Raw genomic sequence first — 56,614 nt, 5'->3', positions numbered from 1 at the left:
TGAACCGGGCTATACAGCTGACGAACCAGCGCATCGCGAATTGCGTCTGCCGTGGTCTCGCACTTCACGTCGACGTTGTTCACAACCGGAACAGTCGGCGCGTTAAAGGTGATTTTCTGCAGCTCAACGGCCAGTTTCTCAGCGGCAGGCTTCATCAGCGCGCAGTGAGAAGGAACGCTGACCGGCAGCGGCAGCGCACGCTTAGCGCCCGCGGCTTTACAGGCAGCACCAGCACGTTCTACGGCTTCTTTATGCCCGGCAATAACCACCTGACCCGGTGAGTTAAAGTTTACTGGTGAAACCACCTGGCCTTCGGCAGACTCTTCGCACGCTTTAGCGATAGCGGCATCGTCCAGACCGATAATAGCAGACATGCCGCCAGTGCCTTCCGGAACCGCTTCCTGCATGAATTTGCCACGCAGTTCAACCAGACGTACGGCATCGGCAAAACCGATAACACCCGCACATACCAGAGCAGAATATTCGCCCAGGCTATGACCCGCCATCAGCGCAGGTGTTTTACCCCCCTGCTGCTGCCATACGCGATAAAGCGCAACGGATGCGGTCAACAGCGCGGGCTGCGTCTGCCAGGTTTTATTCAGTTCTTCAGCCGGACCTTGCTGAGTCAACGCCCACAGATCATAGCCCAGTGCAGCTGATGCTTCAGCAAATGTTTCTTCAACAATTGGGTAGTTTGCTGCCATTTCAGACAACATCCCAACGGTCTGGGAACCCTGCCCCGGAAACACAAATGCAAATTGCGTCATGTTTAAATCCTTATACTAGAAACGAACCAGCGCGGAGCCCCAGGTGAATCCACCCCCGAAGGCTTCAAGCAATATCAACTGCCCAGCTTTAATACGCCCGTCGCGGACGGCTTCGTCCAGCGCGCACGGTACGGAGGCAGCAGAGGTATTACCATGTCTGTCGAGCGTCACGACAACATTATCCATCGACATACCCAGCTTTTTAGCTGTCGCGCTGATAATGCGCAGGTTAGCCTGATGCGGCACCAGCCAGTCCAGCGCAGAACGGTCGAGATTATTGGCTTCCAGCGTTTCATCAACGATGTGCGCAAGCTCGGTCACCGCGACTTTAAATACTTCGTTACCCGCCATCGTCAGGTGGATCGGGTTTTCCGGGTTCACGCGATCGGCGTTAGGCAGCGTCAACAGTTCGCCGTAGCGACCGTCAGCGTGCAGATGCGTGGAGAGAATGCCTGGCTCTTCTGATGCGCTCAGTACAACCGCACCAGCCCCATCACCGAAAATGATGATCGTTCCGCGATCGGTTGGATCGCAGGTACGGGCCAGGACATCGGAGCCAACGACCAGAGCATGCTTAACTGCGCCAGATTTAACGTACTGGTCGGCAACGCTCAGGGCGTAAGTGAAGCCAGCACAAGCGGCTGCAACGTCAAACGCCGGACAGCCTTTGATCCCCAGCATACTTTGGATCTGGCATGCCGCGCTTGGAAATGCGTGAGTGGATGATGTGGTAGCAACCACAATCAGACCAATTTGTTCTTTGTCGATGCCCGCCATTTCAATCGCACGGTTTGCGGCGGCAAAGCCCATCGTCGCAACTGTTTCATTTGGCGCTGCAATATGGCGTTCACGGATACCTGTACGAGTGACGATCCACTCATCAGACGTCTCAACCATTTTTTCCAAATCGGCGTTAGTACGCACTTGTTCAGGCAGATAGCTGCCAGTACCAATAATCTTCGTATACATGTACGCTCAGTCACTTTTTGGTTATATACCGCTACGAGCAAATCGCTGATACGTTGGCCACATTCACAAACGCACCGTTATCTGTGTGCTCGTGATTTTGCGCTTTCGCCACCGTCCAGCAGTTCGAATCCAGCTGGGTATACAGATTCCAGGCGAGCGGCAATTCGCTGAGGAACTTGTCGCTGCACCGCCTGCACTGCCTGTTCAATCGCGACTTCAAATGCTCGCTGATTGGCCGCACCATGACTCTTAATCACCGTGCCGCGCAATCCTAACAGACAGGCGCCATTATACTGGTCGGGGTTGAGGTGACTAAATCGCCTTGTCAGGCTTTTTTGTAACCAACGTTTTAATAACAGAAGCCACCACGACCGTTTTTTGCCCTCACCCTGAGATTTCAGCAGTGAAAGGAACATTCTGACAACACCTTCCATCGTCTTTAATGTGACATTACCTGTAAAACCGTCACAGACCAACACATCGGTTTTGCCAGTCAGTAACTCATTGGCTTCAAGATAGCCGATATAATTAATGGAAGGGATTGTTTTTAGCACAGCTGAAGCATCTCGAATACTGTCAAGACCTTTCGTTTCTTCTTCGCCGATGTTGAGTAACGCCACGCGAGGATTGGCAATGCCAACAACCTCTTCTGCCAGCACGGAACCCATGACGGCAAATTGCACCAACATCGTGCTATCACAATCTACGTTGGCGCCCAAATCCAGCACCACCGTTTTGCCCTTTTGCTGATGGGGTAACACCGTCACCAACGCAGGACGCTCAATCCCCTCAAGAGGTTTGAGCAATAACTTCGCAAGTCCCATGAGTGCGCCCGTATTACCGGCGCTGACACAAGCTTGTGCCTGACCTTCTTTCACGAGCTCCAGGGCAACACGCATTGAGCTTCCACGACTGGCGCGAATAGCTTGCGAGGGCCGGGCATCACTGGCAATAACTGACTGAGCAGGGATAATCTGCAGACGCGAACGTTGTTCGAAGTCAGCTTTGGCAAGTAATGGCGTGATTGTATCGGGATCCCCGACTAAAAGAAGTGTGAGTTGCGAATTAGAATTCAGTGCCTGCAATGCTGCAGGCACTGTCACGGTAGGGCCAAAATCTCCCCCCATGACATCTAACGCCAGGGTTAGACGTGTCAAGGTATCGTCGCTGCCCGGTTAGGTGTTTCCCCAGTTACCCGGGGAAAGCCTCACTAAGCTTCATCACGCGTTCACTCTTTGTCTTTCTCACCAGAAGTGGGAAAGCCATTGAGTCATGCGTGATTACTTAGCGATTACCTTACGGCCACGGTAGAAACCGTCGGCAGTGATGTGGTGACGCAGGTGTTGTTCACCAGAAGTTTTGTCTACAGACAGGCTGGTGACTGCGGTCAGAGCGTCATGAGAACGACGCATGCCACGTTTGGAACGGGTTGGTTTATTCTGTTGTACGGCCATGGACCTTACTCCTCAATTACTTACGCTTTAAGCTGGCTAATACGGCAAATGGGTTTGGTTTTTGCGCTTCATCAGGCAATTCGCCAAAGACCATGTCCGCCTCGGACACTTCACAGTGTTCAGAATCATGCACCGGAACTACCGGCAAGGAGAGGATAATCTCATCTTCAACCATTGCAAGCAGATCGATTTCACCGAATTCGTTAACCTCAATCGGCTCATACGCTTCCGGGAGTGCTTCAGCCTGCTCGTCAGAACGGACAGGACTAAAACAATATGTTGTGTGAACATGAAGTGGGAACGGTTTCCCGCAACGCTGACATTCGAGCGTAACCGATACCTTCGCATCACCGGTTATAACGGCGAGACGCTGGTTATCGATAGCGAACGACATGGAGCATTCCACATCACTGTCCACACTGACTACAGAATCGGCGACGCGCTCAACCAGATCAGAAGTATAGATACCTTCATAATCGAGGCGTTTTTGAGCCGTACGAACCGGATCAAGAGTCAGGGGTAATTTTACCTTTTGCATAGGGCGCGCATATTAACTTTGTAACGTCATATAGTCAAAGAAAAAGGCAGCCTGTGGTTGCCTTTTGCCAATAATTCGCACACATTGCGGGTCATCGACTTAAAATCGCTCAAGACAAGCCACTACAGCCAGCTTGTAGGTCGAAGTCCATAGTTTAAAATGGCTATCATCAATACGCTATATGCGAGGGAAAAAATATGCCTCAACTTATTCTTGCTTCTACCTCCCCCTGGCGTCGCGCTTTACTCGAAAAACTGGCAATCCCGTTTGAATGCGCTGCGCCAGAGGTTGATGAAACGCCGTTGCCCGGCGAAGCACCACGCCATTTAGTCTTGCGACTGGCGCAGAAAAAAGCGCAATCTCTCGCCCACCGTTACCCATCGCATCTGATTATTGGCTCCGATCAAATTTGTGTTCTTGATGGTGAAATAACCGGCAAACCATTAACTGAAGAAAATGCGCGCCAACAATTACTCAAAGCCCGTGGCAATATTGTGACGTTTTACACCGGACTGGCGCTGTATAATTCTGCGACCGGACATTTACAAACTGAAGTAGAACCTTTTGACGTCCATTTCCGTCATTTAAGCGAGGCGGAAATTGATGATTATCTGCGCAAAGAGCGCCCGCTCCATTGTGCAGGTAGTTTCAAAAGTGAAGGGTTAGGTATTGCACTCTTTGAACGCCTGGAGGGTCGTGACCCAAATACCCTGATCGGTTTGCCGCTTATCGCGTTGTGTCAAATGCTGCGGCGGGAAGAGATGAACCCGTTGAATGCCTGATTGATCTGCCTGATGGCGACGCGATGCGTCTTATCAGGCCTACGGTGCATCACACGATTGTAGGCCTGATAAGCAACGCGCATCAGGCTTTACTGCGTAAAACCTCAAGGCAGCGCTTCAATTGCTTATCCATCGGCGCCTCAATACGCATCACTTCACCCGTTCCCGGATGGGTAAATTTCAACGCTGCGGCGTGCAGGAAAAGTCGATTCAACCCCGTATCCGCCAGTTGCTTATCGAACTCACGGTCACCGTAGCGATCGTCAAAAGCAATTGGATGACCGGCATACTGGGTATGCACACGAATCTGGTGCGTACGTCCGGTCACCGGGCTACAGCGCACAAGCGTGGCAAACGCATAGCGCTCTTCCACTTTAAAACGTGTTTCTGACGGTTTGCCTTCCTGGTTCACCCGCACGATACGCTCGCCACTTTGCAGAATGTTCTTTAACAGCGGCGCCTGCACGGTTTTGACATGCGACTGCCATTGGCCTCGAACCAGCGCGAGATAGTCTTTCTGCATGCCTTTTTCACGCAGTTGTTCATGCAATGAACGCAAGGCTGAGCGCTTTTTAGCCACCAGCAAAACGCCGGAGGTATCCCGGTCGAGGCGATGCACCAGTTCAAGGAAACGCGCTTCAGGTCGCAACGCACGTAATCCTTCAATGACGCCAAAGCTTAACCCGCTTCCGCCATGTACGGCCGTACCTGAAGGTTTGTTAAGCACCAGAATGTGGTCATCTTCATATAAAATGACGTCGGTCAGCGCCGCGACCTTTTGCAGGTTCGGTGAAATGGCCTCTTCTTCACGTTCAGCGACACGCACAGGTGGAATACGCACAATATCCCCGTCTTCGAGTTTGTACTCGGGTTTAATGCGTTTTTTATTCACCCGCACTTCGCCTTTACGCAAAATGCGATAAATCATACTTTTCGGCACGCCCTTAAGCTGGGTGCGCAAAAAGTTATCGATGCGTTGCCCTGCTTCGTCGGCAGTAATGGCAACTGTTTTTACGGCTGGAGTCTCTGTTTTCATGGGGGCCGATTTTAAATAGCCATCAAGATTCGCGCCACACATTTTTCTATGCTTATATTAACTGCTATACCTTATTACTTAAGTTTGACATAGCCGATTTGGTGGTTATTAAAGCAATCACTACGCGGAAGTGAAAAAACTGTGAGTAACCGGGTGATAAATGGCAAAAGTCATCTTGCTATAACAAGGTTAGCAGTGGAATAATGAGGTTGTTTCCGTGTTGAATCTTGTTAAAACAAGAACTTTTCCGGAATGACCCAATTTTGCCCGACCGATCATCAACGCAGCAATGGCGTAAGACGTATTGATCTTTCAGGCAGTTAGCGGGCTGCGGGTTGCAGTCCTTACCGGTAATATGGAAGCTTTTCTGGAGAGTAACACCCAGACTGTTCCCCTGATAATTGCGCTGTGTTTCCGTATGAAATACAGGCAACCGACACTCTGCGCCTCTTTGAGCTGACGATAACCGTGAGGTTGGCGACGCGAATAGACACGAGGCCATCGGTTCACACCCGGAAAGGCATTACTCTGCCCGCAGCTTAGTCGTCAATGTAAGAATAATGAGTAAGTTACGATGAAAAGAATGTTAATTAACGCAACTCAGCAGGAAGAGTTGCGTGTCGCCCTTGTAGATGGGCAACGTCTGTACGATCTGGATATCGAAAGTCCTGGACACGAACAGAAAAAAGCCAACATCTATAAAGGCAAAATTACCCGTATTGAACCGAGTCTGGAAGCTGCTTTTGTTGATTACGGCGCTGAACGTCACGGTTTCCTCCCGTTAAAAGAAATTGCCCGCGAATACTTCCCCGCTAACTACAACTCCCATGGTCGTCCCAACATTAAAGACGTGTTGCGCGAAGGTCAGGAAGTCATCGTTCAGATCGATAAAGAAGAACGCGGCAATAAAGGCGCTGCGCTGACTACCTTTATCAGCCTGGCGGGTAGTTATCTGGTTCTGATGCCGAACAACCCGCGCGCGGGCGGTATCTCCCGTCGTATTGAAGGCGACGACCGTACCGAATTAAAAGAAGCGCTGGCAAGCCTGGAACTGCCTGATGGCATGGGCCTTATCGTGCGTACCGCAGGGGTCGGCAAATCCGCCGAAGCGCTGCAGTGGGACCTGAGCTTCCGCCTGAAGCACTGGGAAGCGATTCAAAAAGCCGCTGACAGCCGCCCTGCTCCGTTCCTGATCCACCAGGAAAGCAACGTTATCGTTCGCGCTTTCCGAGACTACTTACGTCAGGACATCGGCGAAATCCTTATCGATAACCCGAAAGTGATGGAGATGGCGCGTCAGCACATCGCCGCACTGGGTCGTCCGGATTTCAGCAGCAAAATCAAACTGTACACCGGCGAAATCCCGCTGTTCAGCCACTATCAGATCGAGTCTCAGATTGAGTCCGCATTCCAGCGCGAAGTACGTCTGCCGTCCGGCGGCTCAATCGTTATTGACAGCACAGAGGCACTGACCGCTATCGATATCAACTCCGCACGCGCAACTCGCGGCGGCGACATCGAAGAAACAGCGTTCAACACTAACCTTGAAGCAGCCGATGAAATTGCCCGTCAGCTGCGTCTTCGCGACCTCGGCGGTCTGATTGTAATCGACTTCATTGATATGACGCCGGTTCGCCACCAGCGCGCGGTTGAAAACCGTCTGCGCGAGGCCGTACGCCAGGACAGAGCGCGTATTCAGATCAGCCATATTTCTCGCTTCGGTCTGCTGGAGATGTCTCGTCAGCGTCTGAGCCCGTCTCTGGGTGAATCCAGCCATCACGTGTGCCCGCGCTGCTCCGGCACCGGTACCGTACGTGATAACGAATCACTGTCGCTGTCTATTCTGCGTCTGATCGAAGAAGAAGCACTGAAAGAAAATACGCAAGAAGTTCACGCTATTGTTCCTGTGCCAATCGCCTCTTACCTGCTTAACGAAAAACGTACCGCGGTTAATGCTATCGAAACGCGTCAGAATGGCGTGCGCTGTGTGATCGTGCCAAACGATCAGATGGAAACCCCGCACTATTCTGTGCTGCGCGTACGCAAAGGGGAAGAAACACCGACCCTGAGCTACCTGCTGCCGAAACTGCATGAAGAGGCAATGGCATTGCCGACGGAAGAAGAGTACGTCGAGCGTAAACAGCCTGAGCAACCGGCGCTGGCCACCTTCGCCATGCCAGACGTTCCGCCAGCCCCTGCTCTGCAGGAACCTGCCGCGAAAGCCGCCGCGCCTAAAGCTGCAGCAGCAACCGCAGCCGTTGCCGCACAGCCCGGTTTGATTAGCCGTTTCTTTGGCGCACTGAAGTCCATCTTCGGTGGTAGCGAAGAAGTGAAACCGGTTGAACAACCTGCGCCGAAAGCTGAAGAGAAAACCGAACGCCAGCAGGATCGTCGTAAACCGCGTCAGAACAACCGTCGCGACCGTAACGATCGTCGTGATAACCGTGATAATCGCGGTGACCGTGACAACCGTAGCGAACGTTCAGAAAACGGCGAAAACCGTGAAGATAACCGCCGTAACCGTCGTCAGTCCCAGCAGCAAAATGCGGAAGCTCGCGATAACCGCCAGCAAACCACTGATGTTGTAGACAAAGCGAAATCCGGTGATGAACAGCAGGCGCCGCGTCGTGAACGCAACCGCCGTCGTAACGATGACAAGCGTCAGGCTCAGCAGGAAGTTAAAGAGCTGAACCAGGCTGAACAACCTGTGCAGGATACCGAGCAGGAAGAGCGCGTACGTCAGCCTCAAACCCGCCGCAAACAGCGTCAGTTGACTCAGAAAGTGCGTTTCACAGACAGTCCGGCGGTTGAAGCCGAAGTGGCTACTGTTGCTGCAATCGCTGAAACTGCTGTTGCTCAACCAACAGAACAGCCGGTACCGGCACAGCGCACCGAACTGGCGAAAGTTGATCTGCCAGCCGTCGTTGCGACTGAGCAGGAAGACAACAGCGAAGCTCGTGACGCCAACGGTATGCCGCGTCGTTCTCGCCGCTCTCCTCGCCATCTGCGCGTCAGTGGACAGCGTCGTCGTCGTTACCGTGACGAGCGTTATCCGGTTCAGTCGCCGATGCCGTTAACGGTCGCCTGCGCATCTCCTGAATTAGCGTCCGGTAAGGTTTGGATCCGCTACCCTGTTGCACGTCCTCAGGATCAGCAGGTTGAAGAACAGCGCGAACAGGAAATGGTCCAGCAGCAAGCTGCACCTGTCGCCGTAGAGCCTCAGGTTGCTGCCGCTGCCGTTGAACACATTGTGGATACCCCTGCGCCGGTTGAAGCCGTGCAACCAGAGGTTGTCGTAGCTGAGCCTCAGGCCGCCGTTGTTGAAACCACACAGGTTGAAACCACGCATCCGGAAGTGATTGAGACCCCGGTCGAGGAAGAACCGCAAATTATCGCTGCATCTGATGCGCCCGTAGCAGAAGAAATCACCGCTGAAGCCGAACCTGTGGCTGACGTTGTGACTGCACCGGTTGCCGAAGAGCCTGCAGAGGTTGTTATTCCCCAGCCAGAAGTGGTTGAAGAGATTACTGAGGTTGTGGAAACAGCGCCAGTTGTTGAAGAAGTTGCAGCGCCGAAAGACGTTGTTGCCGCGCCTGTCGTCGAAACTGAAGTCGTTAAGGCTGAAGTTGTCGCAGCCAGCGCTGATGCTGAACACCTGCACAGCCATGCAACCGCGCCAATGACCCGCGCTCCGGCACCGGAATATGTGCCAGAAGCGCCGCGTCATAGCGACTGGCAGCGTCCGGCATTCGCCTTTGAAGGCAAAGGTGCCGCAGGTGGACACAGCGCAACGCATCAAGCGACTGCGCCAGCAACACGTCCACAGCCTGTTGAGTAAGCCATAATCAATATCAAAGCCGGCCCTCGGGTCGGCTTTTTTATATCTGATCTACACCTTTCATCCCCGTCAGCTGCGGCATAACATCCTTCATTAGGGCCAGAAACTTGCGTAAGCGGGTCGGATAGTAACGCGCCCACGGATAAACCAAATGTACAGGCAACGGCGCCGCATGCCACTCAGGTAGCAACGCAACCAGACGTCCATTGGCAATATCCTCCGCCACCATCCAGCTTGAAACAATTGTCACTCCCAACCCCGCCAGCGCGGCATTTCTTGCGACATAAATACTGTCTGTGCTTAATCTGGGTGAAATATTCAGCGTGACTGGCTCATTACGCAATTGGTGCAACAACGAAACGCTATGCTGATAAAACGTGTTCACGGCAATCCAGGGCAGCGCTGATAACTGCTCAGGATGAGAAAGCTCGCCATATTGCTCCAGCAGTCCTGGACTCACCACCATACTACGGGGAACTTCAGCCAGTAAGACGGAAACCGTGGCCGGATCCACCTCAGCACCAACCCTGATCGCACAATCAATATTATCGCTCAGAAAATCAACGGTTTTATCGTTGAGCATCCACTCTACTGCCAACTGGGGATAGCGCGAAAGAAACTGCAAAAGCGGCTCAAGTAGTTGTTGTTGCCCGAACGCATGCGGAGCGCGGACTCGCAACGTCCCCACCGGTTCATCTTCTGTGACATTAAGTCCATCTTCCAGCGCCAGCCAGGCATCAATAATCTTCTTAGCATACTGATAGCCTCTTTCACCATCGTCGGTCAATTTCATCGCATGCGTGGTACGCATAAGCAGTTTCACACCCAGCAGCGTTTCCAGCGATTGCAGCCGTCGGCTAACGGTCGCCTGCGTCGTCCCTATCTGTTTTGCTGCTGCCGAAAGCGATCCTGCTTCAACAATACGTACAAACGTACGCATCAGCTCCACCCTGTCTATACGCTCATTTTTTATCATTTTCAGTTTTATCATACGCCTGACGTATAACTGTTTTACCACTGCGCTCGCTACCGCGCCACTCGCTTAAGGATAAAAATAGCCGCACATCCTGTGATTGAGGAATCATTTGTGAACACACATACCGCACTTTCCCGTTGGGTCATTTTTATTCTGGCAATGGGCGCCGGATTCAGCGTGGCCGCTATCTACTACGCCCAGCCTCTTCTGCCTTTAATGGGTCAGGATCTGGCCTTAAGTCTCACCGGTATGGGGTTGGTCCCGACGCTGACCCAGGCGGGATATGCGTTAGGTATATTGTTTTTATTGCCATTAGGCGATCGTTATGACCGCCGGACATTAATCCTGCTGAAAAGCATCTCTCTTGCCGCGCTGCTGCTGGCCTGTAGCTTTACCGGTCAGTTGCATTCGCTATTACTGGTGAGCCTGCTGATGGGAATGGCGGCAACCATGGCACAAGATATTGTGCCTGCGGCGGCAATACTGGCGCCCGAAGGCAAGCAGGGAAAAACGGTGGGCACGGTGATGACGGGCCTTCTGCTGGGGATTTTACTCTCACGTACCGTCAGTGGAGTGGTGGGCGAAGCGTTTGGCTGGCGCGAGATGTACCAACTCGCTGCCGTCAGCATTGCCGTAATTACCGCGATTATGTGGAAAGTACTGCCTCGCTTTACGGTCCATTCCACGTTGAGCTATCCATCATTAATGTTCTCAATGGCGCAACTTTGGCAACGATATTCCACCTTGCGCCGCGCAGCACTGGCACAAGGCTTTCTGTCCATTGCTTTTAGCGCCTTCTGGTCTACGCTGGCGGTAATGTTATCTGAGCATTACCACATGGGTAGCGCTATAGCGGGTGCTTTTGGTATCGCGGGAGCAGCCGGAGCGCTTGCCGCACCGATGGCGGGCCATCTTGCCGATAAAGTGGGTGCGGCAAAAGTAACGCAATTGGGTGCTTTGCTGGTAACGGTATCTTTCGCACTGATGTTTTTGTTACCCGCCCTGCCCGTTCAGGGGCAGTGGCTGCTCATCGCCCTTTCGGCGGTAGGTTTTGATCTCGGATTGCAATCCAGCCTGGTTGCCCACCAGAATCTGGTCTATAGCCTGGAACCTCTGGCACGAGGACGATTGAACGCTCTGCTGTTTACGATGGTGTTTATCGGTATGTCGCTGGGTTCGGTTCTCGGAAGTCAGGTCTACGCCCTGGCAAATTGGGAAGGTGTCGTTGCATTGGCTACCTTCAGCAGTGCAATTGCGTTGGTCATAAGACTGACGGGGAACCCGTCGCTTAGTAAGACGTCGGTTGCCTAAAAAAATGCCCGCTCCGGGGTGTTAAAGGAGCGGGCAGACAAACATACCCAGTTTCAAGATATGTTTCAAAACGAGGCGTTAACGATTGAGCTGGAACAACGACATTCCCTGCATATCGGTGAACGCTTTATAGGATGCCTGTAGCGCAGCCTGCTGCATGACATAAGACGAGATCGCGGCGTTCCAGTCGACATCCACCAGATTACTCATCTGCTGAGTTTGGCCTAATGCACGATCGGCACCCAGTGAATCCAGCGAGCTTAATTCACTCAGCTGCGTACCTAATTCTGCACGAACAGACAGGACGTTATTCAACGAGTTTTTCAGGCCACGGCTGGTTTTATCAATGGCAGCAGCGGCTTTGTCTTTTGCCACATCATCACCCGCAATCGGGATTTTGAGCTCTGCAATCGCGCTATCCAGCATTTTAAACAGGTTCTTTTCCTGAGTGCCGCCACCAGGTTCCGGTACAGCGTTGCTTGTCAGGTTGGCGAATACTTTATCGCCAGTATGACCAATCACCATGGTTCGGGAGGCATCGACCTGTTGGGTAACGTTTGTTGTACCGCCGCTGTAAGCGCCATCTGCTTGGGCAAACGGTGCGGATTCTGTTTTATATCCACCGAAAATATAGCGACCATTACCGTCGGTACTGTTTGCCAGGTTCATCAGCTGATCGCGGATCCCCTGCAGGTCGGTGGCCAGTGATGCACGGTCATCATCACTTAACGTTCCGTTCCCGGCATAAACGATTTTTTCCTGTGCAGCCTGAATTGCCGTCGTCACCTGGCTCAGAACATTCTCTTCCAGCGACACCTTTTGCGTCGCGAATGAGCGTGCCAGCGTATATTGGCTGTTCTGCGCCTGAGCCTGAGAAAGTACCACGGCCTGCGAGGCGGCAATCGGATCGTCTGATGGGTTGATCACGCGTTTGCCCGTTGACATCTGCTCGCCGAACTTCATCCATTCAGCCTGAGAGTTAGTGATGCCACGCATATTCTGCTGGTACATCATCTGGGTGCTGATACGCATTGTGTCCCTCTCCCTTAGCGGATATTAATCAGTGCATCAAACAACGCATTCGCGGTCTGCAGCACTTGCGCGTTAGCCAGGTAATACTGCTGAAAACGCTGTAAATTACCGTACTCTTCGTCGAGGTTAACGCCGGAAATAGACTGTTGCTGCCGGTAAAGCTGTGTCACCACGTTGTTCTGGGTGGTGGCACTGGTTTTCAGCGTAGCGGTTTTGTTCCCGACATCGCTTACCAGCGTGGCATATGCATCGTTGAAGGTCTTATTGCCGACAGTCGCTTTGGTTTGCAGATCTAACAGTTTCTGACCGTTACGGTTGTCGCTCTTGCCTTTATCGATGGTGGGGTCCGTATCATTTTTAGACACTTGAGCCATGGCGATTTTCGACTCATCAGTCACCTTGACTTTCATATCAACGATGACGTTCTCTACCGGCTTCAGAATAAAACTGTCATTCTCTTGAGGCCCGGGCTTGGTGGGATCAATAGTCACCGTCACTTTCAGACCATCAATATCCAGTTTTCCGTCCTTATCAGGTTTAGCTTCAAACGTTGTGTTATCTGCCAGACGCGTCACCTGCCACTTACCGCCACTGAACACAACCTTATAGTCGGTAGCCTGTACTTTCGAACTATCACCAACTTCTGCAGTTAATTCCGCTTTGCCAATGTTATTCTTATTACTCAAAACTGACGGGCTGCCGATATCGAAGAAATTCTCACCTTTATCGCCGTTGGCATCAAAACCTTCTTTATGCTGGGCGTTAAATGCACTGGCAAATGCAAGCGCCAGTTGGCCGAGGGTATTACGCGTCTGATCCAGCTCCTGAGAACGGAAGGTGAGCAGTCCGCCCAGTGAACCGGTATTCAGCAGTTTCTCCGGAATTTCAACAGCTCCGGCAACGCCATCAACGTAGGCCACGGTTGTACGATTAGGATCATCGCTGGAAGGCACTGCCGCCAGTTGACGCGCATTGCTGCCCTGCACCAGCGAATAGCCGTTGGCCATGGTCAGGTTGTAAGTGCCACCATCCTGAACGCTGACTTCAACACCGACAATCTGATTCAATTCACTGACCAGCTGATCGCGCTGGTCAAGCAGGTCGTTAGGAGACGCACCTGCGCCGACGCCTGTCATACGAGAAATCTGGTCGTTGAGGCTGGCAATTTGTTTCGAATAGTTGTTGATCTGATCAACGCTGGCTTTAATCGCGGTGTTGACCTGCTTATCCTGATCGCGCAGATACTGGTCGGTCGTTTTAAACTGATTCACCAACCCATCAGCTTTACCGATTAGCGCCTGGCGTGCCGCCGGATCTTCGGCGTTGCTGACCAGCGTTTGCAGGCTGGTAAAAAAGTCCTGCATGGAGGTCGAAATAGAACTGGTTTTGCTGGAGAGCAGATTGTCGATTTTTGACATTTGCTCATAACGTGTCGTCAGACCGCTGCTCTGGTTCTGCGCTGCTCGCAACTGGTTAGTGATAAAGGAGTCATATTCACGTTGTACACCAGAAACATAGACACCATTGCCTACCCAGCCCCCCGCACCCAGCGTGCTGTTCGCTTGCGCCATAATTGTCGTCTGTCGGGTATATCCGGCAACGTTATAGCTGGAGATGTTGTTACTGGCAGTATTCAACGCGGCCTGCGCTGCGCTGAGTCCACTCATCGCGTTATTAATCAAGCTGGACATGGAGGTTCCTTGTAATCCTTCAATACTCGTTATTATCGGCAGCAGGTCGGTAGACTTGAGCTATTTAAAAGAGATTATCGATGTTCGTGCTGTAGGTTTTGCTCACTTTTTCACTCATCGATTTCAACTGCTGGATCATGCTGGTTAATTTTCGCGCATAGTTAGGGTCTGTGGCGTAACCCGCATTTTGCAATGCCTGCGCCCCTTGCTCGGCGGTCGCGGCAGCGGTCACTGCCGCATAGCGCGGGTTACGCGATATCAGACCGACATAATCCGACAACGCTTCAAGGTAAGAGCTATAGACACGGAATCTGGCTTTCACCTTTTTCGCCTCACCGTTCTCATATTCAGTCGTGGTGATTTCAGTGGTTGGACCTTTCCAGCTTCCTGAAGCCTTCACACCAAAAATGTTAAAGCTCGGTTCACCGTTCTCACGGCGAATTTGTCGCTGCCCCCATCCGGATTCCAGCGCCGCCTGTGCCAGAATCAGATGATGCGGGACCCCGCTTTGCTGGCTGGCCAGCTTAGCTGGCAGCGATAGCTGGGCGAGGAAGTCTTTACTGTCACCTGACAGCGGCTCATCATTGCTTTCCGTCGCCCGGGGGATGGCTTTGCGGACCAGTTGCGTCAATGCCTGATTTTGATAGCTGGTCACCGTTTCCAGTGAAAACTTCATCGGCACCTGCGGCGCGTCATCCGCAGGTTGCGCTTGCCCTTCAGTCATCTGCTTGACCATCATTTCAGCCAACCCCAGACCTTTGCCTGCGGTCATTTGCTGCGCAATTTGTTGGTCATACATACTGGTATACAAGCGCGTTGAATCGCTGCTAAACACGCCATCTTTCGGCAGCGCTTCACGCATGCTTTTCAGCATCATCTGCACGAACATCCCTTCAACCTGACGGGCGACCGGACGGATATTCGCCGCCGGGTCCTGGCCCGCTTTCGCTTTCAGTTCGTTCAGTGATTGCGCATCCCAGGCAGCGCTGGTCAACAGTTTGCTGTCACCAATCATTAGATGATTTCCAGTTTGGCGCGTAAGCAACCCGCGCTCTGCATCGATTGCAGAATGGACATCAGATCCATCGGCGTTGCCCCCAGCGCATTCAGCGCACGCACCACATTGTTCAGGTTGGCGCTGGAACGCACGCTTTGCAACGAACCACCGCTCTGGCGCAGGTCAATCTGGGTTTGAGGCGTCACCACGGTTTGTCCACCGCCAAACGGTGTGTCCGGCTGGCTGACGTTCGCCTGGCGGTTTACCGTAATCGACAAGTTGCCTTGTGCCACAGCACAGCTATCCAGCGTCACTTCACGGTTCATGACGACAGATCCGGTGCGCGAGTTGATAATCACTTTCGCATCCTGCGGCGTGACGTTCACCTCAATATTCTGGATATCAGCGAGGAAACGCACCTGCGAGCTGTTGCCGCTTGGCACGCGCACCTGAATGGTTCGGGCATCCAACGCTGTTGCGCTACCAAAGCCACGCGAACGGTTGATGGTGTCGGTAATCTGCTGCGCCATCGTGAAATCTTCATTATTGAGCTGCAGATTAATGGTGTTACCACCGCCGAACTGGCTGGGTAATTCACGTTCGATAATCGCGCCGTTGGTAATGCGTCCACCATTGAGCTGGTTAACCTGTACGCTACTGCCACCTGCAGCCGCGCCCGCACCGCCCACCAAAATATTCCCCTGAGCCAAGGCATACACCTGACTATCGACCCCTTTTAACGGGGTCATCAGCAGCGTACCGCCGCGCAGGCTTTTGGCATTCCCCATAGAGGAGACCACTACGTCGATGGTTTGTCCCTGACGACCGAATGCAGGAAACGACGCGGTAACCATCACCGCCGCCACGTTTTTCAGCTGCATATTGGTGCCAGTTGGCACGGTTATCCCCAACTGCGAAAGCATGTTATTGAGCGTTTGCGTCGTAAACGGCGTCTGTGTGGTCTGGTCACCCGTTCCATCCAGACCCACCACCAGCCCATAACCTATCAACGAGTTTTCCCGCACCCCCTGAACGCTGGTCAGGTCACGAATACGGTCAGCATGCGCAAAGGTGGTTATCAGCACCAGTACCATTCCAACAAAAGATTTAAACACTGGGTACCTCGCTTACATCGGCGACAAGTTAAGGAAGAAACGCTGCAACCAGCCCATATTCTGCGCTTCATTGATGTAGCCGTTACCGACGTACTCAATACGCGCGTCCGCAACCTGGGTTGACGGTACGGAGTTGCTGCCACTGATGGTGCGCGGGTTAACGACCCCGGAGAAGCGAATGAATTCAGTGCCCTGATTTATAGCGATCTGTTTTTCACCCACGACATGTAAGTTGCCATTCACCAGTACCTGATCGACCGTTACGGTCAGCGTACCGCTAAAGGTATTTCTGGCGTTCGCGCCGCCTTTACCGTTAAAGGAGTTACCGCCGGAGGCTTCTACGTCGGCACGTTCGTTACCGAACAATCCTTCCAAATAGCGCGGTACGGTATCAAAGCCAAAGTTTGTCTTGCCGTCGCGGCTGGCGTTCGCCGAAGAGCTTTTGCTCGCGCTGACGTTTTCTTGCAATACGATGGTCAGCGTATCGCCAATATTGCGTGGACGACGATCTTCAAAGAGTGGCTGATAACCATAGTTAATCGGTTGTGCCGACTGGAAGATTGAGCCATTCGCCACCGGCGTTGGACCTGGAACAGGCTGGGCAGACGTTGCGCCCTGCACGAGCGGCGTGGCCGGGATCCAGGCACATCCTGTTAGTGAAACCACCAGCAGGGCTAAAATTGGGTATGGGTGAAGCGCGTATTTTCGCATTGCGGTCATCTTCAAAATCAGTGTGCCGGTGAGGTTTTCACCCCACCGGGCTCCACTTTAGAGTTGCGTCAGTTTTTGCAGCATCTGATCGGTGGTCGATACCGCTTTACTGTTGATTTCGTAAGCGCGCTGAACCTGGATCATGTTTACCAGCTCTTCCGCCACGTTGACGTTAGAGGTTTCAACATAGCCCTGATACAGCAGACCCGCGCCGTTCAGCCCTGGCGTGCTCTCATTCGGCGCACCGGATGACTGCGTTTCGGTGTACAGATTCTCACCAATGCTTTCCAGACCGGTATCGTTCATGAAGGTTGTCAGGTTAAGCTGCCCGACCTGAACAGGCGCCGCCTGCCCCTGTTGGGTCACGCTGACAATACCGTCACGTCCAATGGTGATACTGAGCGAGTTAGCCGGAATGGTGATGGCAGGCTGAACCTGAAAACCACCCGCCGTCACCAACTGACCGTTCTGATCCACCTGGAAAGAACCGTCGCGGGTATAAGCGGACGTACCATCGGGCAACATGACCTGGAAAAAGCCCTGGCCTTTAATCGCCACATCTTTACTGTTGTTGGTCTGCGACAGGTTACCCTGGCTGTGTAAACGCTCGGTCGCAACCGGACGTACGCCGGTACCAATCTGCAAACCAGACGGCAGTGTGGTCTGTTCAGAAGACTGTGCGCCAGGCTGACGAATCGTCTGGTACAACAGATCTTCAAATACGGCACGTTGGCGCTTAAATCCGTTGGTGCTGACGTTTGCCAGGTTGTTGGCAATCACATCCATGTTTGTTTGCTGCGCATCCAGGCCGGTTTTGGCGATCCATAATGAACTGATCATAAAATGTCCTGTATTAACTCATCGACAGCAGTTGGTTGGCGCGGCCCGCGTTATCATCCACGCTACTGATAATTTTCATCTGCATTTCAAAGCGGCGGGCGTTGGCGATCATGTCGCTCATCGCAGCAACCGGTTTAACGTTACTGCCTTCCAGCACGCCAGACATCACACGGATGCTGGGGTCAGCCTGTAACGTCGCACCACGGGTTGCCTGTGCGGCCTGGGTCAGACGGAACATACCGTCATCGCCACGTTGCACTTCAAGCCCTGTAGCCTTCACCAGCTTCAACCGCCCCACTGGCGCGACCGTATTAGCCGGATCGCCAGGGTTAAGTGCAGAAATGGTCCCGTCCGCCGCAATGGTGACTTCCGAGCCTTCTGGTACGGCGATCGGTCCGGCTTCGCCAATTACCGGGTGTCCCTGAATAGTCAGTTCACCCGTTGGGCTCACCTGAATAGCACCGTTACGGGTATATCCTTCGCTACCGTCCGCGGTCTGCACAGCCAACCAGCCATCCTGTTGCAGCGCCACATCCAGCGGGCGGGAGGTATAGTCCATCTGACCGGGCGTCATATCGGCCCCCGGCGTGGAGGCCACCACCAGCGTACGCGTCGGTAAAGACAATCCTTCTACAGGAACCGCGCGCAGTGCATTGAGCTGCGCACGAAACCCTGGCGTGGAGGCGTTTGCCAGGTTGCTGGCCGTCACCGCCTGTTGATTCAGCGTCTGACTGGCCGCGCCCATGGCGGTATAAATTGCGTGATCCATTAAGCCATCCCGTCAGGCGCTTAGCGCAGGTTGACCAGCGTGTTGAGGATCTGATCCTGGGTTTTGATGGTCTGCGCGTTCGACTGATAGTTACGCTGGGCGACAATCATATTCACCAGTTCTTTACTCAAATCCACGTTTGACGCTTCCAGCGCGCCGTTGGTCAGCTTGCCGAAGTTACCTTCGCCTGCGGTACCCAGCAGCGCCACGCCGGAAGACTGAGTCGCCGCCCAGACGTTGTCGCCCTGAGACGCCAGACCTTCGTTGTTGGCAAAGTTTGCCAGCACGATCTGCCCCAGAACCTGTTGCTGTTCGTTGGAGTAGTTACCGACCACGGTACCGTCATTGTTAATCTGGTAGCTCACCAGATCGCCCGGCTTGTAGCCGTTCTGATTCGTGGCAACGATGTTGTTGGCACCGGTGTTCTGCTGCATGGAGTTCAGGAAGCTCAGGGAGAAGTTCGCCGGAACTGCGCCATTGATCGGACCGGTTGTAATTTTGATATCCTTTGGCCAGACGGCTGGAGCCGTCGGTGGTACTTCGGCTGCCGTGGCGCTAATACCTAAAAACAAACCATTATTATCAAAACGCATAAACCCTGCCGATTTCTCAGCATCCCCAGTAGAAGCATCTTGAGTGAAGACTTCCCAGGTGTTGCTCTGCGCGTTTTTGACATAAAAAATGTTCATGTCATGAGCGTTACCCTGGCTATCGAAAACGGTAACACTGCCTTTTTTGTTGTAGGAATCGGCATCGCTTGGGTTAAACGGGGTCTTGGTAGGGACCTTGTCAGTGGAGTTCAGGTTGACCTGCATTGACGCAGTGGTGGTTGATTTAGCCGCCATCAGCGTATTCGGGATAGTGATCGGTGCCGGGTTCGCACCCTGCTGAACTGTTGGCGGTGTACCGGTAGCCGGATAGCCCGTCAGCTGCAGCCCCTGCATGTTAACGATATTGCGGTTTTCATCGAGCTTGAACTGACCGTTACGGCTGTAGAAAACGGAACCGTTGCTGTCTACCATACGGAAAAAACCGTTCTGGCTGATAGCAACGTCCAGACCACGTCCGGTGTTGGTGGTAGTACCGTCGGTAAAGTCCTGAGTAATACCTGCAACTTTAACGCCCAAACCGACTTTCGAACCGGCAAACATATCGGCAAATGATGCCGTGCCAGATTTAAAACCGTAGGTGGCGGAGTTGGCGATGTTGTTACCAATGACATCGAGGTTGGTCGCTGCAGCGTTCAGACCGCTGACCGCTTGAGAAAAGGCCATGACTTACTCCTGATAAGTGTGAAGGCTTAAATTATCTGCCGTACTTCGTCGAGGGTGGTGGTTCCATAGGTGCCCAGATCCAGCGTATTACCGCCGTTACTGCGAATAACGCCCTGCACCAGCGCAAACTGAAGCGGCTGGGCCACCAGTTGCGTTCCGCCATTACTGGCAGCAATTGACACGTTGTAAGAACCGCTTGGTGCATCCGTGCCATCGGTCATGGTGCCGTCCCAGGTAAAGGTATGAACGCCTGCTTTCAACCCGCCAATGTCAATGGTGCGCACCACTTTGCCGTCTTTATCGGTAATGGTTGCGGTAACCTTATCTGCCGGTTGCTGCAGCTCAATTCCAAATGGTGTTGTCGTGGTTTTGGCACCCTCTTCTGTCCCTTTACCGGTCAGGATGGTGGTACCCGGGATCATGACACCGTGGCCAATCAGCGTACTGGCCTGCAGTGACTGACTGTTGTCGATCTGCCCGGAGATCGATCCCAGCGTAGTGTTCAGCTTCTCAATCCCGCTCACGGTACTGATTTGCGCCAACTGGGTAGTCAGTTCGTTGTTTTGCAGCGGGTTGGTAGGGTCCTGGTTTTTCAGTTGTGCAACCAGCAGCGTAAGAAAGCTGCTTTGCAGGTCAGCGGCGTTGCTGCCCGTCAGGGAGCTGTTCCCCGTGGCGGCATTAACCCCCGTCGTGCTCGGGTCATTCATTTTTACAGCAATAGACATGTGCGCCTCCTTTACTGGCCTAGCGTCAGCGTTTTAAGCATCAAGCTTTTCACGGTGTTGAGCACTTCGACGTTTGCCTGGTAGCTACGTGAGGCAGACATGGTGTTGACCATCTCGCCAACAACGTCCACATTCGGCATTTTTACGTAGCCGTTCGCATCGGCCAGCGGATTACCGGGTTCATAAACCAGCTTATCCGGCGCCTGACTTTCAATGACGTCAGCGACTTTTACGCCACCGGTTGCCGCACCTGGCGCAGCATCTACCTGAAAAACAACCTGCTTCGCGCGATACGGCTGACCGTCGGGTCCGCTGACGCTATCCGCATTCGCCATGTTGCTGGCCGCGACGTTCAGGCGTTTAGACTGAGCCGTCAGCGCAGAACCTGCGATATCAAAAATATTTAACAGCGCCACGAATTAGTTCCCTCCTTGCAGCACGTTCATCATGCCTTTGATTTGTCCCCCCAGCGCCGTCAGCCCCATTTGATACTTGAGGCTGTTGTCTGCAAATTGCGTGCGCTCCCGGTCCATATCTACCGTGTTGCCATCAAGAGATGGCTGGTCAGGAATACGGTAGAGCAGCTCCGTAGACGGCGCAGAAACGGTCTGGGCCGGAATGTGTTGTGCAGAGGTCAGCGTCAACGAAACGCCGCCGGTTTCTTCCCGTCCTCGCACCATGACTTTTTTTAATTCACTGGCGAAATCCAGATCGCGCGCCTGATACCCCGGCGTGTCGGCATTGGCAATGTTGGCCGCCAATATTTCCTGGCGTTGGGCGCGCAAATTCAGCGCTTCCTGTTGAAAACGTAAGGCGGCGTCGAGCTTATCGAGCATATCTCCTCCGCAAATGACAAAATTCAGCCGACAGCTTAAATCCCATTACGCGCGCGTTATCGCCGGAATAAACGCAAAATGCGTCGCTATTTGTTGCGTTGATGACTGCGTCACACAGGTAAAATCCTGCCACTACCTGAAAAAGCGCGAGGTTTTGATGCAAACGTTTAAACGTGGAATAGTCGTGGCAGCACTGCTGTTCAGCCCTATGACGCTGGCACAAGACCTGAATTCGCAGCTAACGGCATGGTTTTCCCAGCGCCTGGCCGGATTTAGCGATGAGGTGGTAGTCACTATCCGAACGTCACCAAACTTATTGCCCAACTGCGAACAACCGGCATTAAGCGTGTCAGGTAGCGCAAAACTGTGGGGCAATGTGAATGTGCTGGCCCGCTGTGCCAACGAAAAACGTTATCTGCAAGTGAACGTGCAGGCGACGGGAAACTACGTTGTTGCCGCTGCATCCGTAGCGCGAGGTAGCACCCTGACCCCAGCCAGCGTAACGCTGAAACGTGGTCGACTGGACCAACTACCGCCGCGCGCGGTGCTGGATATGAGTCAGGTGCAAGATGCAGTGAGCCTGCGCGATCTGGTGCCGGGCCAACCGATACAGCTTTCGATGTTGCGCCAGGCATGGCGGATCAAGGCCGGTCAGCGCGTACTGGTTATTGCCAACGGAGATGGATTTCGGGTCAATGCCGAAGGTAAAGCGCTGAACAACGCCGCTGTCGCACAGAATGCGCGAGTGCGGATGATTTCAGGCCAGGTGGTGAGCGGCGTCGTCGATTCTGATGGGAATATTCTTATTAACCTATAATAGGTTAAAGATTTTTTAGCGTGTGCCGATAGATAAACAACCAATGATTACAGCGGGCCGCTATAGCGTAACCCCTCGATGAGGAAAAATAAAATGAGCATTGATCGTACCTCACCATTGAAGCCAGTAAGCACCGTTCAGCCGCGTGAAACCAGCGATGCGCCGGTACAAAAAGCGCGGAAGGAAAAAACCACCGCGACCACCAGCACCAGCGTCATGCTGAGCGACGCCCAGGCCAAACTGATGCAGCCCGGCAGCAATGACATCAATATGGAACGCGTGGAAGCACTGAAAACCGCAATCCGTAACGGTGAATTGAAAATGGATACCGGAAAAATTGCCGACTCGCTGATTCGCGAGGCGCAGAGCTACCTACAGAGTAAATAAAGTATGACTCGTTTGTCAGAAATACTTGACCAGATGACGACCGTTCTCAATGACCTAAAAACGGTAATGGATGCTGAACAGCAGCAGCTTTCCGCAGGGCATATCAACGGCAGCCAGCTACAGCGTATTACAGAAGAAAAAAGCTCCTTGCTGGCAACCCTTGATTATCTTGAGCAGCAGCGCCGCCTGGAACATGACGCCACGCGCAGCGCCAATGATGAGATTGCTGAACGCTGGCAGACTATCACCAAGAAAACACAGCATTTACGCGACCTCAACCAGCACAACGGTTGGCTGCTGGAAGGGCAGATCGAGCGTAATCAACAAGCAATACAAGTGCTGAAACCGCACCAGGAACCGGCGTTGTATGGCGCAAACGGTCAAACCTCTGCTGCGCACCGCGGCGGGAAAAAATTCTCTATTTGATGTCAGCCTGATAACGTTTTGCTTATCAGGCCTACGCCTTTTGTAGGCCGGATACGGCGTTATGCCGCCATCCGGCATTGATCCTTTACGCCGTCCGGCGCACAAACTCTTTTACTTTAAAGCCCAGTACGGCGAGTGCTGCGAAGTAAGCGGCAATACCTGCCACCACGACCGCCATCAGACGCAGCAGACGCCACAACATCGTTCCCTGCGACCAATCCGGCATGATGTAGAGCATCCCAACCAGCACCGCAGACATCACCAGCACGGAAATCACCAGACGCGCCAGGAACCAGCTCCAGCCCGGTTGTGGGGTAAAGATTTTCTGTTTCCGCAGTTGCCAGTACAGCAGTGAAGCGTTCAGACATGCCGCCAGACCAATCGACAGCGACAATCCGGCATGCTTTAACGGCCCGATAAACGCCAGGTTCATCACCTGGGTCATAATCAGCGTCACAATGGCAATCTTCACTGGCGTTTTAATATCCTGGCGCGAGTAAAAGCCCGGAGCCAACACTTTCACCACGATCAAGCCAATCAAACCTACCGAGTACGCCACCAGCGCACGCTGGGTCATCGCGGCATCAAAGGCGGTAAATTTACCGTACTGGAACAGAGACACCGTCAGCGGTTTGGCCAGAATACCCAACGCTACGGCACTCGGTAATGCCAACAGGAAACACAAACGCAGGCCCCAGTCCATCAGGCGACAATATTCATCATGATTACCGCTGGAAAAGCTTTTGGACAGCGATGGCAGCAGGATAGTCCCCAGCGCCACGCCCAGAACACCGGACGGAAACTCCATCAGACGGTCGGCATAATACATCCATGAAACTGAGCCAGAGGCCAGAAACGAGGCGAAAATCGTATTGATGATCAGTGAAATCTGGCTGACAGATACCCCAAGGATCGCCGGGCCCATTTGCTTGACGACACGCATCGCCCCCGCATCACGGAAGTTCACGCGCGGCAGCACCAGCATGCCAATTTTCTTCAAGTGCGGAAGCTGATAAATCAGCTGTAGCACGCCGCCAACCGTAACGGCCCACGCCAGCGCCAGCACCGGCGGGTTAAAATAGGGTGCCGCAAATAGCGCGAAGCCGATCATGCTGATATTCAGAAATGTCGGGGCAAACGCAGGAATGGAAAAGCGGTTCCAGGTATTAAGGATCGCACCAACCAGTGAGGCCAGTGAAATCAGTAGAATATAGGGAAAAGTGATCCGCAGCAGTTGAGTGGTCAGCGCAAATTTATCCGCTGTGTCAGCAAATCCCGGCGCGGTGACTAATATCACCCATGGCGCAGCCAACATCCCGGCTACCGTCACCACGGCCAGCGCCAACGTCAACAGTCCGGAAACGTAGGCAACAAACACGCGGGTAGCATCTTCCCCCTGCTTGCTTTTGTACTCAGCAAGAATCGGCACAAACGCCTGCGAAAATGCGCCTTCGGCAAAAATTCGGCGCAACAGGTTAGGAAGTTTGAATGCCACAAAAAAGGCATCTGTCGCCATCCCTGCACCAAAGATTCTGGCGACAATCGCATCACGCGCAAAACCCAGCACACGTGAAAACATCGTCATCGAGCTGACGGCTGCCAGCGACTTTAATAAATTCATCTATGTTGTATTCCAGACTCTGAGGCAAAACCCCGACAAACCTGCCCGTAGGTCGGATAAGGCATTCTCGCCGCCATCCGACACTTTTGCTGTGCCTGATGGCGACACCCTGGCACCTTATCAGGCCGACAAACCAGCTATGGTTGAAAAGAGGTGTTATTTTGAGTGGGCATATAGTACCTGGATTACAATGAATTACTACCGCCAGATGTTACAGGGGGTTATTCAGCCATCGCCTCCCGCCACAGCTTTTCAACAACACGCTGGGCCAGTAGCGCCTGCTCGCCTGCCGTCTGGGGAACCGTCTGATTTTGCACGCACTCAATGAAATGACGTGCGCATCCGGCAAAACCACGCTGTTCTAAGGTCGTTTGCCAGCCCGCTATCGGCTTATGAACAACACCTTGCCCACGTTCCTCCCGCCATTCCCGCATATCAGTGACGTCAATCAGGCCGCCGTCCGTCACCGCCTGCACGCTCTCGCGCTGGCTACCGGCACGGCGATGCATACTGGTCGTTATCTGCATTTGACCGACAGAAAAATGATGCTCGGCGTAGAGCATCGCACCAGATTCATTGGTCAGCAGCGTGCCGTTATTTAACTGCGCCTGCCCTCCCGCCAGCCACAAAGCGGTATCGACCACGTGCAGATAGTCGTCCAGCAGAGTGAAGCGCAGATCGTGCGGCCCAACGCTATCCGTACGGTGCTTATCCATACGTACAGACGCTGCGGTGCCCAACTGGGTTTTGAGCTCCTGGTACAGCGGTGCAAATCGACGGTTAAACCCGACCATCAGCGTGAGTTTTTTCCGCGCGGCCAGCTCGACCAGTTGCTCAGCCTCGTGCAGGTTTTCCGCCAGCGGTTTATCCACACACACGTGAACTCCGGCATTCAGCAATTCACTGACTACCGCATAGTGCGTCGCGGTACTGGAGTGGACGAAAACCGCGTCGCAGGTTTGCGCCAGATTCTTCAATGAATCCACGTAGGGTATTCGCCAGGTATCACAGATACGCTGCGCTTTATCGCGCGAAGGTGAAAAGGCGCCTTGCAGCGTCCAGTCCGCGGAGGTGCCTAGCACGGGTAGCCAGGCCTTTTGCGCAATACCGCCCAGGCCGACTACGCCGATACGTAATTTATTCACGTTAGTCTCCCAGGTGCGCCAGCAAGGAATCAAGTCGCTGCTTAAGCTCTGCGACTTCCGTTTCCAGCGCTTCCACGCGCGCCTGCAGATCACCGGAGGCTACAGGGAGTTCATCTGCCGCGGCAATGGCTTCATCAAGCTCACCACAAAACAGGTGCATATAGCGACTTTCACGTTTGCCCGGCTCACGCGACAGGCGGATCACATAAGGCCCATCTTCCCGGTTCGCCAGATTTTCCAGCGTCGACTCCACTTCGGCCATATCGCTGAATTCGTACATACGGGATGCGCGGCTACGCAGTTCACCAGGCGTCTGAGCGCCCCGCAGCAGCAGTGTGGTGATTATGGCCACCTCTGCGGCACTAAGCTTCAGATTGCCAAATTCAGAGTTGCAGAAACGCTGCTCATATTTCGTGACGCGATTGCCAAAACCGCTCACCGTGCGCAGAAAATGTCGCTTAACCAGGTTATCCAACTGCTCCTGCACGTCCGATTCCGACAGGTTCATCACCGGTTCACGATTCGTTTTTTGATTGCAGGCTGTTACGACTCCATTAACGGAGAGTGGGTACTGTTCCGGCGTGGTCACTTGTTTTTCTAATAAACAGCCAATCACTCGCGCTTCGGTGGCGGTTAATTCGTATTTCATCGTCTTCTCCATTAATCATGGCTGCATCTGAAACTTAGCGGCCGGGGGTCCATTCTGATGTGGTCAACGCCGTCAGCACGTGATCGCGCCACTGCCCGTCAATCAGCAGGTAGTCTTTGGCATACCCTTCTTTTTCAAAACCCAGTCGCGCTAGCAGGTCACCGCTGCGCTTATTATGTGGCATGTAGTTAGCCATAATGCGGTGAATATGCTGCGTGCGTTGCATATAACGGATGGCCGAGGTTAAGGCTTCATACATTAGCCCCTGCCCCTGCCATTTCTGCGCAATGGAGTAGCCGAGATAACAGGCATGGAAGGATCCCCGCACTACGTTTGAGAAGTTCGCAACGCCGATAATCTCTTTTTCGTCCGGATCGAGCAGCGCAAAATAATAGGCGGTGCCCTGTTTATGAAACTCAGAGATCATGCTCAGACGTGCCTGCCAGCCGGACGGATAGCAGTGGCTTTCATCGCGAATAGGTTCCCAGGGTTTTAAGAAATGACGATTTTCTGCGTAATAATCTGCCAGACGCCAGGCATCACGCTCATGCACTAAACGCACGACCAGGCGGTCGGTGGTTAAGCGCACTTTTGGCACGTTACTGCGATAGCCAAACATTCTATACCTACTCCTTCCCGTAACGTCTTCAATACGCTATTCGCATTACTATACCTGTGCGAATACGCCCTGTGAAAAGAGCAAAATGCCATTTTTTGAATTATTCACACATTTTGATGAAAACTCTCTATCAAGACGGACTTTTGATAAAAAAATATTGTCCCGCGAAGGGTGGGAAAAGCGATGACGACACCGCAGAATAGGAGGTGCTTATCTTTTAAACTCTATCCAGAGTGACGAGTTTTTCCCTGGAGGGGAAATGTCGCAAGTCTCGCAGGCAAGGAACCTGGGTAAATACTTCCTTCTCATCGATAATATGCTGGTCGTGCTGGGTTTCTTCGTCGTTTTCCCGCTGATCTCAATTCGTTTCGTCGACCAAATGGGCTGGGCCGCCGTGATGGTCGGTATTGCACTAGGATTACGTCAATTTATCCAGCAGGGGTTGGGTATTTTCGGCGGTGCTATTGCGGACCGTTTCGGTGCAAAACCGATGATCGTCACCGGCATGCTGATGCGCGCTGCCGGGTTCGCCACCATGGGCATTGCCCATGAGCCGTGGCTGCTGTGGTTTTCCTGCTTTCTCTCCGGACTGGGCGGTACACTATTCGACCCACCCCGCTCGGCGCTGGTGGTTAAACTGATCCGCCCGGAAAAGCGTGGGCGCTTTTTCTCTATTCTGATGATGCAGGATAGCGCCGGAGCCGTGGTTGGCGCGTTGCTTGGCAGTTGGTTATTACAATACGATTTCCGTCTTGTCTGTGCCACCGGCGCAATTTTGTTCGTTCTGTGCGCGGCGTTTAACGCCTGGCTGCTCCCGGCATGGAAGCTGTCGACGGTGAAAATTCCAGTGCGCGAAGGGATGAGCCACGTGATGCATGACAAGCGCTTTGTCACCTATGTGCTGACGCTGGCGGGCTATTACATGCTGGCGGTACAGGTGATGCTGATGCTGCCAATCATGGTGAACGACATCGCAGGTTCACCGGCCGCCGTGAAATGGATGTATGCCATCGAGGCGTGCCTCTCATTGACGCTGCTCTACCCAATTGCCCGCTGGAGTGAAAAACGTTTTCGCCTTGAACATCGTCTGATGGCCGGTCTGCTGGTGATGTCTCTGAGCATGATGCCGATCGGTCTGGTGGGGAATTTGCAGCAGTTGTTCACCCTGATCTGTACGTTCTATATTGGCTCGATCATCGCCGAACCAGCGCGTGAAACCCTTAGCGCCTCACTGGCGAATGCACGTGCCCGAGGAAGCTATATGGGCTTCAGTCGACTGGGGCTCGCTATCGGCGGCGCAATTGGATATATCGGCGGCGGCTGGCTGTTTGACATGGGCAAGGCCCTGGCACAGCCTGAGTTGCCCTGGATGATGCTCGGTATTATCGGCCTCATCACCTTCCTGGCGCTGGGCTGGCAATTCAGTATCAAACGCCCAACGAGAGGCATGCTGGAGCCAGACGCCTGATAGCCGAACCTGCGTCCGGGCGCTTTTCAGTTTTTTCTGCTGGCGTCCGGGGCGCTGGTACTCGATGATGCTTTGTGTCACGATTACGCCACATGCATCATGTTGAGGAACCCCATGAAAAAGTTTTTTTTTGCCGCTGCACTGATTGTCAGCGGCCTGTTGGTTGGTTGTAATCAACTCACGCAATACACGGTTAGCGAGCAAGAAATTAATCAGGCCCTGGCAAAGCATAATAACTTTTCTAAAGATATCGGCTTGCCCGGCGTTGCTGAAGCACACATCGTACTAAATAATCTCGCCAGTCAGATTGGCCGTGAAGAACCCAATAAAGTGACGCTGACCGGTGATGCCAACCTGGACATGAATTCCCTGTTTGGCAGCCAAAAAGCGACCATGAAGCTGAAGTTAAAAGCCTTACCGGTATTCAACAAAGAGAAAGGCGCAATTTATCTGCAAGAGATGGAAGTCGTGGATGCGACCGTTACACCAGAAAAAATGCAGTCGGTACTGCAAACGCTGATGCCTTATTTAAACCAGTCGCTGCGTAACTATTTCAACCAGCAGCCAGCCTACATTCTGCAGGATGACAGTAGCCAGGGTGAAGCACTGGCGAAAAAACTGGCGAAGGGAATTGAGGTGAAACCGGGGGAAATCATCATCCCGTTCACCGACTAATAAAACTGAGGGCGCCGATGCGCCCTTTTTTTTCGTGCAAACGAAAACGTTTCCGCTTATCCTTTGTTTCCGGCAAAAAAGACTATCCTCAGCCGGAGCATATTAATGACTGCACCATCCCAGGTTTTAAAGATCCGCCGCCCAGACGACTGGCATCTTCACTTTCGCGATGGCGACATGTTAAAAACTGTCGTGCCCTACACCAGTGAAATTTATGGTCGCGCCATTGTCATGCCGAACCTGGCACCGCCCGTCACCACGGTTGACGCGGCTATCGCTTATCGCCAGCGCATTCTTGACGCGGTACCTGCTGGACACGACTTCACACCATTAATGACCTGCTACTTAACGGATACGCTGGATCCCAACGAGCTGGAACGTGGATTTAACGAAGGCGTATTCACCGCAGCAAAACTCTATCCGGCCAATGCCACCACCAACTCGACGCATGGCGTAACCTCTATTGACGCCATCATGCCGGTGCTGGAGAGGATGGAAAAATTGGGTATGCCGCTGCTGGTGCACGGCGAAGTGACGCATGCAGATATCGATATTTTCGATCGCGAAGCGCGCTTTATTGAAACGGTGATGGAACCGCTGCGCCAGCGTTTGACCTCGCTGAAAGTAGTGTTCGAGCATATCACTACCAAAGATGCTGCCGAATACGTGCGCGACGGTAACGAGCTTCTGGCAGCGACTATTACGCCACAGCACCTGATGTTTAACCGCAACCACATGCTGGTTGGCGGGATTCGTCCTCACCTGTACTGCCTGCCGATCCTCAAACGTAACGTCCACCAACAGGCGCTGCGTGAACTGGTTGCCAGCGGGTTTACGCGCGCCTTCCTCGGTACCGACTCAGCGCCGCACGCACGTCATCGCAAAGAGTCAAGCTGTGGCTGTGCTGGATGCTTTAATGCACCGACCGCACTAGGCAGCTATGCCACCGTGTTTGAAGAGATGAATGCGCTGGACCATTTCGAAGCCTTCTGCTCACTCAACGGCCCACAGTTCTATGGTTTGCCGGTAAATGAGACCTTTATTGAGCTGGAACGCATGGAGCACCTTGTTCCTGAGAGCATAGCGTTGGAAGACGATACGCTGGTGCCTTTCCTGGGTGGCGAAACGGTACGCTGGTCAGTAAAAAGCTAAAAAAAAGTGTAGCCAACCGACTCGAATAACTGTATAAATAAACAGTATATTCCACAGGGGGCTACTATGCGTATTGAAGTCACTATTGCCAAAACTTCACCTTTACCTGCCGGTGCAATTGACGCACTGGCAGGTGAACTCTCCCGCCGTATTCAGCACCATTTTCCGGATAACGAAGGTAACGTTACCGTCCGTTATGCCGGCGCAAACAATCTGTCGGTTATTGGCGCGACCAAAGAGGACAAAGAACGCATCAGCGAGATCTTACAGGAAACCTGGGAAAGCGCGGATGACTGGTTCATCAACGAATAAATAACGATATGCAGTGATGTTTGTTTGCCGGGTCGCCCCGGCTTTTTTATACACGCTATCTTGTAATCAATCGCGCATTTCTTCTGACGAGCATTTAATTTAATATTAACCCACCGATTATCTTTTAACCAAAACAACAAAATAATTGTGCAACATACTAAAAAAAAATGAATAACATGTCGGTTTCTTAGTCAGATAACGCTGAAAACAAAAATTTTATGCCCTTCCCTCTTTAAATTTTCAATGAATACCCTTATTTATTGATATACTGAAGTTGCTTCAGAAAAAAACGCATTGAACCTCGAAAACCGTTGTCTAGTAACACGAATTAGGGGGCATGATGGAAAAGAATAATGAAGTCATTCAGACTCATCCGCTTGTAGGGTGGGACATCAGCACTGTTGATAGCTACGATGCGCTGATGCTGCGTTTGCACTACCAAACCCCGAACCGCCCTGACCCGGATGGGACTGAAGTTGGTCAAACGCTCTGGTTAACCACTGATGTTGCCAGGCAATTTATTTCGATATTAGAAGCAGGAATCGCCAAAATTGAATCTGGCGATTACCAGGTAAATGAGTATCAGCGACATTAAACCTGATACATCCAACCATCAAAGGCACCTTAGCGGTGCCTTTCTTATTTCCAGGTTGAATATTCCAGGTCAGTTATTTACCCTTCTACTATCGCGATTGCAGAGAGAAGCGGATGAAATACGACTTAATCATTATTGGCAGCGGTTCGGTAGGCGCCGCAGCTGGATACTATGCCACTCGTGCCGGTCTGAAGGTTCTGATGATCGATGCGCATATGCCACCACATCAACAGGGCAGCCACCACGGCGATACTCGATTAATTCGTCATGCTTATGGCGAAGGCGAAAAATACGTTCCGCTGGTGCTACGTGCGCAAACATTGTGGGATGAACTGTCCACCCATAATGAAGAACCGATTTTTGTTCGCTCCGGAGTTATCAACCTCGGTCCGGCAGAGTCAACCTTCATAGCAACTGCAGCGCAAAGCGCAAAACAGTGGCAACTTAACGTTGAACAATTAGATGCAGCGGCAATCATGGCTCGCTGGCCGGAAATTCGCGTTCCTGACAACTATGTCGGTCTGTTTGAAGCGGAGTCCGGTTTTTTACGCAGTGAGTTAGCAATTAAAACCTGGATCCGTCTGGCGGAAGAAGCAGGCTGTGCGCAACTGTTTAAATGCCCGGTCAGCGCAATTCATCACGGTGATGATGGCATCACGGTAGAAACGGCTGACGGTGACTACCATGCGAAAAAAGCAGTGATCAGCGCCGGTACCTGGGTGCAGGCTTTAGTCCCTGAACTACCGATACAACCGGTGCGCAAAGTGTTCGCCTGGTATCAGGCCGATGGGCGCTACAGCGTTAAGAATAACTTCCCGGCTTTCACCGGCGAGCTGCCAAATGGCGATCAATACTACGGTTTCCCGGCTGAAAACGACGAGCTGAAAATTGGTAAGCACAATGGCGGACAGGTAATTCACTCTGCAGAAGAGCGTAAGCCATTTGCCGCTGTAGCCAGCGACGGTTCTGAAGCCTTCCCATTCCTGCGCACAATTCTGCCTGGCGTTGGCTGTTGCCTGCACGGCGCATCCTGCACTTACGATAATTCACCGGATGAGGACTTTATCATTGATACTCTGCCGGAACATGACAATACGCTGATCATTACCGGGCTGAGCGGACATGGCTTTAAGTTTGCTTCTGTACTGGGAGAGATTGCGGCAGACTTCGCTCAGGACAAACCGTCTGAATTTGACCTGACCCCCTTCAGGCTAAGCCGTTTTAAGTGATAATAAATGAATGGCCTCGTTGGTGAGGCCATTTTTAATGACAGGAATAACGTCAATGCGCCGTATCTTTAACTATCTGGTTAATAATATTCGCGAGCACCTTATGCTCTACATTATTTTATGGTCGCTGCTGGCCATTATGGATGTAATATATATTATGTTTTTCTAATTCCTGTGCGCTGACAATAATTGACAAAAATTGAGATTAGCTTAATTTTCATTGCAATAAACTGAACAATAACAAAAACCACAACACCCCATAGACTAAGCCCCGCCACATATTTTCGCACTAATCCCTTGATGATTACCTCAACAATCAGTCAACTTTATTGAACAAAAAATAAATATCATCACTATTGTTATTTATTAGTTGCATTAATGTCTTTTACACGCCATTTTCATTCACTTCTGAAATATCAATCGGTGTGCTTATGCAATTCAATAATACTCCACAGCGCTATGGCGTAGTGTCAGCCACATTACATTGGCTGGTTGCGATTGCTGTATATGGCATGTTTGCGTTGGGGTTATGGATGGTCACGCTTAGCTACTATGATGGCTGGTATCACCAGGCCCCCGAACTGCATAAAAGCATCGGCATCCTACTCATGATGGGACTGGTTATCCGCGTTATCTGGCGGTTGTTCTCCCCTCAGCCTGCTGCGTTGGCAAGCTACTCCCGTTTAACCCGTATCGCCGCGGCAATGGGTCACCTCGCACTTTATTTGCTGCTCTTTTCAATAGTCATCAGCGGATATCTGATTTCCACCGCAGATGGCAAAGCGATAAGCGTCTTTGGCTGGTTCGACATTCCCGCCACCCTGGCCAATGCGGGTTCCCAGGCCGACCTCGCCGGTAGCTTGCACCTGTGGCTTGCGTGGACCGTGGTGATTTTATCCCTACTACACGGACTGATGGCCCTGAAACATCACTTTATTGATAACGACGATACCCTCAATCGCATGTTGGGAAAATCGTCATCTGACTATGGAGCTTAAAATGAAAAAAAACCTGCTGGGACTTACACTCGCTTCTCTTTTATTCACCACCGGGTCGGCCGTGGCGGCAGATTACAAAATTGACAAGGAAGGACAGCATGCCTTTGTTAATTTCCGTATTCAGCATCTGGGTTACAGCTGGCTGTACGGCACTTTCAAAGATTTCGACGGTATGTTTACCTTTGATGAGAAAAACCCCGCAGCCGATAAGGTTAACGTAACCATCAACACCAACAGCGTTGACACTAATCACGCCGAACGCGACAAGCATCTGCGCAGTGCAGATTTCCTTAACGTGGCAAAATTCCCGCAGGCGACCTTCAGCTCCACCAGCGTGAAAAAAGAGGGGAATGACCTGGATATCACCGGTAATTTGACCCTGAACGGCGTTACCAAACCGGTTACGCTGGACGCGAAGCTCATCGGTCAGGGTGGCGATCCCTGGGGCGGTACGCGCGCTGGTTTTGAAGCGCAAGGTAAGATTAAGCTGAAGGATTTCAACATCACCACCGATCTCGGACCTGCATCGCAGGAAGTCGATTTGATCATCTCAGTGGAAGGTGTTCAGCAGAAGTAACGCATGAATTACCGGATGAGGTTCTGCCCCTCATCCGGCATCATGTTATTGCGCAGGGTCTGGAATACCCAGTTTGGTATTCAGGTGACCGCGTGATTTATTGAAGATTTTATTGCCATTTTCACGCCCCGCACGACGACGCCGTTGTTCCTCTTCCGGCAACTCACTCTCTTCGCTACACAGCTCGCTACAGCAGCCTTTATATTTCTGCGCACAAGCCGGGCACTGAATAAACAACAGATGGCAGCCATCATTTTTGCAATTAGTATGGCTATCGCACGCCGTGCCGCACTGATGGCAATGCGCGATAACATCTTCAGAGATCCTTTCGCCCATACGCTCATCAAAGACAAAGTTTTTACCGACAAAACGTACCGGAAGTCCCTGTTCACGCGCCTTGCGGGCATACTCAATAATACCGCCCTCAATGTGCCAGACTTTGCTAAATCCATTGTGTTTCATCCAGGCGCTGGCTTTCTCACAGCGGATCCCACCCGTGCAGTACATCACGATTTTTTTATCTTTATGCGCCTGCATCATTTCAACAGCTTTCGGCAACTGGTCGCGGAACGTGTCTGCCGGGATCTCCAGCGCATTCTCGAAATGCCCCACCTCATATTCATAGTGGTTGCGCATATCAATGAATACCGCTTCAGGATCGTCCAGCATGGCGTTCACTTCTGCTGCCTTGAGATAATCCCCCACGTTGCTGGCGTCAAAGTCTGGATCGTCAATACCATCCGCCACGATACGTTCGCGGACTTTCATACGCAGTACCCAGAACGATTTACCGTCATCATCCAGCGCAATATTCAGACGTAAATCCTTCAATGCAGCATCAAACGCATAGAGCTGCTGGCGAAATGCCTCGACGTTGATTTGCGGTACGCTGATTTGCGCGTTAATTCCTTCATGGGCAAGATATACTCGCCCGAAGACGTTCAATGCGGTGAACATCTGGTACAGCGCATCACGCGTGTGCTGAGGATTGGCAATGGTGAAATATTTATAGAATGAGATCGTCGTGCGCGGCTCGGTCTCGGCCAGCATTTTGGCTTTGAGGGCGTCGTTCGAAATGCGGTTGTGTAACACTGGCATGGTGTACGTATCCTGCAAATAAGGAATAAATGAAAATCGGCGGCATAATAAAGCAAACATCGCCAATTTACATCCACACATTTTACGCTACATTTCATACTTCACGATAAAATCGCAACAACAATTGCGGAATTAATCACCGTTCTCCCGTCACAAATTTTTGATACGCGCGAAAAAATGCGACAATACAGGGAATTGGTCGTTTGAAGACAGGATAGACATGACGAATTTACCCAAGTTTTCGGCTGCGTTACTGCATCCACGTTATTGGTTAACCTGGCTGGGTATTGGCATCCTTTGGTTAATCGTGCAGTTACCGTACCCCATCCTCTTTAAGTTGGGCTGTGCGTTAGGTCGACTGGCGCTACGTTTGATGAAACGTCGGGCAAAAATTGTTTCCCGAAATCTGGAACTGTGCTTCCCGCAGATGAGTGAGCAGGAACGCCAACAGATGGTCGTCAAGAACTTCGAATCCGTAGGCATGGGCGTAATGGAAACCGGGATGGCCTGGTTTTGGTCCGATAAGCGTATTTCGCGCTGGACGGAAGTGATCGGAATGGAACATATCCGTGACGTTCAGGCGCAAAAACGCGGGATTCTGTTAGTGGGTCTGCACTTTCTGACTCTGGAACTGGGTGCGCGCCAGTTTGGCTTGCAGGAGCCGGGTATTGGTGTGTATCGCCCTAACGACAATCCGCTGCTGGACTGGCTACAAACCTGGGGCCGCATGCGCTCGAATAAATCAATGCTCGATCGTAAAGACCTGAAAGGGATGATTAAAGCCTTGAAAAAGGGCGAAGTGGTCTGGTACGCGCCGGATCATGATTACGGCCCTCGCGCCAGCGTGTTTGTACCACTTTTTGCCGTTGAACAAGCCGCAACAACCTCAGGGACCTGGATGCTTTCGCGCATGTCCAATGCCTGCCTGGTACCGTTTGTTCCCCGCCGCAAACCTGACGGTAAAGGGTATCAATTGATTATGTTGCCTCCAGAATGCTCACCACCGTTGGACGACGCAGAAACCACTGCTGCGTGGATGAACAAAATTGTTGAGCAATGCATCATGATGGCGCCAGAGCAGTATATGTGGCTGCATCGTCGCTTCAAGACGCGTCCTGAAGGCTCCCCTTCTCTGTACTGACGCAGTGTTGCAGTCCAGTGGGCTGCAACCCCCTCCCAACCCGTTTTAGGTTTAACTGCTATCCGCATTGCAGCAACTATCAACCAGGCGCATAATTAGCCTGCTTACTTATATTCAATCGATAGCGCAAACAGCGCATCACACTGCGGATCGCTATGTCACCCTCAGATGCCCCCATAAACTGGAAACGCAACCTCACCGTTGCCTGGTTAGGTTGTTTTTTAACCGGAGCAGCATTTAGCCTGGTCATGCCCTTTTTGCCTCTTTACGTCGAGAGTCTCGGCGTCACGGGTCATAGCGCCCTGAATATGTGGTCAGGCCTGGTCTTCAGCATCACCTTTCTCTTTTCAGCCATTGCCTCTCCTTTCTGGGGTGGTCTTGCCGATCGCAAAGGACGAAAAATCATGCTGCTGCGTTCCGCGTTGGGCATGGCAATTGTGATGCTGCTGATGGGACTGGCGCAAAATATCTGGCAGTTCTTAATCCTGCGCGCCTTGTTAGGGCTGCTTGGTGGATTCATCCCCAATGCGAATGCACTGATCGCCACCCAGGTTCCACGCAATAAAAGCGGCTGGGCACTGGGAACGCTTTCAACCGGTGGCGTTAGTGGCGCACTGCTCGGGCCGCTAGCTGGCGGCCTCCTCGCGGATCAGTACGGATTACGCCCTGTATTTTTCATCACCGCCAGCGTGCTGCTGGTCTGCTTCATCCTGACGCTATTTTTTATCCGCGAGCGTTTCCAGCCGGTGAGCAAGAAGGAGATGCTGCACATTCGTGAAGTCGTGGCCTCTTTAAAGAACCCCAAACTGGTGCTGAGCCTGTTTATCACCACTTTGATCATTCAGGTAGCCACCGGTTCTATCGCGCCAATACTGACTCTGTACGTTCGAGAGTTGGCTGGCAACGTCAGCAATATTGCGTTTATCAGTGGGATGATAGCCTCTGTCCCCGGCGTTGCGGCATTAATCAGCGCCCCGAAACTTGGCAAATTAGGCGATCGAATTGGCCCGGAGAAGATCCTGATCGTCGCGCTGATCGTTTCTGTGTTACTGCTTATTCCGATGTCATTTGTCCATACGCCCTGGCAGCTTGGTGTTCTGCGCTTTTTATTGGGTGCGGCCGACGGCGCTCTGCTCCCGGCGGTACAAACGCTGCTGGTTTACAACTCGACCAATCAAATAGCTGGACGTATTTTCAGTTATAACCAGTCATTTCGCGATATCGGTAACGTAACAGGACCTCTAATGGGGGCAGCGATATCCGCCAACTACGGTTTTCGTGCCGTTTTCTGTGTGACCGCGGGCGTCGTACTGTTTAACGCCCTGTACTCGTGGAATAGCCTGCGCCGTCGTCGGAGTACAGAGGTCGTGGGATGATTTGTGTATTTGTATTCGCCGGTTCGGAATAATAAACTTATCTTACACGGCGTATATTTCAACCTTAATGATAATAGTAACACACCTTATTTCTGCCAGAATTTTTGGCTTCATACAATGCGGCATCGGCGTATGAAACAACTTTATCCGCTGATTCATCATCAATCTTGCTGCAATATACACCGATACTTATCGTCATTTTTTCTTTTAACTCATAAGAATTTGGTATTGTCGTACCATTCTCTACATTTCGCCTAATTCGCTCTGCAACAACAATTGCCTCATCTTTATCGTTACACTTAAGAAGGATCGCAAATTCTTCGCCGCCTACTCTGGCAAAAATATCCGTATCTCTGATTGATTTATTGACAATGTCGACAATGCTGATTATCACTCTGTCACCTTCCTGATGACCGTAAGTATCATTAATCCGTTTGAATTTATCAATATCCAGAACCATTACACATACTGTGCCTTTTGCTAATGATGATTTTAATGACTTATAGAATAGTTTACGATTATATATTTTAGTCATTGCGTCTTTAATAGCTGAATCCGTTTCTTTTTTTAAGATGATGAAGGTGTTGTACATCAGTATTGAGATTATACACAGAGCACTTATCACCTCAATCCCCCGGCTTACATACCAAATATACATGCTATATTCATCCAGGCTCAGAAGTAGTACATTGGTCAATATTGCTGAGCAACACAGTAGCCCTATACTTTTCCGCAAGATGTTATGCGTTCTGGTTTTAATGATTAAATACAACAGGACCAGTCCCCAGGATACAATAAGCGAATAAATGTACCCAATATGCCAGTGCACGGTGACATTATCAGGCTTCAGGCTTGTGATCTCGAGTGTAAAATTAGGGTTGTAACTGGCCAGAGCGTGCGCCACCACCGCGATAACAAGCATGATTAAAAAAGACAGAACGATATAGCAAGGTTCTCTTTCTTTGGTTTCAATAACTGTCGAGGATACTTTATAAGATTTTAATGAAACAAATAGCAGAGCGATGAAACTAATCTGCCGAAAGTAATAGAATATGGCTATATCGTTAGTTCTTTTTTCGATTGAGGCATAATCATTAATCAAGTCCTGAACGATGTAGATAGTCTCGATGAAAAATATGTTATTCCCAAGAAACGCCATACCTAATATCATAAGGCAGGTGAGATCTTTTCTACAAAGATACTGGAATAACATAAACAGGAAGATTATCCCATATAAAAAGAATAACCCTACAATTATAATCAGATATACTGTTTGCGGCACACTTTGTATCGTTAATTTAAATTGTGTAAGACACACTCCACCAAGAACATAGCTAGCCAAACAGATTATATAGAAAGCCATTAACCTTCTATTATTTGAATTGCCGTTATCCATAACAACCTTAAGGGCTTTCTTAATTTTGCATTTTATATAATAAAGCATAAGATTTTGCAAACTATTATATCTGCACAGATTCAATGACACTAATTCATTTCTTATTTAATGGTTTCTTATAGATTTATAACCTTTGTCATTAATAATATTTAATTATGTATACTATTTAAGTATCACTCACACTATTCACAGCCCCCATACACAAAAGATACTTTGTCACTACCAGAGACACCACTAAGTTTAGCCACTTTCATTGATTGCACCTGCGACACTTCCGTATAGGGCATTAATTTTCTTCTTAGTTTTTATTAAGTTACGAAATATTACTTCATAAGCGATCGGATTTCCTCTCTAAAACATATAAAAAATAACGTTTAACCCTGAAGATTTCCTTATATAACGTCATTTTTTAATTTTTCGATTTTCATTACTACATAGCAAACCACATACATTACTATTTTTTCTTGAATTTTTTTCCTGATATTACGTCGGCTTCAGTATCTGCCAATGTAAATTTTTCATAAACAACCGAAGTTACTTTCCCCCAGTCTCGTAGGCATTGCAGGCAGTAATCATCTGATTGAATGAACCATGCAGCTAATGGGTTTGACGCTCTGCGGATCGCCGTCTATAGATTGAATCATCCCCCTTTTTTGTTCGCCTTAGGAGAAGAAATATGGCAAAGAATGACATGAATTTTTATGCCACGTTGGAAGAGGCTATTGATGCAGCTCGTGAAGTGTTTCTGGCTGATAACCCTGACCTTGAGTCAGACGACGCCAGCGTTCAACAGCTAAGCGTCCAAAAATACGTGCTACAGGATGGCGACATTATGTGGCAGGCGGAATTCTTTGCTGACGAGGATGATGTAGATGGTGAATGTCTTCCAATCCTGAGCGGGGAAGCGGCCCAGAGCGTTTTTGATGGCGACTATGATGAAATTGAAATCCGCCAGGAGTGGCAGGAAGAAAATACGCTTCACGAATGGGATGAAGGTGAATTCCAGCTGGAACCTCCCCTTGATACTGAAGAGGGACAGACCGCAGCCGATGAATGGGATGAGCGATAATTACTCGTAAGGTCCATGATGTATGTCGAGCGGCAGCAGCAACGTATCAAACACCAGCGAAAATGGCAGATCGAGGATAGTGACGTAGCGCCATGCGGAGTCCCTAACATCCCATTGCACGCCAGGATAGTATTGGTTTCCGTGTCCTTGCCCTGGGATGGTACGACTAATAATGCTGCCGCATCCGCTCAGGAAGAAGATCATTATTCCTACAGCCAATATTCGCACCTGCTACCTCACGACTCATTCTATTCAATATAAAAAAATACCGGCACCAGGCCGGTATTTTCACGTTACAGAACGCTTATTTTTTCCTGAGCGCCAGCGGGTTCAGTGTCAGTCCCTGATAGTAGTTCACCCACGAAGAATACTTATCAGGTGAATTCCAGACACGGTAATGTAAACGCGCCATGGTCACCGGATCGCTCAACAACACCAGGCGACGATCGCGATTCAGTTTCTCCGGCGTTTCGTTCAGTGCCTGTTCCACATGACGATCGCGTGCAATCTCCAGCACGTTGCTGGCGCGGTGGCGTGCAGTCGCCATGGCCGTGGCCAGTGCGTTAAACGACGGATTAAACACCGCATGCATAAAGCCATCGTCCAGCGTACGTTTACGGTTCATCACCAGATAAGTATCGGTATCCACCAGCACCTGCGGCGGAGAATACTCTTCCGGGATCAGGAACAGCTTCCAGCGCTTGGTACGTAACCCCACCGTGGAACGGCTGGAAATCACGGAAACAAACGGTGACAGGATCAGCGAGAAGACAATCGGTGCCAGCCAGAACAGGAAACGCAGATCCAGCCAGGCCATACCCACAGCCCACACCAGCCCCAGCAGTAACTGAGAACCGTGACGCATAAACGCTTCACCCCACGGGGTCGAATCGTCATCACGCTGCGGCGAATTCCACACAACTTCCCAACCGAGGAAGGCACTCACGACGAAGACGGTGTGGAACAACATACGCACCGGCGCCAGCAGCACGGAGAACAGAACTTCCAACAGTAGCGACAGCGTGACGCGGATAAACCCGCCGTACTCTTTCGTCCCTTTACACCAGATGAGCAAAATACTCAGCAGCTTCGGCAGGAACAGCAGCACCATCGTTGAAGCAAACAGCGCGATCGCCAGTTCAGGTCGCCACTGCGGCCAAACCGGGAACAGCTGACGCGGTTGCAGGAAGTACTGCGGCTCCGTCAACGCATGCACCACCTGCAATGCGGTAGAGAGCGCGAGGAACATAAACCAAAGCGGCGCAGACAGATAGGACATTACACCGGTCAGGAATACCGCACGGTGAACCGGGTGCATCCCTTTCACCAGGAACAAACGGAAGTTCATCAGGTTACCGTGGCACCAGCGGCGGTCGCGCTTGAGTTCATCCAGCAGGTTCGGCGGCAGCTCTTCATAAGATCCCGGCAGATCGTAAGCAATCCACACCCCCCAGCCAGCACGACGCATCAATGCCGCTTCCACGAAGTCATGGGAGAGGATCGATCCCGCAAACGAGCCTTCGCCCGGTAACGGCGCGAGCGCACAGTGCTCGATAAATGGCTTCACGCGGATAATTGCGTTGTGGCCCCAATAGTGTGATTCCCCTAACTGCCAGAAGTGAAGCCCGGCGGTAAACAGCGGTCCGTAAACACGGGTCGCAAACTGCTGGCAGCGCGCATACAGCGTATCCATACCGGAAGCCTTCGGTGACGACTGGATAATCCCGGCATTCGGATTCGCTTCCATCAGACGCACCAGGCCGCTCAGACAGTCACCACTCATCACTGAGTCAGCGTCCAGCACCACCATGTAGCTGTACTGATTTCCCCAGCGACGACAAAAGTCATCAATGTTGCCGCTTTTACGCTTCACGCGACGACGGCGACGGCGGTAGAAAATCTGCCCTTCGCCCTGCACCTCAGCAATCAGCTCCATCCACGCTTTTTGTTCTGCCACGCAGATATCAGGGTTGTAGCTGTCGCTCAGGATATAAACATCGAAATGTTCGGCGTTGCCCGTTGCTTTGACCGATTCCCACGTGGCGCGAAGTCCCGCAAATACGCGGTCAACGTCCTCGTTACAGATAGGCATAATCAGCGCGGTACGGTGTTCGGGATTCAGCGGTTCGTTCCCGACCGTTGAGGCCGAGATACTGTACTTATCTCGTCCAATCAACAGTTGCAGGAAGCCCATCAGCGCGGTCCAGAATCCCGCAGACACCCAACAGAAAAGCACGGCAAACAAAATGAGAATTCCGGTTTGCAGCATGTAGGGCAGCAGTTGCATAAAGGAGACCCACAAGTTCTGTCCCATCATGTCTACCGGATTAATAAATGCCCACCCCTGATACGGAAGGATCGTCTTCATATACCAGGTTGCTACGACCGTTTGCGCCAGCGTTAGAATCAACAGCGTATAGCGGCGGATGGTGCCTACGGTACGCCATTTTTGCTCGCTTTCCTGTTCTTCTTTCGTCAAACGCGAAAGATAACGCGGCGTCACATCGCGCCCACGCAAGCGATCCCAAAAACGACCAACCGGGTTGGTACGCCAGGGATCGGGGAACATAGAGGTACGCGTTGCTTTTGGCATCGCCTGCAGCTGATCGCGGCCCTCATCGTCCTTAACCAACTGCTCTTTAGCCAAAGAATCCGGCCATGCTTGCTCAAGGCGAGCTTTCACAGAACCCTGCGGTGAATCATCTTCGCGCGAGTAAGTACGATGCTCGGCATCCAACGCCTGATGAACGGCGCGGATGTCAGTTTTCGGCAGTGCCGCTTTCTCGATATCCGAAAGCGGCATTGCGTCAATATACTCAGTTGTCTTATTCATTGGCAGGTAACTGGTAGCTCCAGGTTTCACTCAGCGTCTGATCGGCATTGACCAAGGCAGCACGCATTTCAGTGGTTTTCTTCACGTCTTTCACTTTCACGCGCAGCATCAAACGCCAACCCTTAGATACCGGGTTATAGCGCACAGTGCTTTCAACGATTTCACCGTTGTCGCCAATACTGGTTTGTGCGGTAACCGGGGTATCCTGCGGCAGTTTTTTCATATCTGTGCCGGTAAAGTCCACCACAAACGCGATGGTACCATCAGGCTGACGAATCAGGTTGGACTGTTTTACATCACCGGTAGAACGACGAGTCTGCTGTACCCAGGCGCTTTCCGGCGCATGAAGCTTGTCCTCATCACGCGTGAACGTCAAAGTGTACTTAAAGTTCATCTCTTTGCCCGCTTCAGGCAGTTGATCCGGCGTCCAGTACGCAACGATGTTATCGTTCGTTTCATCGTTAGTTGGGATTTCAACTAACTCAATCTTACCTTTACCCCATTCACCTTTTGGCGTGATCCAGGCGCTTGGGCGCAGATCGTAACGATCGTCGATATCTTCAAAACGCGAGAACTGACGGCCACGCTGCAACAGTCCGAATCCTTGCGGGTTTTCCATTGCGAAGCTGCTCACCGCGAGATGTTTCGGGTTATTCAGCGGACGCCAAATCCACTCCCCATTGCCCGCGTGGATAGACAAACCGTTGGAATCATGCAGTTCCGGACGATAGTTTGTCGCCGGAGACGGCTGGTTCGGTCCAAACAGGAACATACTGGTTAACGGTGCCACACCCAGTTTGCCCACTTTGTCGCGCAGGTAAACTTTGGACTGAACATCCACGACCGTGTCACGGCCTGGAATAATGACAAAACGATACGCTCCGGTTGCACGCGGAGAATCCAACAAAGCATAAATGGTTAAACGTTTATCAGTCGGTTTCGGACGCTCGATCCAAAACTCACGGAAGCGGGGAAATTCTTCACCAGAAGGCAGAGCGGTATCAATCGCGAGACCACGCGCTGACAGGCCGTAGACCTGACCTGCACCCAGAACGCGAAAATAGCTGGCACCGAGCATGCTGACGATTTCATCGTTTTTATCTTTGCTGTTGATCGGATACAGCACTTTGAACCCGGCGAAGCCGAGATCTTTTACCGTGTCTTTATCATGCTGAACATCGCCAAAATTAAAATAATCCGGGCTGTATTTGATTCTTTTCACCGCCGTGGCGGTAACTTCGTTGATTTTGACCGGCGTGTCGAAGTACATACCCTGGTGGTAGAACTCGAGCTTAAATGGGGTCTTGAGATTGCTCCAGTACGCTTTATCGCGATTGAACTGGATCTGTTGATAATCCGCATATTTCATGTCGCGGAAAACGGAGGGCAAGTTACTTTTTGGCGCCTCATAGCCTTTCCCGGCTAAGGATTGAGCTTGTTTTGCAACATCATCAATACTGAACGCCCAGCTCGATGATGTATACAGCGTTAACATGACTGCTGCACCCAACCAACGCATTTTCATCATTTGTAGTTTATGTTTCATAATTAGTAAGCACTTCCCCCTTTGTGTGCTTATATTGATCCGATCCATTTTAATGGATAATCGGGTACTCCGACAACTGAATCCCTGTATTGTTCGCGCGCTGGCTCATGGTTTAAGCAGGTTCATCTGCCTGTTTTCACTTTGCGTGCTTATCCTGGAGACAGGTTGTTGGACTTCGTGTAGGGTTGCCCTCGAATGTAACCATTATTCGTCTTAGGGATAAGACGAAAAGTCTGAGAATACGTAACTGTCTATGAGCTCTGTATCACCACCACGTGAATATTTTCTTGACTCCATCCGTGCCTGGCTAATGTTGTTAGGGATCCCATTCCATATTTCATTGATCTACTCCACCCACACCTGGCACGTGAACAGCGCAGAACCGTCATGGTGGTTAACCCTTTTTAACGACTTTATCCATGCATTTCGCATGCAGGTCTTCTTTGTCATTTCAGGTTATTTTTCCTACATGCTTTTTTTGCGCTATCCGTTAAAACGCTGGTGGAAGGTGCGTGTAGAACGCGTGGGGATCCCCATGCTGACCGCGATTCCGCTGCTTACGCTGCCGCAATTTATCATGCTGCAATACGTGAAAGGGAAAGCAGACAGCTGGCATACCCTCAGCGGCTACGACAAATACAATGCGCTGGCCTGGGAACTGATTTCCCATCTGTGGTTTTTGCTGGTTCTGGTGGTGTTAACGACCCTGAGCATGTGGGTGTTTACCCAGATGAAAAACAGACTATCGCGTGGAGACGGTACCCCTGCATCGGGGGTGTCAATGACCAAATTAACGCTGATTTTTATATTGTTGGGTGTCGGCTATGCCGCCGTCAGAAGAACGATTTTCATCCTCTACCCTTCGATTCTCAGCGATGGCATGTTTAATTTTATCGTTATGCAAACGCTGTTCTATGTGCCTTTCTTTATGCTCGGTGCGCTGGCGTTTATCAATCCGAATCTGAAAGCACTGTTTACCACGCCATCGCGCGGCTGCACGCTAGGCGCCGCATTCGCATTTGTCGCATACCTGCTCAATCAACGTTACGGCAACGGCGATGCCTGGATGTATGAAACCGAATATGTCATTACCATGGTCATGGGGCTATGGATGGTGAATGTCGTCTTTTCGCTTGGCCACCGTTTACTGAATTTCCAGTCGGCTCGCGTGACCTATTTTGTCAACGCGTCGCTGTTCATCTATTTGGTGCACCACCCGTTAACGCTGTTTTTTGGCGCGTATATCACACCGCATATCAAGTCGAATCTGCTGGGTTTTCTCTGCGGTCTGCTTTTTGTGGTTGGAATTGCGGTCATACTGTACGAAATCCATTTACGGATCCCGGTGCTGAAGTTTCTCTTTTCGGGTAAACCGCCCATTAAGCAGGATAAAAACAAGGCGGTAGCCGGTTAGTTTTCTTGCATTGAATGGTTCAGAGCAGCCATTCAATGGGCAACACGGATGCAAGCCTCACCAGAACCCGCTTCCAGAATCCTGTAGCGGGTTCTTTTTTCAGTACCTGTTCGCTGCCAGAAAGCCGATCAACCCAGTTGATTCTGCCCCAACGGTCAAGACGTAGTTGCCAGGCCATGTCACGCTGACTTTGCATAAAACGTTTATGAATCAACTCGGCCAGTACTTCACTCTCAATCACAAACCCCATTTCCGTATTGAGCAGCGTTGAACGGGGATCAAAATTAAGCGAACCGATAAACACTTTACGACCGTCAATACTGAAGGTTTTCGCATGCAGGCTGGAGCCTGAATTACCGGTTAATCCCCGGTCGTGTACTGCTGAAACGCGATCGCGGGTTGGTTTGAGCTCGTATAACTCCACGCCGTAGCGCAGGAGTTTTTTTCGCCAACGCGCATAGCCCGCGTGAACGACTGCGACATCATTCGCCGCCAGAGAATTAGTTAAAATTGCGATCTTAACGCCTTTTCTCACCAGTCTCAGGAGCTGCGCCACACCGGCGCGAGTTGGTACAAAGTAGGCGGAAATAATATCAATACGCTCGGTCGGAGATCCCATCACGTCAAACAAACGCTGCGGTAATAGTGAGTGGCGCGGCGCTTTCCCCTCTCCTTTTGCAGGATCATCACTCAGCAAGCGCGTTTTCGCCCAAATTAGCGGCAGCGACCTCTGATCGAGATGGGTCATAAACTGGCTGGTTTCCAGCTTATGTAGATAGCGACGCGTTATGTCATCATTATACCAGGATTCGGGAAGTTCGATTTTTTGCGTAGAAGCTGGTTCAGCCACCTCAAGTACGTTTTGCAATGTTGAAACCGAGCGGCAGCGCCAGTAACGCTCAAAGTCGTCTGCAACATCCTGGACAACCGGTCCAATAGCCATAACGTCCAGATCGGAAAACAGTGGTTGTTCGCCTGCGCCAAAATAGGCATCGCCTATATTTCGCCCCCCCACAAGAGTTACGACGCCGTCAGCGGTATAACTTTTGTTGTGCATACGTCGATTCAACCGGGCAAAATCGGTTAAATAGCCCAGGGCACGCAGGATGCGAAAGGAAAAGGGATTAAACAGGCGGACTTCAATATTAGGGTGATTGTCCAGCAAACGCAGCGTGTCATCCAGACCTGGCGTGTTGTTATCATCCAGCAACAAACGCACCCGGACGCCCCGCTTCGCTGCGGCCAGCAAAACGGAAAATAACAATAGCCCGGACATGTCGCTTTCCCAGATGTAATACTGAACATCCAGGGTACGTTCCGCCATTTCCGTCAACCGATAGCGAGCAGCAAACGCATCCAGGCTGTCATCCAACGTCAGAATGCCGCATTCTCCCGGGTGGTTTACGCATAGCGGCGTGATGGCACGCTCAAGTCGCGTCATATCAGTCCGTGCGTTCATCGCCTTGTTGGGTAAGTAATCTCTTGTATAGTCGAGCGTTTTCTTCATCAAAGCACACGAAGTATATTTGATCGGGTAGCGTACGTCGGGTGATAAATTTCAACACCGTTTTCACCGCGATCTCTACCGCTGCAGCACGTGGGTAACCATAAGCTCCGGTGCTTATAGCAGGAAAAGCAATGGATTGATAACCATTGGCTAAGGCCAGTTGCAATGTATTTAGATAGGCCTCTTCAAGTCGTTCAGCCTCGTGGTGATCACCGCCTTGCCAGACGGGTCCTACGGTGTGAATAACTGCTTTTGCCGGAAGCGCTCCAGCCAACGTGATAACGGCATGCCCGGTCGGGCATTCTCCCTGTTGTTGTATAACCTGTTTGCAGGCCTCCAACAACGCAGGCCCGGCAGCACGATGAATCGCGCCATCGACTCCACCTCCTCCCAGTAACGAGGAGTTGGCCGCATTGACGATCACATCTACTGCGATCGTCGTAATGTCGCCCTGTAACACATGAACACGCGATTGCATAAGTTCCCCCTGACAAAACACTCTCCGTTAAGTGTACAGCAGGGTTTTCCTTGAAATCTCACTTTTTAGCCATAAGCGTGCATACCTACGCCAGAATGATTCATTTATATTCAATATTCAGAATAGCCATGCTTTTCTGTTCATTGAGGTAATACATTTTCACCGTGGCAATTTGTTCCACACTCTGAGGCGCTGTCGTGACCTGTTGCAGGTCGTAGAGACTATTACTCATCGTGCCATCACGCATACATGACAATTCAATCTGTTGTTGTCGAGTGTTAACATCGCAAGGTGCTTCAACTATTGCACCACGAAAATGAATAACCCCGCCGGGTAAGATTTGCGTCGCCATTGCGGGGAGGGTGAAAAGAGAAAAAGCCCACAAACCGGTATTTAAAATACGCTTTAATAATGTACACATAAGGGTTCCTCAATGATTAATCATCCTTGAGGGATCGCAATGATCCTTCACCGCTGCGAGTTACGATCAAATAAACCGTTTGTTCGTTTCTATATTCATAGAACAGCACTGCACTCCCAGCCACACCCTTAATGCAAATCCGGCAAAAAATTATGGGTGACTGTTTGAGTCAGGCCATTGTTGCGACAGATGCAGAGACTGCCCGTCAGAAACGGTAACGATAATTTTGACCGAATCCTCCGGTGAAATATTAAAGCTCATTTTTGTTAATTCAATTGGCCGATTAGCAGGGACCGAAAGGCTTGTTTTCTGCTGTGACTGACTTTGTCCGCCCTTTCCTTTACGTATGGCAAGGACTTGCACTTCACATACGCACGGTTGAGCTAATGTCACCTGAGGAATAATGGTGTACATGTCACCTTGCTGAGTTGTATTGAATGTTATTTGATTTGCCAACGCGGCAATGAGTAATAGCGTGTGCATAATATTCTCCCGAAAAAAAACAGGGCTTTCGCCCTGTTTATTATCAGTCAGAAAACTGAATTAGTGCTGGTTAGCTGTAGCATTGTTGCCATAACCAACCTGCTGAATCAGCACATTGGAGTCAGACGCTGTCTGATTAACCACAGCACCGTTACGACCACCGAACTGAGTTACGCTGATATCAGCATTTTTTGCATTCCACTGATTGATATCAGCACTGTTCTGGAAGCCGGTCTGTTTCAGGCTAATGGTACTGTCATCAGCACCTTGGCCGACGGTCGCACCGTTACCATGTCCGTGTTGTGTGATAGTCACGTCTGATTTACGTGCATCACTTTGCAGCGCATTCGCAACGTTACTAGAGCCAAATTGGTAAATACTCATTGAAGAGTCTGGGCCATAGTTGCTACCGCCACCATGATGATTACCGCCCCATTGCGGAACAACACCTGCCAGAGCACTGCCAGAAACTACGATTGCTGCGAATGCTGCCACTTTTAAAAGTTTCATGGTAAACCCCCATCGGATTGATTTAAACGTCGTTTATGGATTAGCGTTGAGTAACGCGAATTGCCATTTGCGACTGTCTCTGCACCACAACTGCTGTTTTTTGTGTACCGTACTGGGTAATATTGGCTTTATTACCAGAGCCTTTCTGGATAATCATCGCCGTATTACCGTAAGAGCTTTGTTTAATACTCGCATCATTAGAGCTACCCGTTTGATCAATATATGCAAAGTTATTTGATCCCGTCTGCTCTGTTTTCGCTCGGTTACCTGAACCTTCTTGCGAAATGACCGACAATAACTTGGTGCCCTCCTGGCGAGTATTTGCACTATTAGCAGTACCAACCTGACCAATAATGGCTGCCTGATTAAATGAAGACTTACTTAATTCATTTACCGCAAAGTTATATTCTGAATTAGCTAAATCATAACTGGTTGCGGATGCAATCCCAGGCACTCCCAGTATTGTAAACATCATAAATAACAACTTGTTTTTCATGTTGTCACCCTGGACCTGGTCGTACATGAAGTTAAATTAATTACCACTCAAATTGTTGTTAACATGACTTACATTTGTTAACGCCACGTTACGATGAAGAGTATGTCCGTGGAAACATTTTAAATAACTCACCCGCGAGTGGTATTTTTATATCCGGATTCACACCAAAGTACTAATTAACAGTGAATAACACCGCTTCAGGTCTGGCTTTTATTTTTATTTTGCTATCAGTAATGAATTTCTATGCAGTCACTGAGAAAGTGCATTTTGCACGATATCAGGGCCTCTCAGTACAACGTCGAGATAGACATCGGTACAAGTCGTGACAAAGGTCATTTTTTTCCATCTAAAATTGACCAACGTAAATTGAGACAAGGATTTTAGAATTCATTAGAAATCTAAAACTCAGCAACTATTAATTAACTAATTTAAAATCAATGCGTTACTATAATTTGTATGATTTTTTAAATCTATGCAGCAAAGGTAAAATGTACAACTTTCCTATCAAATCTAAACTCTAATAAAACCATAAAATCACATTTTAATATATAATTTTACAAGTTGTTACATGTTTAACACTTGCTTTAAGATTTGTAATAGCTAGATTGAAATCAGTTGAAGTCCATTTGTTTTAATATTTTCACCCCTTTGGGTCGATATTTTATATCTACACAGCAGTGCAACATCTGTCAGTACTTCTGGTGCCTCTATTTTAGTAGAGACAGCTGTCAGGTGTGCGACTAAAAAGTGGAGTTTCATCATGTTTAATGAAGTCCATAGTATTCATGGTCATACATTATTGTTGATCACAAAACCTTCTTTGCAGGCAACTGCATTATTACAGCATTTAAAACAATCACTGGCACTCACCGGAAAACTACATAATATTCAACGTTCTCTGGATGATATATCCTCCAGCTGCATTGTTTTACTGGATATGATGGAGGCAGATAAAAAACTGATCCATTACTGGCAAGATAATTTGAGTAGAAAAAACAACAATATAAAGACGTTATTGTTGAATACTCCTGATGATTACCCTTATCGGGATATTGAAAACTGGCCGCATATCAATGGTGTTTTTTACGCAACTGAAGACGAGCAGCGTGTCGTAAGCGGCTTGCAGGGTATCTTGCGCGGTGAATGTTACTTCACGCAAAAACTTGCCAGTTATCTGATCACGCACTCTGGAAATTATCGTTATAACAGCACGGAGTCGGCACTGCTGACGCACCGTGAAAAAGAGATCCTTAATAAATTGCGTATCGGCGCCTCAAATATTGAAATCGCTCGTTCACTGTTTATCAGTGAAAATACGGTAAAAACACATCTTTATAATCTTTTCAAAAAGATAGCTGTCAAAAACCGTACGCAGGCGGTCTCATGGGCCAATGATAACCTCAGGCGATAAAGCCATGAAACGGTATTTGATCTGGATTGTGGCAGCAAATTTATTCTTTGCTGCCGGGAGTCTGCACGCAGCGACAACCGTAGAGGTGGAGGTTCCCGGGCTGTTAACTGACCACACTGTCTCTTCAATCGGGCATGATTTTTATCGGGCCTTTAGTGATAAGTGGGAAAGCGAGTACACAGGAAACTTAACCATTAATGAAAGACCCAGTGCGCGTTGGGGAAGTTGGATCACCATAACGGTCAATCAGGACGTTATCTTCCAGACTTTTTTATTTCCGACGAAAAAAGACTTCGACAAAATTGTAGTCTTCGCATTGGCACAAACTGAGGAAGCATTAAATCGCCGGCAAATAGATCAAACACTATTAAGCACAAGCGATTTAGCGCGTGATGAATTCTAAAACATGATTTTGTCCGGAGGCTTTCATGCGTGTTAAACATGCAGTGGTTTTGCTCATGCTAATTTCACCATTAAGTTGGGCCGGAAACATGACGTTCCAGTTTCGCAACCCAAACTTTGGTGGCAACCCGAATAATGGTGCTTTTCTGTTGAACAGCGCCCAGGCCCAGAACTCATATAAAGATCCAAGCTATGACGATTACGGTATTGAAACCCCGTCAGCTCTGGATAACTTTACTCAGGCGATTCAGTCACAAATTCTCGGTGGCCTACTCACCAACATTAATACCGGTAAACCAGGAAGAATGGTGACCAATGATTTTATCATTGATATCGCCAACCGGGACGGACAACTGCAATTGAATGTCACCGACAGGAAATCGGGGAAAACTTCGACTATTGAAGTGTCGGGTTTACAAACACAGTCGACCGACTTCTAAGTTATAGCCACGAAAGGAAATAATCATGCAGCGTTTACTTATCATGGTGGCAGTAATTTTACTCAGCGGATGTTTAACAGCTCCGCCTCAAGAAGCCGCTAAGCCGACATTAATGCCCCGAGCCCAAAGCTATAAAGACTTGACGCATCTGCCTATGCCTACAGGTAAGATCTTTGTGTCGGTATACAACATTCAGGATGAGACTGGCCAATTTAAACCTTACCCGGCAAGTAACTTCTCAACCGCCGTCCCGCAAAGCGCCACGGCTATGCTTGTCACCGCATTGAAAGATTCTCGTTGGTTCATCCCACTGGAACGTCAGGGGTTACAGAACTTGCTTAACGAACGCAAAATCATTCGTGCAGCTCAGGAAAACGGTACGGTTGCGATTAATAACCGGATCCCGCTACAGTCCCTGACCGCGGCAAACGTCATGGTGGAAGGATCAATTATCGGTTATGAAAGCAACGTTAAATCGGGTGGTGTCGGTGCACGTTATTTTGGTATTGGCGCCGATACGCAATACCAGCTCGACCAGATAGCGGTAAACCTGCGCGTAGTTAACGTCAGCACCGGTGAGATCCTGTCGTCAGTGAATACCAGTAAAACCATTCTGTCTTATGAAGTACAGGCTGGGGTGTTCCGCTTTATTGACTACCAGCGTCTGTTGGAAGGTGAAATTGGCTACACCTCTAACGAACCGGTTATGCTTTGTCTGATGTCAGCGATTGAAACGGGCGTTATCTTCCTGATTAATGACGGCATCGATCGCGGATTGTGGGATTTGCAGGATAAGAAACAAGTTGATAATGACATCCTGGTTAAATACCGTCATATGTCGGTACCGCCAGAATCCTGATGGGTCTATACAGCATAAAAAGCGTGAGGAAAACCCTCACGCTTTTTTATTTACTGGTCAGCGTCGACGATATTCTATTTTCACGGCGAGATGCCAGCCACAGACCACTGTTTTTCATTGCATAGCCGAATACGAGGCCCAGTGCCAGTGACGGTACAACCAGTCGCCAGTCGCCCTGCCCTGCAAATGTTGCACATGCGCCAATGAACGTGCCCGGTACAAATGAAAGCAGCCATTGCTTTGCCTGGATACACATCAGAAACGCGACAATTCCTGTCATGACATAACCAATAATGTCCATATGCGGAGCAAGCGCACTACCGTTAATAATCACCAACGCCCACACCACACCGCTTAGCAGCGTACACGCCGAGATCCACAGTCCTTTTAACCCACCTTGCGGGCAGGCGAAATAAGCCGTGCAACCCAGAAAGCCAGCCCAACTGAGTAAACCAAGAGAAACGGCCACCCATCCCCAGATCCCGGAGAGAATGCCCGTTGTGATTGCAATTGAGAGAAGTATGTTCATGCCGCGCATCTTAGCAGAAAAACGGCATGGTAATGAGATCGCGCACACAATTTATGCAAGCTTATAAATTGAGTTGCACCTTTAAGTGATGCGCGTCACATTTATTCGTCTGTATCTTCCTGCAATTCGTCCCACATCGCACCAATGGCATCACGCGTCAGCGGTGCTATCGTACGCCAGAAAGGCGTGTTTGCGTGCGCTTCAACTTTACCAAGGAACGTACCGCACCAGGGCAGCAAGTAGTCTACAAACAAGGTTTCAAGCGCCTCACTTTCATCTTCCGCAGACTGGTCCTCAAGCCATGAAGCCGCCAGCAACAGCGTACCAATGTGATCTGCCGGTGTATCAGCAAGCGGCATGCCCCGGGCTGAAAGAAATGCACGAACATCGGATTCTTTCGCCCCTTCTACCCAGGCACTACGATAAGGCGGCACTGCACACTCGTCACCGACAAACAGCGCGTTGTAATCTGCAGCCAGCTGGGGCATATCGCAGCTCTTCTGTAAACGGGTGAGCAGTTCGTCCTGTTCCAGCGGCCAGTTGGCGGACAGTTTACCTTCACTAATCAGGGTAAACAGGGGAACCAGTAAAGGGTCCTGCGGTTGGCGGTAAAACAGCGAGCCCAGTACACGACACAGGATAGAAAACTCGTTCATTGATATATTCCAGTTAGTAACAATTACAGTTCAGCAAATTCCGCGATCGGCTCCATGCCTCGCGATTCCAGAAACGCCAATAGACGTTTAGGTGTGACGTTTAAAATTCTGTCTTCAGGGAAATTAACATCATCCAGGATTTTACGGCATTCGCCAAATTCTCCCAACGTGAAAGCGGTATGTGAATCCGACCCTAACGCCACCCAGCCACCAGCATCACGCACAGCCGCAGCAACCGCACGGCAATTATCCTCACTGCCCTTACGCGAATGCAAAAACGAAGAGTTATTGATTTCCAGTGCAACCTGGTACTTTGCCGCCGCCTGCGCAATTGCTTTAATATCAACAGGATATTTGGGATTTCCCGGATGACTTATGATGTGCACATTACCGCTGGCCATCGTAGCTATCATTGCCTGGGTATTGGTGTCTTTATCGTGAGGTGCAAAAACCGGCTCATGGAAGCCCGCAATAATGAGGTCCAGGGAGGTAAACATCGGACCTGAACAGTCAATTTCACCTTCAATATTCTTAATATTGGCTTCTATTCCGCGCAGGATCCCCACGCCATCCACGACACGTGGCCAAATACGCATATTGATAAAGTGCCAGTGGTGAGGCGCATCCGCCATGTCCGGTCCATGATCGGTAATGGCAAATAGCTTGATGCCTTTGCGACGAGCTTCCGCGATGTAATCACTTAAGGTGCTGTAGGCGTGGGTGCTGGCGACGGTATGCATATGCAGGTCAACGGGATACATAACTCTCTCCTGTAGTCATTTTCCGTCAAGGATAGCAGGTATCGCCGCCATTAATACCCTAAAATTCGAGTCGCAGGCAGGTGGCAAGGGAGTGATACCTGAATCACTTACTTACGTAGGTGATTCAGGTGAACAACCGTAGCCAACGCACATGCAGCTTGAAGTATGACGGGTATTTTAGCTGAAACCCGGTACTTGCCGGGTTACCATCAATATCCCCGAACGCGATTGACCTGACCTGTTACGACTTGCCCGCTCTCCAGGTTCATAATCGTGCGGGAGATATAGTCCACCGCTTCTGCCGGACGGGTAACTGCGGCAATATGTGGCGTCATCGCCACACGCGGATGTTTCCATAATGGGCTGTTTTCTGGCAGCGGTTCACGACTATAAACATCCAGCATGGCCCCCTTCACCTTGCCGCTTTCCAGCGATGCCAGAAGATCGTCTTCATTGAGATGAACACCGCGTGCAAGGTTCAGCACGTAGGCTCCATCCTGCAATTGGCTAAGTAAATCAGCGTTAATAATGCCTACGGTTTCTGCCGTATTAGGCAGAAGGTTGATCAGCACGCGAGTTTGACTCAAAAACGCGCCCAGTTCCTCAGTACCGGCGAAGCTTTCCACGCCAGACCAGGATTTACGCGTACGACTCCAGCAGCGCAGTGGGAACCCCCATGCTTGCAAGCTTTCGGCAACTTTTGCGCCCAATACCCCAGCCCCCATGATCCCGACGGTAAACTCCTCGCGAGTATATTCTGGCAACGGCTGCCATTTCGCCTGATTTTTCAATGCCTGATAATCATCAAAGCGACGAAACCAGTGCAGCACCTGACTGACAGCATATTCCTGCATTTGCAGGCCCATACCCGTATCTTCCAGACGGAAAAGCGGGATCGACGCATCCAACATTTCCGGATGAGCATTGAGTTTACTGAGAATAGAATCGACGCCCGCGCCCAGCGCAAATACGGCTTTTAATTTTCGTCCTGCGAGCATTTCAACCGGTGGATGCCAGACCAGCGCATAGTCAGCATGTGCATTATCACCCGCTTTCCACTCACGTACGTTCGCACCAGGTATTGCCTTTGCCAACGCATTAATCCACCAGGTCGTATCGAATGTTGGGTGATAGAAAATTATATCCATATTGTCTCCTGAACATTGTTGTGCGGAACTTTCTCGCACTTATTATCATCATTTTTCGAGGGAACATCAGAGTAGCAAATTTTAGGATGCTGGCAAAAAAAACAATTCCCGCTTATTTATGCTCCATGTTGCTTGAAGTTTGTGTAAATGCACATTTTTTTCAAAAAGTTGATTGACGGCGGGGCGGTGTTTCCCCTACATTAGCGCCCGTTCCGGTAGCACAGGAACAACAATATGGTGAGGTGTCCGAGTGGCTGAAGGAGCACGCCTGGAAAGTGTGTATACGGCAACGTATCGGGGGTTCGAATC

The 56,614-nt window shown here is 50.6% G+C and carries 60 protein-coding genes and 1 tRNA gene (2 of these 61 cut by a window edge); 24 read left to right on the top strand and 37 right to left on the bottom strand.

Translation table 11 applies throughout. The annotated features are described in order from the left end of the window. The 5 genes from fabD to yceD form a co-directional block, all read right to left on the bottom strand. Positions 1 to 767: the 5' portion of an ACP S-malonyltransferase gene (gene fabD / locus OGY67_RS20665; RefSeq protein WP_003832182.1), read on the bottom strand. Its footprint begins 163 nt before the window's first position; only the first 767 of its 930 coding nucleotides appear in the window; it begins with the start codon at positions 765 to 767; its stop codon lies off the left edge, out of view. 15 nt (positions 768 to 782) lie between these two features. Continuing rightward, positions 783 to 1,736: a beta-ketoacyl-ACP synthase III gene (fabH, locus tag OGY67_RS20660; protein WP_003832181.1), complete on the bottom strand. Its 954-nt coding sequence runs from the start codon at positions 1,734 to 1,736 to the stop codon at positions 783 to 785. A 77-nt stretch (positions 1,737 to 1,813) separates the two neighbouring features. Then, a complete protein-coding gene (gene plsX, locus OGY67_RS20655; protein ID WP_071846967.1) occupies positions 1,814 to 2,893 on the bottom strand; it encodes a phosphate acyltransferase PlsX in 1,080 nt (359 codons plus the stop codon). A gap of 123 nt (positions 2,894 to 3,016) precedes the next feature. Continuing rightward, positions 3,017 to 3,190: a 50S ribosomal protein L32 gene (rpmF, locus tag OGY67_RS20650; RefSeq protein WP_003036242.1), complete on the bottom strand. Its 174-nt coding sequence runs from the start codon at positions 3,188 to 3,190 to the stop codon at positions 3,017 to 3,019. A gap of 16 nt (positions 3,191 to 3,206) precedes the next feature. After that, complete coding sequence (yceD, locus tag OGY67_RS20645; protein WP_003036239.1) at positions 3,207 to 3,728, bottom strand: 23S rRNA accumulation protein YceD; 522 nt, start codon at positions 3,726 to 3,728, stop codon at positions 3,207 to 3,209. 197 nt (positions 3,729 to 3,925) lie between these two features. On the opposite strand from yceD, the gene OGY67_RS20640 reads away from it, so the two are divergent. Beyond that, on the top strand, positions 3,926 to 4,510 hold the full coding sequence (locus tag OGY67_RS20640; protein WP_003832177.1) for a Maf family protein: 585 nt from the start codon (positions 3,926 to 3,928) through the stop codon (positions 4,508 to 4,510). A gap of 82 nt (positions 4,511 to 4,592) precedes the next feature. On the opposite strand, the gene rluC is transcribed toward OGY67_RS20640, so the two are convergent. After that, complete coding sequence (gene rluC, locus OGY67_RS20635; RefSeq protein ID WP_003036228.1) at positions 4,593 to 5,546, bottom strand: 23S rRNA pseudouridine(955/2504/2580) synthase RluC; 954 nt, start codon at positions 5,544 to 5,546, stop codon at positions 4,593 to 4,595. A 574-nt stretch (positions 5,547 to 6,120) separates the two neighbouring features. On the opposite strand from rluC, the gene rne reads away from it, so the two are divergent. Next, positions 6,121 to 9,384, top strand: a complete 3,264-nt coding sequence (gene rne, locus OGY67_RS20630) for a ribonuclease E (RefSeq protein ID WP_286574454.1) — start codon at positions 6,121 to 6,123, stop codon at positions 9,382 to 9,384. Positions 9,385 to 9,424: 40 nt separating this feature from the next. On the opposite strand, the gene OGY67_RS20625 is transcribed toward rne, so the two are convergent. Beyond that, positions 9,425 to 10,375, bottom strand: a complete 951-nt coding sequence (locus tag OGY67_RS20625; protein ID WP_286574453.1) for a LysR family transcriptional regulator — start codon at positions 10,373 to 10,375, stop codon at positions 9,425 to 9,427. Between the two features lie 96 nt (positions 10,376 to 10,471). Between OGY67_RS20625 and OGY67_RS20620 the strand changes: the two genes are divergently transcribed. Beyond that, the gene (locus tag OGY67_RS20620; RefSeq protein WP_286574452.1) at positions 10,472 to 11,671 is read left to right on the top strand and encodes an MFS transporter; all 1,200 of its coding nucleotides are present in this window, start codon (positions 10,472 to 10,474) and stop codon (positions 11,669 to 11,671) included. Positions 11,672 to 11,749: 78 nt separating this feature from the next. Here OGY67_RS20620 and flgL read toward each other — a convergent pair whose 3' ends face one another. From flgL to flgB, 11 genes are all read right to left on the bottom strand, one after another. Beyond that, positions 11,750 to 12,703 carry a flagellar hook-associated protein FlgL gene (gene flgL, locus OGY67_RS20615; RefSeq protein ID WP_048235651.1) on the bottom strand — a complete coding sequence of 318 codons (954 nt, stop codon included), beginning with the start codon at positions 12,701 to 12,703 and terminating at the stop codon, positions 11,750 to 11,752. A 14-nt stretch (positions 12,704 to 12,717) separates the two neighbouring features. Beyond that, complete coding sequence (gene flgK, locus OGY67_RS20610) at positions 12,718 to 14,394, bottom strand: flagellar hook-associated protein FlgK (RefSeq protein WP_100272647.1); 1,677 nt, start codon at positions 14,392 to 14,394, stop codon at positions 12,718 to 12,720. Positions 14,395 to 14,458: 64 nt separating this feature from the next. Then, positions 14,459 to 15,409 carry a flagellar assembly peptidoglycan hydrolase FlgJ gene (gene flgJ / locus OGY67_RS20605; protein ID WP_016152632.1) on the bottom strand — a complete coding sequence of 317 codons (951 nt, stop codon included), beginning with the start codon at positions 15,407 to 15,409 and terminating at the stop codon, positions 14,459 to 14,461. Continuing rightward, on the bottom strand, positions 15,409 to 16,485 hold the full coding sequence (locus OGY67_RS20600; RefSeq protein WP_032934416.1) for a flagellar basal body P-ring protein FlgI: 1,077 nt from the start codon (positions 16,483 to 16,485) through the stop codon (positions 15,409 to 15,411). Before OGY67_RS20600 ends, flgJ begins: the two co-directional genes overlap by 1 nt. A gap of 33 nt (positions 16,486 to 16,518) precedes the next feature. Continuing rightward, positions 16,519 to 17,217: a flagellar basal body L-ring protein FlgH gene (locus OGY67_RS20595; protein ID WP_032934415.1), complete on the bottom strand. Its 699-nt coding sequence runs from the start codon at positions 17,215 to 17,217 to the stop codon at positions 16,519 to 16,521. A gap of 57 nt (positions 17,218 to 17,274) precedes the next feature. Next, on the bottom strand, positions 17,275 to 18,057 hold the full coding sequence (flgG, locus tag OGY67_RS20590; protein WP_003036202.1) for a flagellar basal-body rod protein FlgG: 783 nt from the start codon (positions 18,055 to 18,057) through the stop codon (positions 17,275 to 17,277). Between the two features lie 13 nt (positions 18,058 to 18,070). Next, on the bottom strand, positions 18,071 to 18,826 hold the full coding sequence (locus tag OGY67_RS20585) for a flagellar basal body rod protein FlgF (protein WP_003832161.1): 756 nt from the start codon (positions 18,824 to 18,826) through the stop codon (positions 18,071 to 18,073). Positions 18,827 to 18,846: 20 nt separating this feature from the next. Beyond that, the gene (gene flgE, locus OGY67_RS20580; RefSeq protein WP_048214467.1) at positions 18,847 to 20,100 is read right to left on the bottom strand and encodes a flagellar hook protein FlgE; all 1,254 of its coding nucleotides are present in this window, start codon (positions 20,098 to 20,100) and stop codon (positions 18,847 to 18,849) included. Between the two features lie 26 nt (positions 20,101 to 20,126). Beyond that, complete coding sequence (gene flgD / locus OGY67_RS20575; protein ID WP_008784359.1) at positions 20,127 to 20,825, bottom strand: flagellar hook assembly protein FlgD; 699 nt, start codon at positions 20,823 to 20,825, stop codon at positions 20,127 to 20,129. Positions 20,826 to 20,836: 11 nt separating this feature from the next. After that, complete coding sequence (gene flgC, locus OGY67_RS20570) at positions 20,837 to 21,241, bottom strand: flagellar basal body rod protein FlgC (RefSeq protein ID WP_003036191.1); 405 nt, start codon at positions 21,239 to 21,241, stop codon at positions 20,837 to 20,839. 3 nt (positions 21,242 to 21,244) lie between these two features. After that, positions 21,245 to 21,661, bottom strand: a complete 417-nt coding sequence (gene flgB / locus OGY67_RS20565) for a flagellar basal body rod protein FlgB (protein ID WP_003036189.1) — start codon at positions 21,659 to 21,661, stop codon at positions 21,245 to 21,247. A gap of 157 nt (positions 21,662 to 21,818) precedes the next feature. Here flgB and flgA point away from each other — a divergent pair, with 157 nt between their 5' ends. The 3 genes from flgA (at position 21,819) to flgN (ending at position 23,291) form a co-directional block, all read left to right on the top strand. Further along, entirely contained in the window at positions 21,819 to 22,478 is a 660-nt protein-coding gene (flgA, locus tag OGY67_RS20560) for a flagellar basal body P-ring formation chaperone FlgA (protein WP_008784358.1), read from the top strand. Between the two features lie 93 nt (positions 22,479 to 22,571). After that, positions 22,572 to 22,865 (top strand): flagellar biosynthesis anti-sigma factor FlgM, encoded by a 294-nt coding sequence (flgM, locus tag OGY67_RS20555; RefSeq protein WP_032942956.1) that lies wholly within the window; start codon positions 22,572 to 22,574, stop codon positions 22,863 to 22,865. A 3-nt stretch (positions 22,866 to 22,868) separates the two neighbouring features. Then, positions 22,869 to 23,291 (top strand): flagella biosynthesis chaperone FlgN, encoded by a 423-nt coding sequence (flgN, locus tag OGY67_RS20550; RefSeq protein WP_003036178.1) that lies wholly within the window; start codon positions 22,869 to 22,871, stop codon positions 23,289 to 23,291. Positions 23,292 to 23,376: 85 nt separating this feature from the next. Here flgN and murJ read toward each other — a convergent pair whose 3' ends face one another. The 4 genes from murJ to rimJ all read right to left on the bottom strand — a co-directional run bounded on the left by murJ (position 23,377) and on the right by rimJ (position 27,325). Then, on the bottom strand, positions 23,377 to 24,912 hold the full coding sequence (gene murJ / locus OGY67_RS20545; RefSeq protein ID WP_003832150.1) for a murein biosynthesis integral membrane protein MurJ: 1,536 nt from the start codon (positions 24,910 to 24,912) through the stop codon (positions 23,377 to 23,379). A gap of 221 nt (positions 24,913 to 25,133) precedes the next feature. After that, positions 25,134 to 26,057 (bottom strand): Gfo/Idh/MocA family protein, encoded by a 924-nt coding sequence (locus OGY67_RS20540; RefSeq protein WP_167819794.1) that lies wholly within the window; start codon positions 26,055 to 26,057, stop codon positions 25,134 to 25,136. A gap of 1 nt (position 26,058) precedes the next feature. Then, on the bottom strand, positions 26,059 to 26,706 hold the full coding sequence (locus tag OGY67_RS20535) for a YceH family protein (protein WP_286574451.1): 648 nt from the start codon (positions 26,704 to 26,706) through the stop codon (positions 26,059 to 26,061). A 34-nt stretch (positions 26,707 to 26,740) separates the two neighbouring features. Beyond that, on the bottom strand, positions 26,741 to 27,325 hold the full coding sequence (rimJ, locus tag OGY67_RS20530) for a ribosomal protein S5-alanine N-acetyltransferase (protein WP_003832145.1): 585 nt from the start codon (positions 27,323 to 27,325) through the stop codon (positions 26,741 to 26,743). Between the two features lie 259 nt (positions 27,326 to 27,584). Here rimJ and mdtH point away from each other — a divergent pair, with 259 nt between their 5' ends. The 9 genes from mdtH (at position 27,585) to OGY67_RS20485 (ending at position 34,331) form a co-directional block, all read left to right on the top strand. Next, positions 27,585 to 28,793 carry a multidrug efflux MFS transporter MdtH gene (gene mdtH / locus OGY67_RS20525; protein ID WP_048235656.1) on the top strand — a complete coding sequence of 403 codons (1,209 nt, stop codon included), beginning with the start codon at positions 27,585 to 27,587 and terminating at the stop codon, positions 28,791 to 28,793. 114 nt (positions 28,794 to 28,907) lie between these two features. Next, positions 28,908 to 29,468 carry a lipoprotein gene (locus OGY67_RS20520; RefSeq protein WP_020996498.1) on the top strand — a complete coding sequence of 187 codons (561 nt, stop codon included), beginning with the start codon at positions 28,908 to 28,910 and terminating at the stop codon, positions 29,466 to 29,468. A 105-nt stretch (positions 29,469 to 29,573) separates the two neighbouring features. Further along, complete coding sequence (gene pyrC, locus OGY67_RS20515; protein WP_008784353.1) at positions 29,574 to 30,620, top strand: dihydroorotase; 1,047 nt, start codon at positions 29,574 to 29,576, stop codon at positions 30,618 to 30,620. 66 nt (positions 30,621 to 30,686) lie between these two features. Further along, on the top strand, positions 30,687 to 30,932 hold the full coding sequence (gene dinI, locus OGY67_RS20510; RefSeq protein ID WP_003036157.1) for a DNA damage-inducible protein I: 246 nt from the start codon (positions 30,687 to 30,689) through the stop codon (positions 30,930 to 30,932). 340 nt (positions 30,933 to 31,272) lie between these two features. Beyond that, positions 31,273 to 31,527: a biofilm formation regulator BssS gene (gene bssS, locus OGY67_RS20505; protein WP_003036154.1), complete on the top strand. Its 255-nt coding sequence runs from the start codon at positions 31,273 to 31,275 to the stop codon at positions 31,525 to 31,527. Between the two features lie 113 nt (positions 31,528 to 31,640). After that, positions 31,641 to 32,756 carry an N-methyl-L-tryptophan oxidase gene (solA, locus tag OGY67_RS20500; protein ID WP_286574450.1) on the top strand — a complete coding sequence of 372 codons (1,116 nt, stop codon included), beginning with the start codon at positions 31,641 to 31,643 and terminating at the stop codon, positions 32,754 to 32,756. A 55-nt stretch (positions 32,757 to 32,811) separates the two neighbouring features. Further along, complete coding sequence (locus OGY67_RS20495) at positions 32,812 to 32,925, top strand: YceO family protein (protein WP_286574449.1); 114 nt, start codon at positions 32,812 to 32,814, stop codon at positions 32,923 to 32,925. 262 nt (positions 32,926 to 33,187) lie between these two features. Further along, positions 33,188 to 33,754, top strand: a complete 567-nt coding sequence (locus OGY67_RS20490) for a cytochrome b (RefSeq protein WP_286574448.1) — start codon at positions 33,188 to 33,190, stop codon at positions 33,752 to 33,754. Position 33,755: 1 nt separating this feature from the next. Next, the gene (locus OGY67_RS20485; RefSeq protein WP_286574447.1) at positions 33,756 to 34,331 is read left to right on the top strand and encodes a YceI family protein; all 576 of its coding nucleotides are present in this window, start codon (positions 33,756 to 33,758) and stop codon (positions 34,329 to 34,331) included. Between the two features lie 45 nt (positions 34,332 to 34,376). Here OGY67_RS20485 and trhO read toward each other — a convergent pair whose 3' ends face one another. After that, complete coding sequence (gene trhO, locus OGY67_RS20480; protein WP_286574446.1) at positions 34,377 to 35,429, bottom strand: oxygen-dependent tRNA uridine(34) hydroxylase TrhO; 1,053 nt, start codon at positions 35,427 to 35,429, stop codon at positions 34,377 to 34,379. Between the two features lie 220 nt (positions 35,430 to 35,649). Here trhO and OGY67_RS20475 point away from each other — a divergent pair, with 220 nt between their 5' ends. Both OGY67_RS20475 and mdtG read left to right on the top strand, forming a co-directional pair. Next, positions 35,650 to 36,570, top strand: coding sequence for a Kdo(2)-lipid IV(A) acyltransferase (locus OGY67_RS20475; protein ID WP_003036136.1), 921 nt, complete (start codon positions 35,650 to 35,652; stop codon positions 36,568 to 36,570). 155 nt (positions 36,571 to 36,725) lie between these two features. Beyond that, a complete protein-coding gene (gene mdtG, locus OGY67_RS20470; protein ID WP_032942948.1) occupies positions 36,726 to 37,946 on the top strand; it encodes a multidrug efflux MFS transporter MdtG in 1,221 nt (406 codons plus the stop codon). Between the two features lie 64 nt (positions 37,947 to 38,010). Here mdtG and OGY67_RS20465 read toward each other — a convergent pair whose 3' ends face one another. Beyond that, the gene (locus OGY67_RS20465) at positions 38,011 to 39,342 is read right to left on the bottom strand and encodes a sensor domain-containing diguanylate cyclase (RefSeq protein WP_286574445.1); all 1,332 of its coding nucleotides are present in this window, start codon (positions 39,340 to 39,342) and stop codon (positions 38,011 to 38,013) included. Between the two features lie 691 nt (positions 39,343 to 40,033). Between OGY67_RS20465 and OGY67_RS20460 the strand changes: the two genes are divergently transcribed. Next, positions 40,034 to 40,411 carry a MysB family protein gene (locus OGY67_RS20460; protein WP_008784346.1) on the top strand — a complete coding sequence of 126 codons (378 nt, stop codon included), beginning with the start codon at positions 40,034 to 40,036 and terminating at the stop codon, positions 40,409 to 40,411. On the opposite strand, the gene OGY67_RS20455 is transcribed toward OGY67_RS20460, so the two are convergent. The 3 genes from OGY67_RS20455 to mdoG form a co-directional block, all read right to left on the bottom strand. Continuing rightward, complete coding sequence (locus tag OGY67_RS20455; RefSeq protein ID WP_003832117.1) at positions 40,412 to 40,639, bottom strand: YceK/YidQ family lipoprotein; 228 nt, start codon at positions 40,637 to 40,639, stop codon at positions 40,412 to 40,414. Between the two features lie 76 nt (positions 40,640 to 40,715). Beyond that, the gene (gene mdoH / locus OGY67_RS20450; protein ID WP_111465799.1) at positions 40,716 to 43,244 is read right to left on the bottom strand and encodes a glucans biosynthesis glucosyltransferase MdoH; all 2,529 of its coding nucleotides are present in this window, start codon (positions 43,242 to 43,244) and stop codon (positions 40,716 to 40,718) included. Further along, entirely contained in the window at positions 43,237 to 44,772 is a 1,536-nt protein-coding gene (gene mdoG / locus OGY67_RS20445) for a glucans biosynthesis protein MdoG (protein WP_095533147.1), read from the bottom strand. The genes mdoH and mdoG overlap by 8 nt, the downstream gene beginning before the upstream one ends. Positions 44,773 to 45,043: 271 nt before the next feature. Between mdoG and mdoC the strand changes: the two genes are divergently transcribed. Beyond that, entirely contained in the window at positions 45,044 to 46,204 is a 1,161-nt protein-coding gene (gene mdoC / locus OGY67_RS20440) for a glucans biosynthesis protein MdoC (protein WP_032942947.1), read from the top strand. A 19-nt stretch (positions 46,205 to 46,223) separates the two neighbouring features. Here mdoC and OGY67_RS20435 read toward each other — a convergent pair whose 3' ends face one another. The 6 genes from OGY67_RS20435 to csgB form a co-directional block, all read right to left on the bottom strand. Continuing rightward, the gene (locus OGY67_RS20435) at positions 46,224 to 47,714 is read right to left on the bottom strand and encodes a phospholipase D family protein (protein ID WP_374115555.1); all 1,491 of its coding nucleotides are present in this window, start codon (positions 47,712 to 47,714) and stop codon (positions 46,224 to 46,226) included. Further along, positions 47,647 to 48,189, bottom strand: a complete 543-nt coding sequence (gene ymdB / locus OGY67_RS20430) for an O-acetyl-ADP-ribose deacetylase (protein ID WP_286574444.1) — start codon at positions 48,187 to 48,189, stop codon at positions 47,647 to 47,649. Before ymdB ends, OGY67_RS20435 begins: the two co-directional genes overlap by 68 nt. 100 nt (positions 48,190 to 48,289) lie before the next feature. Then, positions 48,290 to 48,610, bottom strand: a complete 321-nt coding sequence (locus OGY67_RS20425; protein ID WP_286574443.1) for a YmdA family protein — start codon at positions 48,608 to 48,610, stop codon at positions 48,290 to 48,292. Between the two features lie 150 nt (positions 48,611 to 48,760). Then, the gene (gene csgC / locus OGY67_RS20420) at positions 48,761 to 49,093 is read right to left on the bottom strand and encodes a curli assembly chaperone CsgC (protein ID WP_286574442.1); all 333 of its coding nucleotides are present in this window, start codon (positions 49,091 to 49,093) and stop codon (positions 48,761 to 48,763) included. Positions 49,094 to 49,153: 60 nt separating this feature from the next. Further along, entirely contained in the window at positions 49,154 to 49,603 is a 450-nt protein-coding gene (gene csgA, locus OGY67_RS20415) for a curli major subunit CsgA (protein ID WP_008784338.1), read from the bottom strand. Between the two features lie 40 nt (positions 49,604 to 49,643). After that, positions 49,644 to 50,099, bottom strand: a complete 456-nt coding sequence (gene csgB, locus OGY67_RS20410) for a curli minor subunit CsgB (RefSeq protein ID WP_003832095.1) — start codon at positions 50,097 to 50,099, stop codon at positions 49,644 to 49,646. Positions 50,100 to 50,859: 760 nt separating this feature from the next. Here csgB and csgD point away from each other — a divergent pair. Genes csgD through csgG form a run of 4 tightly spaced genes read left to right on the top strand, consistent with a single transcriptional unit; the run spans position 50,860 to position 53,211 of the window. Beyond that, complete coding sequence (gene csgD / locus OGY67_RS20405) at positions 50,860 to 51,510, top strand: biofilm master transcriptional regulator CsgD (RefSeq protein WP_003832092.1); 651 nt, start codon at positions 50,860 to 50,862, stop codon at positions 51,508 to 51,510. A gap of 4 nt (positions 51,511 to 51,514) precedes the next feature. Continuing rightward, a complete protein-coding gene (gene csgE / locus OGY67_RS20400) occupies positions 51,515 to 51,913 on the top strand; it encodes a curli production assembly/transport protein CsgE (protein ID WP_286574441.1) in 399 nt (132 codons plus the stop codon). A gap of 25 nt (positions 51,914 to 51,938) precedes the next feature. Next, a complete protein-coding gene (csgF, locus tag OGY67_RS20395; protein WP_003832089.1) occupies positions 51,939 to 52,352 on the top strand; it encodes a curli production assembly/transport protein CsgF in 414 nt (137 codons plus the stop codon). Between the two features lie 25 nt (positions 52,353 to 52,377). Beyond that, positions 52,378 to 53,211: a curli production assembly/transport protein CsgG gene (csgG, locus tag OGY67_RS20390; RefSeq protein WP_008784335.1), complete on the top strand. Its 834-nt coding sequence runs from the start codon at positions 52,378 to 52,380 to the stop codon at positions 53,209 to 53,211. A gap of 46 nt (positions 53,212 to 53,257) precedes the next feature. On the opposite strand, the gene OGY67_RS20385 is transcribed toward csgG, so the two are convergent. From OGY67_RS20385 to ghrA, 4 genes are all read right to left on the bottom strand, one after another. Next, positions 53,258 to 53,740, bottom strand: coding sequence for a DUF1097 domain-containing protein (locus tag OGY67_RS20385; protein ID WP_032934412.1), 483 nt, complete (start codon positions 53,738 to 53,740; stop codon positions 53,258 to 53,260). Positions 53,741 to 53,841: 101 nt separating this feature from the next. Then, positions 53,842 to 54,396, bottom strand: coding sequence for a TorD/DmsD family molecular chaperone (locus OGY67_RS20380; protein ID WP_003832084.1), 555 nt, complete (start codon positions 54,394 to 54,396; stop codon positions 53,842 to 53,844). A gap of 23 nt (positions 54,397 to 54,419) precedes the next feature. Then, the gene (locus OGY67_RS20375) at positions 54,420 to 55,157 is read right to left on the bottom strand and encodes a phosphatase (RefSeq protein ID WP_008784332.1); all 738 of its coding nucleotides are present in this window, start codon (positions 55,155 to 55,157) and stop codon (positions 54,420 to 54,422) included. A gap of 209 nt (positions 55,158 to 55,366) precedes the next feature. Next, a complete protein-coding gene (gene ghrA / locus OGY67_RS20370; RefSeq protein ID WP_057067489.1) occupies positions 55,367 to 56,305 on the bottom strand; it encodes a glyoxylate/hydroxypyruvate reductase GhrA in 939 nt (312 codons plus the stop codon). 236 nt (positions 56,306 to 56,541) lie between these two features. Here ghrA and OGY67_RS20365 point away from each other — a divergent pair. Further along, positions 56,542 to 56,614 (top strand) — tRNA-Ser (locus OGY67_RS20365) (it continues 134 nt past the right edge of the window).

Origin of the sequence: Citrobacter sp. Cpo015 (genome assembly GCF_030333035.1) — a bacterium.
Lineage (GTDB): Bacteria > Pseudomonadota > Gammaproteobacteria > Enterobacterales > Enterobacteriaceae > Citrobacter > Citrobacter portucalensis.
This window is presented reverse-complemented; position numbering and strand designations above follow the sequence as displayed.

Bases quoted from the DNA above. Each gene is read 5' to 3' on its own strand.
- OGY67_RS20380 (WP_003832084.1), bottom strand. From the start codon at position 54,396: ATGAACGAGTTTTCTATCCTGTGTCGTGTACTGGGCTCGCTGTTTTAC.
- csgG (WP_008784335.1), top strand. From the start codon at position 52,378: ATGCAGCGTTTACTTATCATGGTGGCAGTAATTTTACTCAGCGGATGT.
- OGY67_RS20425 (WP_286574443.1), bottom strand. From the start codon at position 48,610: ATGTGTACATTATTAAAGCGTATTTTAAATACCGGTTTGTGGGCTTTT.
- OGY67_RS20385 (WP_032934412.1), bottom strand. From the start codon at position 53,740: ATGAACATACTTCTCTCAATTGCAATCACAACGGGCATTCTCTCCGGG.
- flgM (WP_032942956.1), top strand. From the start codon at position 22,572: ATGAGCATTGATCGTACCTCACCATTGAAGCCAGTAAGCACCGTTCAG.
- trhO (WP_286574446.1), bottom strand. From the start codon at position 35,429: ATGCCAGTGTTACACAACCGCATTTCGAACGACGCCCTCAAAGCCAAA.
- OGY67_RS20495 (WP_286574449.1), top strand. From the start codon at position 32,812: ATGCGCCGTATCTTTAACTATCTGGTTAATAATATTCGCGAGCACCTT.
- fabH (WP_003832181.1), bottom strand. From the start codon at position 1,736: ATGTATACGAAGATTATTGGTACTGGCAGCTATCTGCCTGAACAAGTG.
- rpmF (WP_003036242.1), bottom strand. From the start codon at position 3,190: ATGGCCGTACAACAGAATAAACCAACCCGTTCCAAACGTGGCATGCGT.
- solA (WP_286574450.1), top strand. From the start codon at position 31,641: ATGAAATACGACTTAATCATTATTGGCAGCGGTTCGGTAGGCGCCGCA.
- csgD (WP_003832092.1), top strand. From the start codon at position 50,860: ATGTTTAATGAAGTCCATAGTATTCATGGTCATACATTATTGTTGATC.
- mdtG (WP_032942948.1), top strand. From the start codon at position 36,726: ATGTCACCCTCAGATGCCCCCATAAACTGGAAACGCAACCTCACCGTT.
- rluC (WP_003036228.1), bottom strand. From the start codon at position 5,546: ATGAAAACAGAGACTCCAGCCGTAAAAACAGTTGCCATTACTGCCGAC.
- flgE (WP_048214467.1), bottom strand. From the start codon at position 20,100: ATGGCCTTTTCTCAAGCGGTCAGCGGTCTGAACGCTGCAGCGACCAAC.
- mdtH (WP_048235656.1), top strand. From the start codon at position 27,585: ATGTCGCAAGTCTCGCAGGCAAGGAACCTGGGTAAATACTTCCTTCTC.
- OGY67_RS20485 (WP_286574447.1), top strand. From the start codon at position 33,756: ATGAAAAAAAACCTGCTGGGACTTACACTCGCTTCTCTTTTATTCACC.
- ghrA (WP_057067489.1), bottom strand. From the start codon at position 56,305: ATGGATATAATTTTCTATCACCCAACATTCGATACGACCTGGTGGATT.
- csgF (WP_003832089.1), top strand. From the start codon at position 51,939: ATGCGTGTTAAACATGCAGTGGTTTTGCTCATGCTAATTTCACCATTA.
- pyrC (WP_008784353.1), top strand. From the start codon at position 29,574: ATGACTGCACCATCCCAGGTTTTAAAGATCCGCCGCCCAGACGACTGG.
- OGY67_RS20460 (WP_008784346.1), top strand. From the start codon at position 40,034: ATGAATTTTTATGCCACGTTGGAAGAGGCTATTGATGCAGCTCGTGAA.
- flgB (WP_003036189.1), bottom strand. From the start codon at position 21,661: ATGCTCGATAAGCTCGACGCCGCCTTACGTTTTCAACAGGAAGCGCTG.
- csgA (WP_008784338.1), bottom strand. From the start codon at position 49,603: ATGAAACTTTTAAAAGTGGCAGCATTCGCAGCAATCGTAGTTTCTGGC.
- OGY67_RS20600 (WP_032934416.1), bottom strand. From the start codon at position 16,485: ATGGTACTGGTGCTGATAACCACCTTTGCGCATGCTGACCGTATTCGT.
- flgJ (WP_016152632.1), bottom strand. From the start codon at position 15,409: ATGATTGGTGACAGCAAACTGTTGACCAGCGCTGCCTGGGATGCGCAA.
- csgE (WP_286574441.1), top strand. From the start codon at position 51,515: ATGAAACGGTATTTGATCTGGATTGTGGCAGCAAATTTATTCTTTGCT.
- OGY67_RS20475 (WP_003036136.1), top strand. From the start codon at position 35,650: ATGACGAATTTACCCAAGTTTTCGGCTGCGTTACTGCATCCACGTTAT.
- rne (WP_286574454.1), top strand. From the start codon at position 6,121: ATGAAAAGAATGTTAATTAACGCAACTCAGCAGGAAGAGTTGCGTGTC.
- OGY67_RS20585 (WP_003832161.1), bottom strand. From the start codon at position 18,826: ATGGATCACGCAATTTATACCGCCATGGGCGCGGCCAGTCAGACGCTG.
- flgA (WP_008784358.1), top strand. From the start codon at position 21,819: ATGCAAACGTTTAAACGTGGAATAGTCGTGGCAGCACTGCTGTTCAGC.
- yceD (WP_003036239.1), bottom strand. From the start codon at position 3,728: ATGCAAAAGGTAAAATTACCCCTGACTCTTGATCCGGTTCGTACGGCT.
- murJ (WP_003832150.1), bottom strand. From the start codon at position 24,912: ATGAATTTATTAAAGTCGCTGGCAGCCGTCAGCTCGATGACGATGTTT.
- ymdB (WP_286574444.1), bottom strand. From the start codon at position 48,189: ATGCAATCGCGTGTTCATGTGTTACAGGGCGACATTACGACGATCGCA.
- OGY67_RS20465 (WP_286574445.1), bottom strand. From the start codon at position 39,342: ATGGATAACGGCAATTCAAATAATAGAAGGTTAATGGCTTTCTATATA.
- flgG (WP_003036202.1), bottom strand. From the start codon at position 18,057: ATGATCAGTTCATTATGGATCGCCAAAACCGGCCTGGATGCGCAGCAA.
- dinI (WP_003036157.1), top strand. From the start codon at position 30,687: ATGCGTATTGAAGTCACTATTGCCAAAACTTCACCTTTACCTGCCGGT.
- OGY67_RS20520 (WP_020996498.1), top strand. From the start codon at position 28,908: ATGAAAAAGTTTTTTTTTGCCGCTGCACTGATTGTCAGCGGCCTGTTG.
- OGY67_RS20640 (WP_003832177.1), top strand. From the start codon at position 3,926: ATGCCTCAACTTATTCTTGCTTCTACCTCCCCCTGGCGTCGCGCTTTA.
- OGY67_RS20535 (WP_286574451.1), bottom strand. From the start codon at position 26,706: ATGAAATACGAATTAACCGCCACCGAAGCGCGAGTGATTGGCTGTTTA.
- csgB (WP_003832095.1), bottom strand. From the start codon at position 50,099: ATGAAAAACAAGTTGTTATTTATGATGTTTACAATACTGGGAGTGCCT.
- flgN (WP_003036178.1), top strand. From the start codon at position 22,869: ATGACTCGTTTGTCAGAAATACTTGACCAGATGACGACCGTTCTCAAT.
- flgD (WP_008784359.1), bottom strand. From the start codon at position 20,825: ATGTCTATTGCTGTAAAAATGAATGACCCGAGCACGACGGGGGTTAAT.
- OGY67_RS20625 (WP_286574453.1), bottom strand. From the start codon at position 10,375: ATGATAAAACTGAAAATGATAAAAAATGAGCGTATAGACAGGGTGGAG.
- csgC (WP_286574442.1), bottom strand. From the start codon at position 49,093: ATGCACACGCTATTACTCATTGCCGCGTTGGCAAATCAAATAACATTC.
- flgK (WP_100272647.1), bottom strand. From the start codon at position 14,394: ATGTCCAGCTTGATTAATAACGCGATGAGTGGACTCAGCGCAGCGCAG.
- OGY67_RS20595 (WP_032934415.1), bottom strand. From the start codon at position 17,217: ATGCGAAAATACGCGCTTCACCCATACCCAATTTTAGCCCTGCTGGTG.
- rimJ (WP_003832145.1), bottom strand. From the start codon at position 27,325: ATGTTTGGCTATCGCAGTAACGTGCCAAAAGTGCGCTTAACCACCGAC.
- flgL (WP_048235651.1), bottom strand. From the start codon at position 12,703: ATGCGTATCAGCACCCAGATGATGTACCAGCAGAATATGCGTGGCATC.
- OGY67_RS20490 (WP_286574448.1), top strand. From the start codon at position 33,188: ATGCAATTCAATAATACTCCACAGCGCTATGGCGTAGTGTCAGCCACA.
- mdoH (WP_111465799.1), bottom strand. From the start codon at position 43,244: ATGAATAAGACAACTGAGTATATTGACGCAATGCCGCTTTCGGATATC.
- mdoC (WP_032942947.1), top strand. From the start codon at position 45,044: ATGAGCTCTGTATCACCACCACGTGAATATTTTCTTGACTCCATCCGT.
- mdoG (WP_095533147.1), bottom strand. From the start codon at position 44,772: ATGATGAAAATGCGTTGGTTGGGTGCAGCAGTCATGTTAACGCTGTAT.
- OGY67_RS20375 (WP_008784332.1), bottom strand. From the start codon at position 55,157: ATGTATCCCGTTGACCTGCATATGCATACCGTCGCCAGCACCCACGCC.
- bssS (WP_003036154.1), top strand. From the start codon at position 31,273: ATGGAAAAGAATAATGAAGTCATTCAGACTCATCCGCTTGTAGGGTGG.